At 42.8% G+C, this 57,671-nt stretch carries 61 protein-coding genes and 1 riboswitch (2 of these 62 only partly in view); of the genes, 50 read left to right on the top strand and 11 right to left on the bottom strand.

The genetic code is table 11. The annotated features are described in order from the left end of the window. From J0K78_RS03265 to J0K78_RS03200, 14 genes are all read left to right on the top strand, one after another. Positions 1-1,022, top strand: partial view of a UvrD-helicase domain-containing protein gene (locus tag J0K78_RS03265; RefSeq protein WP_206945363.1) — the 3' portion only. 1,237 nt of this gene lie to the left of the window's left edge; only the last 1,022 of its 2,259 coding nucleotides appear in the window; the start codon falls outside the window, past its left edge; its stop codon occupies positions 1,020-1,022. Between the two features lie 353 nt (positions 1,023-1,375). Next, on the top strand, positions 1,376-1,705 hold the full coding sequence (locus tag J0K78_RS03260; protein ID WP_206945362.1) for a pyrophosphohydrolase domain-containing protein: 330 nt from the start codon (positions 1,376-1,378) through the stop codon (positions 1,703-1,705). Next, positions 1,695-2,675 (top strand): HNH endonuclease domain-containing protein, encoded by a 981-nt coding sequence (locus J0K78_RS03255; protein ID WP_206945361.1) that lies wholly within the window; start codon positions 1,695-1,697, stop codon positions 2,673-2,675. The genes J0K78_RS03260 and J0K78_RS03255 overlap by 11 nt, the downstream gene beginning before the upstream one ends. Positions 2,676-3,004: 329 nt before the next feature. Beyond that, positions 3,005-3,580, top strand: coding sequence for a hypothetical protein (locus tag J0K78_RS03250; RefSeq protein WP_206945360.1), 576 nt, complete (start codon positions 3,005-3,007; stop codon positions 3,578-3,580). A 616-nt stretch (positions 3,581-4,196) separates the two neighbouring features. Further along, the gene (locus tag J0K78_RS03245) at positions 4,197-4,517 is read left to right on the top strand and encodes a hypothetical protein (RefSeq protein WP_206945359.1); all 321 of its coding nucleotides are present in this window, start codon (positions 4,197-4,199) and stop codon (positions 4,515-4,517) included. 474 nt (positions 4,518-4,991) lie between these two features. After that, positions 4,992-5,264: a hypothetical protein gene (locus tag J0K78_RS03240; protein WP_206945358.1), complete on the top strand. Its 273-nt coding sequence runs from the start codon at positions 4,992-4,994 to the stop codon at positions 5,262-5,264. A 137-nt stretch (positions 5,265-5,401) separates the two neighbouring features. Beyond that, positions 5,402-6,736: a D-serine ammonia-lyase gene (locus tag J0K78_RS03235; protein ID WP_206945357.1), complete on the top strand. Its 1,335-nt coding sequence runs from the start codon at positions 5,402-5,404 to the stop codon at positions 6,734-6,736. Positions 6,737-6,948: 212 nt separating this feature from the next. Further along, positions 6,949-8,016, top strand: a complete 1,068-nt coding sequence (locus J0K78_RS03230; protein ID WP_206945356.1) for a PQQ-dependent sugar dehydrogenase — start codon at positions 6,949-6,951, stop codon at positions 8,014-8,016. A 189-nt stretch (positions 8,017-8,205) separates the two neighbouring features. Then, positions 8,206-8,314, top strand: a riboswitch (TPP riboswitch). A gap of 156 nt (positions 8,315-8,470) precedes the next feature. Then, positions 8,471-9,169 (top strand): thiaminase II, encoded by a 699-nt coding sequence (gene tenA, locus J0K78_RS03225; RefSeq protein ID WP_206945355.1) that lies wholly within the window; start codon positions 8,471-8,473, stop codon positions 9,167-9,169. 3 nt (positions 9,170-9,172) lie between these two features. Further along, positions 9,173-9,787, top strand: coding sequence for a thiamine phosphate synthase (locus J0K78_RS03220; RefSeq protein WP_370550960.1), 615 nt, complete (start codon positions 9,173-9,175; stop codon positions 9,785-9,787). Further along, a complete protein-coding gene (gene thiO / locus J0K78_RS03215; protein WP_206945354.1) occupies positions 9,784-10,911 on the top strand; it encodes a glycine oxidase ThiO in 1,128 nt (375 codons plus the stop codon). Before J0K78_RS03220 ends, thiO begins: the two co-directional genes overlap by 4 nt. Beyond that, on the top strand, positions 10,908-11,111 hold the full coding sequence (gene thiS, locus J0K78_RS03210; RefSeq protein WP_206945353.1) for a sulfur carrier protein ThiS: 204 nt from the start codon (positions 10,908-10,910) through the stop codon (positions 11,109-11,111). Before thiO ends, thiS begins: the two co-directional genes overlap by 4 nt. A gap of 2 nt (positions 11,112-11,113) precedes the next feature. Beyond that, positions 11,114-11,881 carry a thiazole synthase gene (locus J0K78_RS03205; protein ID WP_206945352.1) on the top strand — a complete coding sequence of 256 codons (768 nt, stop codon included), beginning with the start codon at positions 11,114-11,116 and terminating at the stop codon, positions 11,879-11,881. Further along, on the top strand, positions 11,878-12,897 hold the full coding sequence (locus tag J0K78_RS03200) for a thiazole biosynthesis adenylyltransferase ThiF (RefSeq protein ID WP_206945351.1): 1,020 nt from the start codon (positions 11,878-11,880) through the stop codon (positions 12,895-12,897). Before J0K78_RS03205 ends, J0K78_RS03200 begins: the two co-directional genes overlap by 4 nt. A 384-nt stretch (positions 12,898-13,281) precedes the next feature. Here the strand turns inward: J0K78_RS03200 and J0K78_RS03195 are convergent, their stop codons facing one another. From J0K78_RS03195 to J0K78_RS03185, 3 genes are all read right to left on the bottom strand, one after another. Beyond that, positions 13,282-13,401 (bottom strand): Spo0E family sporulation regulatory protein-aspartic acid phosphatase, encoded by a 120-nt coding sequence (locus tag J0K78_RS03195; protein WP_370551073.1) that lies wholly within the window; start codon positions 13,399-13,401, stop codon positions 13,282-13,284. A 235-nt stretch (positions 13,402-13,636) separates the two neighbouring features. After that, positions 13,637-14,005 carry a response regulator gene (locus J0K78_RS03190; RefSeq protein WP_206945349.1) on the bottom strand — a complete coding sequence of 123 codons (369 nt, stop codon included), beginning with the start codon at positions 14,003-14,005 and terminating at the stop codon, positions 13,637-13,639. 288 nt (positions 14,006-14,293) lie between these two features. Next, entirely contained in the window at positions 14,294-14,641 is a 348-nt protein-coding gene (locus tag J0K78_RS03185; RefSeq protein ID WP_206945348.1) for a response regulator, read from the bottom strand. Between the two features lie 588 nt (positions 14,642-15,229). Here J0K78_RS03185 and J0K78_RS03180 point away from each other — a divergent pair. The 18 genes from J0K78_RS03180 (at position 15,230) to J0K78_RS03095 (ending at position 34,211) form a co-directional block, all read left to right on the top strand. Next, positions 15,230-15,781: a hypothetical protein gene (locus tag J0K78_RS03180; RefSeq protein ID WP_206945347.1), complete on the top strand. Its 552-nt coding sequence runs from the start codon at positions 15,230-15,232 to the stop codon at positions 15,779-15,781. Positions 15,782-15,850: 69 nt separating this feature from the next. Next, positions 15,851-16,912: a hypothetical protein gene (locus tag J0K78_RS03175; protein ID WP_206945346.1), complete on the top strand. Its 1,062-nt coding sequence runs from the start codon at positions 15,851-15,853 to the stop codon at positions 16,910-16,912. A gap of 2 nt (positions 16,913-16,914) precedes the next feature. Beyond that, the gene (locus tag J0K78_RS03170) at positions 16,915-17,421 is read left to right on the top strand and encodes a hypothetical protein (RefSeq protein WP_206945345.1); all 507 of its coding nucleotides are present in this window, start codon (positions 16,915-16,917) and stop codon (positions 17,419-17,421) included. 328 nt (positions 17,422-17,749) lie between these two features. Further along, entirely contained in the window at positions 17,750-18,730 is a 981-nt protein-coding gene (locus tag J0K78_RS20140; RefSeq protein WP_370550955.1) for an Ltp family lipoprotein, read from the top strand. Positions 18,731-19,195: 465 nt separating this feature from the next. After that, positions 19,196-20,200 carry an ester cyclase gene (locus J0K78_RS03160; protein WP_206945344.1) on the top strand — a complete coding sequence of 335 codons (1,005 nt, stop codon included), beginning with the start codon at positions 19,196-19,198 and terminating at the stop codon, positions 20,198-20,200. 43 nt (positions 20,201-20,243) lie between these two features. Continuing rightward, a complete protein-coding gene (locus J0K78_RS03155) occupies positions 20,244-21,833 on the top strand; it encodes a sodium:solute symporter family transporter (RefSeq protein WP_206945343.1) in 1,590 nt (529 codons plus the stop codon). Between the two features lie 67 nt (positions 21,834-21,900). Beyond that, positions 21,901-22,920 (top strand): LacI family DNA-binding transcriptional regulator, encoded by a 1,020-nt coding sequence (locus J0K78_RS03150; RefSeq protein ID WP_206945342.1) that lies wholly within the window; start codon positions 21,901-21,903, stop codon positions 22,918-22,920. 23 nt (positions 22,921-22,943) lie between these two features. After that, a complete protein-coding gene (locus J0K78_RS03145; RefSeq protein ID WP_206945341.1) occupies positions 22,944-23,708 on the top strand; it encodes an SDR family NAD(P)-dependent oxidoreductase in 765 nt (254 codons plus the stop codon). A gap of 50 nt (positions 23,709-23,758) precedes the next feature. Beyond that, entirely contained in the window at positions 23,759-24,919 is a 1,161-nt protein-coding gene (locus tag J0K78_RS03140) for an ester cyclase (RefSeq protein WP_206945340.1), read from the top strand. Between the two features lie 49 nt (positions 24,920-24,968). Further along, the gene (locus tag J0K78_RS03135) at positions 24,969-26,168 is read left to right on the top strand and encodes an iron-containing alcohol dehydrogenase (RefSeq protein WP_206945339.1); all 1,200 of its coding nucleotides are present in this window, start codon (positions 24,969-24,971) and stop codon (positions 26,166-26,168) included. Positions 26,169-26,181: 13 nt separating this feature from the next. Continuing rightward, positions 26,182-27,615, top strand: a complete 1,434-nt coding sequence (locus tag J0K78_RS03130) for an aldehyde dehydrogenase family protein (protein ID WP_305037798.1) — start codon at positions 26,182-26,184, stop codon at positions 27,613-27,615. 88 nt (positions 27,616-27,703) lie between these two features. Continuing rightward, positions 27,704-28,327 (top strand): cupin domain-containing protein, encoded by a 624-nt coding sequence (locus J0K78_RS03125; RefSeq protein ID WP_160914673.1) that lies wholly within the window; start codon positions 27,704-27,706, stop codon positions 28,325-28,327. Next, a complete protein-coding gene (locus tag J0K78_RS03120) occupies positions 28,327-29,055 on the top strand; it encodes an alpha/beta fold hydrolase (RefSeq protein WP_206945338.1) in 729 nt (242 codons plus the stop codon). Before J0K78_RS03125 ends, J0K78_RS03120 begins: the two co-directional genes overlap by 1 nt. After that, positions 29,052-29,810 (top strand): HpcH/HpaI aldolase family protein, encoded by a 759-nt coding sequence (locus J0K78_RS03115; protein WP_206945337.1) that lies wholly within the window; start codon positions 29,052-29,054, stop codon positions 29,808-29,810. Before J0K78_RS03120 ends, J0K78_RS03115 begins: the two co-directional genes overlap by 4 nt. 477 nt (positions 29,811-30,287) lie before the next feature. Continuing rightward, positions 30,288-30,566, top strand: coding sequence for a hypothetical protein (locus J0K78_RS03110; protein ID WP_146818023.1), 279 nt, complete (start codon positions 30,288-30,290; stop codon positions 30,564-30,566). Positions 30,567-30,740: 174 nt separating this feature from the next. Continuing rightward, complete coding sequence (locus J0K78_RS03105; RefSeq protein WP_206945336.1) at positions 30,741-31,967, top strand: DUF819 family protein; 1,227 nt, start codon at positions 30,741-30,743, stop codon at positions 31,965-31,967. Between the two features lie 797 nt (positions 31,968-32,764). Continuing rightward, positions 32,765-33,463 (top strand): hypothetical protein, encoded by a 699-nt coding sequence (locus J0K78_RS03100; RefSeq protein ID WP_206945335.1) that lies wholly within the window; start codon positions 32,765-32,767, stop codon positions 33,461-33,463. 289 nt (positions 33,464-33,752) lie between these two features. Next, positions 33,753-34,211 carry a hemerythrin domain-containing protein gene (locus J0K78_RS03095; RefSeq protein ID WP_206945334.1) on the top strand — a complete coding sequence of 153 codons (459 nt, stop codon included), beginning with the start codon at positions 33,753-33,755 and terminating at the stop codon, positions 34,209-34,211. 501 nt (positions 34,212-34,712) lie between these two features. Here the strand turns inward: J0K78_RS03095 and J0K78_RS03090 are convergent. Continuing rightward, positions 34,713-35,189: a DinB family protein gene (locus J0K78_RS03090; protein ID WP_206945333.1), complete on the bottom strand. Its 477-nt coding sequence runs from the start codon at positions 35,187-35,189 to the stop codon at positions 34,713-34,715. Between the two features lie 683 nt (positions 35,190-35,872). Here J0K78_RS03090 and J0K78_RS03085 point away from each other — a divergent pair. After that, the gene (locus J0K78_RS03085) at positions 35,873-36,634 is read left to right on the top strand and encodes a hypothetical protein (RefSeq protein ID WP_206945332.1); all 762 of its coding nucleotides are present in this window, start codon (positions 35,873-35,875) and stop codon (positions 36,632-36,634) included. Between the two features lie 431 nt (positions 36,635-37,065). Here J0K78_RS03085 and J0K78_RS03080 read toward each other — a convergent pair whose 3' ends face one another. Together J0K78_RS03080 and J0K78_RS03075 are read right to left on the bottom strand one after the other, a co-directional pair. Beyond that, positions 37,066-38,193 (bottom strand): toxic anion resistance protein, encoded by a 1,128-nt coding sequence (locus J0K78_RS03080; protein WP_242517680.1) that lies wholly within the window; start codon positions 38,191-38,193, stop codon positions 37,066-37,068. 52 nt (positions 38,194-38,245) lie between these two features. Continuing rightward, entirely contained in the window at positions 38,246-39,100 is an 855-nt protein-coding gene (locus J0K78_RS03075; protein WP_206945331.1) for a DUF445 domain-containing protein, read from the bottom strand. Positions 39,101-39,434: 334 nt separating this feature from the next. Between J0K78_RS03075 and J0K78_RS03070 the strand changes: the two genes are divergently transcribed. The 4 genes from J0K78_RS03070 to J0K78_RS03055 all read left to right on the top strand — a co-directional run bounded on the left by J0K78_RS03070 (position 39,435) and on the right by J0K78_RS03055 (position 41,837). Further along, on the top strand, positions 39,435-39,980 hold the full coding sequence (locus tag J0K78_RS03070; protein WP_206945330.1) for a hypothetical protein: 546 nt from the start codon (positions 39,435-39,437) through the stop codon (positions 39,978-39,980). A 203-nt stretch (positions 39,981-40,183) separates the two neighbouring features. Continuing rightward, the gene (locus J0K78_RS03065) at positions 40,184-40,531 is read left to right on the top strand and encodes a DUF4260 domain-containing protein (RefSeq protein WP_160914687.1); all 348 of its coding nucleotides are present in this window, start codon (positions 40,184-40,186) and stop codon (positions 40,529-40,531) included. A 12-nt stretch (positions 40,532-40,543) separates the two neighbouring features. Beyond that, entirely contained in the window at positions 40,544-41,320 is a 777-nt protein-coding gene (locus J0K78_RS03060) for an aminoglycoside adenylyltransferase domain-containing protein (RefSeq protein WP_206945329.1), read from the top strand. A 250-nt stretch (positions 41,321-41,570) separates the two neighbouring features. Then, positions 41,571-41,837 (top strand): hypothetical protein, encoded by a 267-nt coding sequence (locus J0K78_RS03055; protein WP_160914691.1) that lies wholly within the window; start codon positions 41,571-41,573, stop codon positions 41,835-41,837. Between the two features lie 114 nt (positions 41,838-41,951). Here J0K78_RS03055 and J0K78_RS03050 read toward each other — a convergent pair whose 3' ends face one another. After that, entirely contained in the window at positions 41,952-42,950 is a 999-nt protein-coding gene (locus tag J0K78_RS03050; protein WP_206945328.1) for a tRNA dihydrouridine synthase, read from the bottom strand. 269 nt (positions 42,951-43,219) lie between these two features. Here J0K78_RS03050 and J0K78_RS03045 point away from each other — a divergent pair, with 269 nt between their 5' ends. Continuing rightward, positions 43,220-43,393 (top strand): hypothetical protein, encoded by a 174-nt coding sequence (locus J0K78_RS03045; protein WP_206945327.1) that lies wholly within the window; start codon positions 43,220-43,222, stop codon positions 43,391-43,393. Between the two features lie 45 nt (positions 43,394-43,438). On the opposite strand, the gene J0K78_RS03040 is transcribed toward J0K78_RS03045, so the two are convergent. After that, a complete protein-coding gene (locus tag J0K78_RS03040) occupies positions 43,439-45,373 on the bottom strand; it encodes an SPOR domain-containing protein (RefSeq protein ID WP_206945326.1) in 1,935 nt (644 codons plus the stop codon). 216 nt (positions 45,374-45,589) lie between these two features. On the opposite strand from J0K78_RS03040, the gene J0K78_RS03035 reads away from it, so the two are divergent. The 4 genes from J0K78_RS03035 (at position 45,590) to J0K78_RS03020 (ending at position 49,317) form a co-directional block, all read left to right on the top strand. Further along, positions 45,590-46,804 carry an EAL domain-containing protein gene (locus J0K78_RS03035; protein ID WP_206945325.1) on the top strand — a complete coding sequence of 405 codons (1,215 nt, stop codon included), beginning with the start codon at positions 45,590-45,592 and terminating at the stop codon, positions 46,802-46,804. Positions 46,805-46,845: 41 nt separating this feature from the next. Further along, the gene (locus tag J0K78_RS03030; protein ID WP_305037797.1) at positions 46,846-47,316 is read left to right on the top strand and encodes a GNAT family N-acetyltransferase; all 471 of its coding nucleotides are present in this window, start codon (positions 46,846-46,848) and stop codon (positions 47,314-47,316) included. A 154-nt stretch (positions 47,317-47,470) separates the two neighbouring features. Next, positions 47,471-48,382, top strand: coding sequence for a methyl-accepting chemotaxis protein (locus tag J0K78_RS03025; RefSeq protein ID WP_206945324.1), 912 nt, complete (start codon positions 47,471-47,473; stop codon positions 48,380-48,382). A gap of 119 nt (positions 48,383-48,501) precedes the next feature. After that, positions 48,502-49,317: a GGDEF domain-containing protein gene (locus J0K78_RS03020; protein ID WP_206945323.1), complete on the top strand. Its 816-nt coding sequence runs from the start codon at positions 48,502-48,504 to the stop codon at positions 49,315-49,317. 67 nt (positions 49,318-49,384) lie between these two features. On the opposite strand, the gene J0K78_RS03015 is transcribed toward J0K78_RS03020, so the two are convergent. Then, positions 49,385-50,080 (bottom strand): toast rack family protein, encoded by a 696-nt coding sequence (locus tag J0K78_RS03015; RefSeq protein WP_206945322.1) that lies wholly within the window; start codon positions 50,078-50,080, stop codon positions 49,385-49,387. 170 nt (positions 50,081-50,250) lie between these two features. On the opposite strand from J0K78_RS03015, the gene J0K78_RS03010 reads away from it, so the two are divergent. The 5 genes from J0K78_RS03010 to J0K78_RS02990 all read left to right on the top strand — a co-directional run bounded on the left by J0K78_RS03010 (position 50,251) and on the right by J0K78_RS02990 (position 52,005). Further along, positions 50,251-50,637: an ectoine synthase gene (locus tag J0K78_RS03010; protein ID WP_206945321.1), complete on the top strand. Its 387-nt coding sequence runs from the start codon at positions 50,251-50,253 to the stop codon at positions 50,635-50,637. 90 nt (positions 50,638-50,727) lie between these two features. Then, positions 50,728-50,976 carry a hypothetical protein gene (locus tag J0K78_RS03005; protein WP_206945320.1) on the top strand — a complete coding sequence of 83 codons (249 nt, stop codon included), beginning with the start codon at positions 50,728-50,730 and terminating at the stop codon, positions 50,974-50,976. A 73-nt stretch (positions 50,977-51,049) separates the two neighbouring features. Continuing rightward, entirely contained in the window at positions 51,050-51,211 is a 162-nt protein-coding gene (locus J0K78_RS03000) for a hypothetical protein (RefSeq protein WP_206945319.1), read from the top strand. Positions 51,212-51,322: 111 nt separating this feature from the next. Further along, complete coding sequence (locus J0K78_RS02995) at positions 51,323-51,781, top strand: hypothetical protein (RefSeq protein WP_206945318.1); 459 nt, start codon at positions 51,323-51,325, stop codon at positions 51,779-51,781. Further along, positions 51,778-52,005, top strand: a complete 228-nt coding sequence (locus J0K78_RS02990; RefSeq protein WP_206945317.1) for a hypothetical protein — start codon at positions 51,778-51,780, stop codon at positions 52,003-52,005. The genes J0K78_RS02995 and J0K78_RS02990 overlap by 4 nt, the downstream gene beginning before the upstream one ends. A gap of 20 nt (positions 52,006-52,025) precedes the next feature. Here the strand turns inward: J0K78_RS02990 and J0K78_RS02985 are convergent, their stop codons facing one another. After that, a complete protein-coding gene (locus tag J0K78_RS02985) occupies positions 52,026-52,598 on the bottom strand; it encodes an LURP-one-related/scramblase family protein (protein WP_206945316.1) in 573 nt (190 codons plus the stop codon). Between the two features lie 334 nt (positions 52,599-52,932). Here J0K78_RS02985 and J0K78_RS02980 point away from each other — a divergent pair, with 334 nt between their 5' ends. Further along, complete coding sequence (locus tag J0K78_RS02980; RefSeq protein ID WP_206945315.1) at positions 52,933-53,832, top strand: hypothetical protein; 900 nt, start codon at positions 52,933-52,935, stop codon at positions 53,830-53,832. Beyond that, the gene (locus tag J0K78_RS02975) at positions 53,829-54,395 is read left to right on the top strand and encodes a hypothetical protein (protein WP_206945314.1); all 567 of its coding nucleotides are present in this window, start codon (positions 53,829-53,831) and stop codon (positions 54,393-54,395) included. Before J0K78_RS02980 ends, J0K78_RS02975 begins: the two co-directional genes overlap by 4 nt. A gap of 30 nt (positions 54,396-54,425) precedes the next feature. On the opposite strand, the gene J0K78_RS02970 is transcribed toward J0K78_RS02975, so the two are convergent. Further along, the gene (locus J0K78_RS02970) at positions 54,426-54,737 is read right to left on the bottom strand and encodes a hypothetical protein (protein WP_206945313.1); all 312 of its coding nucleotides are present in this window, start codon (positions 54,735-54,737) and stop codon (positions 54,426-54,428) included. Between the two features lie 214 nt (positions 54,738-54,951). Between J0K78_RS02970 and J0K78_RS02965 the strand changes: the two genes are divergently transcribed. After that, on the top strand, positions 54,952-57,671 hold the 5' portion of the coding sequence (locus J0K78_RS02965; protein WP_206945892.1) for a pullulanase. The gene runs 4 nt beyond the window's last position; 2,720 of the gene's 2,724 nt are visible here — the first part of the coding sequence; the start codon lies at positions 54,952-54,954; its stop codon lies beyond the right edge, outside the window.

Raw genomic sequence — 57,671 nt, 5'->3', positions numbered from 1 at the left:
AACCAAATGAATCAGTAAGGCCAGTTCAGTATTCAGACATTTGTATTCTGTTTAGAACTAATCGTCAAATGGAAGATTATAAGGTCTTTTTTCAACGAGCAGGGTTACCTGTAAAAATTGATACTGGTGGAAATTTTTTTCAAAAATCCGAAATCATACATTGTTATTATATGCTAAACGCTATCCTGAATTATCCAAATGATACTACTTTAGATTTAGTTATGGGTACACCTTTTTTCCCTGTGAGACCTCCAGTAACTGTTCACCAGACAGTAGAGGCAAGTAATCAATTATCCACTTGGCTAAAGAATACATCTAGTGTAGAGAGATGGTATAACGGAATGATGGAAATACGTGAGAGTATTAAGTCCGATCTTGTGCCACAGTTACTAACTAGGTTGTACGAATTCACAGGAGTAAGAGAATACTATGCAAAAAAAGAAAATTATCAAGCTATAGCAAATTTAGAAAAATTGGTGTCATGGTCACGAGATATGTTTGAAAATGCTGAAGCCCTAACTATGCAAAGTTTCTTTGAAAGATTGCAAATGGCTATACTTACAGAAGAAAAAATGGATGAAGCCGATGTTGGGGCAGAAGAACCAAATGAAATTGTTTTTTCTACCGTTCATTCAAGTAAAGGCTTGGAGTACCCAATTATCATTATGTCTCACTTACAGCGACCATTAAAAGATGATTTTAAAGTTCCTAAATTCTTTGACATATTTGACCCTCAAGAAGAGAAAAGTGACTGGGGAATTGATCTAGATATTGAAGGGTTTGGACAATCTGACCGTTTTAATGAATGGATGGAAGAGTTTGAAGGAGAATTCTATGCTGAGGAGGCTAGAGTATTCTATGTTGCAGTTACTCGTGCTCAGCATGCCATGTGTTTTGTAACTCGTGGAAAAAAACAACCATCCCAGTTACATTCTAAATTCTGGTCTTGGAAAGATGAAATATTAACTGAAATAGATTCATTAAGCCAATTAGGAGATTCTTATGTAAAGGTCCAGATGTAAGCATAACTTTATAGATTATTGAGAAAGAAAATAAAGAATTTACTATTCTTATTTCGTCTTACATCCTCAGTTTTGGTCTTGATGCCTCGATTGTTCTCTATCCAAGACTCTTTACTGGCGTTTGTGAGGACGCCTAGTGTGGCTTCAGGGATTTTGTGGAATTTTTACCCATTTACGTTTCTTCTCCCATCCCTTTAAGGGGGGCAGGCACTGAAATATGATACCTACGAGGTGAGGAGATTTCCGCTTGAGCCCGGGTATGGGAAGGGAAATTTAAAGGAAATCCTGATCCGTACACTGAACGAGAGATCACTTGCCATAATTGGTAGACCATACATAAAGGAGGGGTAACGGTGCCCATTTACAACAAGCTCGTCCGGGACAAAATTCCGGACATCATCGCAAAATCAGGCAAGGCTTATGAAGTCCAGCCTCTCTCTAATGAAGCCTATGCCAAAGAACTAGAGAAGAAGTTGGTCGAAGAAACAGAAGAATATTTGGAAGCAGAAAATAACGGTGAGTCGGTTGAAGAACTGGCTGATATCCTCGAGCTGGTAAGAGCTCTAGCTGTACGACACGGTTCCTCGTTTGATGAGGTCGAAGAGGTAAGAAGACGTAAAGCGGAAGAACGGGGCGCCTTCGAGGAGAGAATCTATCTGGTCAAGGTCGAAGATGAGTCATAAGTTGAGGGTAGGAGAGTTGCAAGCTTTCTACTTGACCGAAGATGAAGTGTGGCGAATCTTCACGATAGTATTGACAACCAAATCGAAGAAGTCGGCGACATATAAGTACGGACTGTTGAAAGCGATGATTGAGAACCTGTACCAGGTCGACTCCCAAAGCGAAGTGACGTACGACCAGCTCGCTTATTCGTTCGCCAAAATCTATTGGAACCTCGTCATCCACCACGACTTGGAGCAGGGGACGAGAGGCTCCGCTGTCGTTAAGAGATTGTTAGAAATCAGTGAGGAGCACCGGATTCCGAAAGAGATCACCTTCGACAGGCTGGATACCTCCATCCAGATCAAGGCAGCGAAACGAATAAAATCCGTCATGAAGACAAACGTATTTGGTGCGCTTTACGGAGATACGCGAGGGTCTTTTTATGCGTTTGATCATAAGAAGGAGCGATTCCGCTTCAATCCGTATGTTCTTACGTTCATGAGAAAATATCAGCGCCTGCTGGTAGATCTCGTCAACTACCATATGGCGAAAATGATTGAGCAGCTAAACGAAGTGCCGCATATCAACTATCTTTTGGATAAAGTCGAAAGCATCGCTCAACGCTCCACCTTAAAACCGTTTGAGCGGGTGCTGATGCAGTATTTTGAGAGGAAATGTTTCTATTGCAAAAAGTCTCTGGATAAGGAGAACGTGCAGACCCATGTCGACCACTTCATCCCTTGGTCATTCGTACAGTCCGATCACCTGTGGAACCTCGTATTATCCTGTAGCACATGCAATACGTCTAAGAACGACAAGCTGCCGGTTCGGGAATTTCTGGGTGAGGTGGTTGATAGAAACGAAAAGCTGCTCAATTACGAGGAGCTCGTTATACGAGACCAGGACCTCTCGAATTATGAGGAGAAGAAAATGGTCCATCTCTACGAATATTCGATTCAGAACGGATATGAAGACCTCTGGCTACCGTGACGCATGGAGAACGAGAAGTATGTTTGAAGAGGTGTTCTTACAAACTATATGCCCGGTTTTGTTTGGTGCTGTTCTTTTATTAACTTAAAATGAATCTGTTGCTTTAACTAAATGAGACCATCCTCCGCACGCTAAAGCGTGTGGAGAAGAAGCTTGTGAATTAATACGTCTTGGCCTCTTATTACGAAACAAAGGAAGGCCTATACGGCAGTCGCCTACATTCTTAAAAGTAGTACGAGGAAGGAAAATTAATAATTTTAATTATTAAGAGAGTAATACTCCCATGGTCTTGTATATTAATATTTTTAAAGGAAAAGGAAGTTGCTTATATGTCGAGAGAGACAATTATGCTTATTGGTATAGGTATATCTGTACTTTTGGGAGGACTTAATTACTTTTCTACCAAAAAAGGAGTTTATATAAATACTGTAAGTGCAGAGAGAATAAAATGGATTAATAAACTAAGAGAGCATTTTAGTGATTACTCTAACATGGTTTATATTTATGCTAACGCTGTAGAAGACTATAATAATAAAGAGATTGCTCCTGAAGAATTTAATGAAAAAAACCTTAATGATGATATAGTTTATAAAACAACAATGATTGAATTATATCTGAATCCAACTGAGAAAATGAATTTAGTTTTAATGGATTTACATACTATAATGTTACAAACACTAAGGGAAGAGTTCTGTGAGTTAAGCTATGAATTTTATTATGATCTTCATGAAGACCTTGAGTACTTGCAACAGGTAATTCTTAAATCAGAGTGGAAGCGATTAAAACTAGAAAGTAAAAAAGGAAAAGAAATACCTAATAAGAAAATGAAGAAAATATTTAAAGAGGTAGGAGAGGAGATTAACAAAAATAAATATATTGAATTAATGGAAGATACAAAATACTAATAACCCTATAGAGTATAAGTAACCTCTTTAAAGTGGCAATAATTATTACAGTGTACTTGTACAGTATTCACTATTGGAAGTACCTGACCCTCACTGCGCTAGAGTGTTAACGTGTTAGGGATTTGATACCTTCACTAAAAAGTAAGGGGAGATTCCCCTTGCTTAACAAAATTTCAAAATCGGCAGCTTATGTAAGGAATTAATTCCTGCGGCCTTTCATATATATGGTAGTTTGATAGATCGTTTATTTCCTTTTTTAAATTTTGTGATGGAACACGCTGGCACGCTTAGTGGTCCTGATTGGGAAGAAGCTTACATATATTATTAAGAAGCGGTTCAACGTATTTTCGCCATGGATCAAAGTATTCCGAAACAAGATATTAGTGAAGAGTGATTAAATAAAGGAAGCGATAATATGGACGAATTGAACGGAATTAGGATTTGACGAGGCGTTGAAAATCGCGGAGGTCAGGTACTAACAGTAGATGATGTCCTTCTTGCTCACATAGATAAAAATAAATAATAGTATGTGAACCCTCTTTGTCATGTTAGGATAAGTACCAAATTATAAAAATGTTTATAAATGTAGAAGTGAAAAATAAGGGAGAATAGTCTGATGGAATACATTCGTAGTATTTTTACTAAAAACAATTTCAATCTTACAAAGAAAACAAGTAAAGCAGATGAATTTGAAAATAAAGACACGAGTGAAGTGATCTACCTGGTACCGAATAAACAAATCAACATTATTTTAAATCCAAACATCGTGGAAAAAAAAGCGATCTTGAGAAGTGATGGAAAACTTCATAGCACAGCTTTGACATCATTTCCTAAAGAACAAAATAAAGGGGCTACTCCCATTCAGTACGGTTATTCATTTAAGTTTAAGACGGAGTATGAGTTGGATTCCTTTTTGGATAGTTTTAATAGGATATAAACCCTTAGTTTCGTAGGATGGGAAGGCTATATTTTTCGAACTCCATAAATAATATACAAAGAGAGTGTCTCGTTTGAGGCGCTTCTTTTTTATAGATCCATGGTCTCTAATAGAAGATTTCGATTGGAGCTTTTTCGTCATTGGAAATGTCGGTTAATTAAAGGTAGTATCTTGTAAATAAAAAATATGGTTCATCTTGGACTAAAAAGGCGCCTGCCCCCCCTTTCCCTAACGTAGTAACTTGGTGGGGGCAGGCACTTTTTTAGAACTCTTGTAATGTTATGTGAAAGAGGAGAAGGGTTGGGGTTGCCTGAGAACTTCTAAGGAAGCTCCCACAGTTCCATCATATGGCTGTCCTAAACTTTCGCTTCAACTTTTTACCTCACTAATGAGAAAAGTCTTGAATAGGAATACCTTCAAATGCAAATGGCCTGTGACATATACATTGTAAATTAAGGATTTGAGGTGAGACAAATGTTTCCGAATGATGGAGGTCCTTTCTTGTTTCTCGGTTTATCTATTGCTTGTGCGCTTATCATAGCTATGATACCTACAACACTACCCGAGGAAGAAGATGGAGAAGGAGAAAGGGAAGATACACAATTACTAAAGAAAACGATGCACCACGCTAAAAGTTTCGTACTAGCTATATATTTGCTGGCCATATTAGTTTGCTTGCTGGAAATTACAGGATTTTTGCAATACATATTCGGCGGAGAAGTCAGAAAATTGTTGGGGTTCTTATAATATTAAGAATGGGGCAGATGTAGCAGCACTCTTTTGACCCACGTTATAATTTAATTGCATGAATGTCTTTAATAATTAACCATGTTAAACATTCTCCAAATTTTGTTACATTAATTAATGAACTAAAGGAGGATTTTATGAGTTCTGAAAGTAATTATAGTAGCGAGGAAGAATTGATTGAGCAGTTAAAAAGCAAGGAAGAAACGTTTTGGTCTAATGAATCTCTTAAACCTTATTACACGCTTCAAAAAAATCTGCCCATCCCAACCGAAGACCTTCATGAAGCAGAAATGCTTCTCCGAAGGTTTGCTCCATATTTAGCTGAAGTATTTCCAGAAACCAAGAAAATGAACGGAATCATTGAATCTCCCATCCATGGCATACCTTCTATGCAGCAGCAATTGGAAAAGCTATACCAGCAATCCATCCCTGGCCATTTGTATGTAAAGTGTGATCATGATCTTCCGATAGCTGGGTCCATAAAAGCGCGAGGAGGCATTTATGAAGTATTAAAATACGCGGAAGAGCTGGCAATAAAGCATGGAAAGCTTACAAAAGATGACGACTATTCAAAATTAGCCAATCCCGAATTCAAGAAGTTCTTTTCCAACTTTTCTATCGCTGTAGGATCCACAGGCAATCTGGCTCTAAGTATAGGTATCATGTGTGCTGTTTTAGGTTTTCAGGTAACGGTTCATATGTCCGTGGACGCGAAAGAATGGAAGAAAGAGTTACTCAGGGATAAAGGTGTAGTAGTGGTGGAGCATGATAAGGATTTTTCATTTGCCGTAAACGAAGGACGAAGACAATGTCAGGAGCAAAAGAACTGTTACTTCGTTGATGATGAAAATTCCAAGGATTTATTTTTAGGCTATGCCGTGGCTGCTTTGCGCCTTCAAGAGCAATTAAAACAAGAGAATATCACGGTTGATGCGGACAACCCCCTGGTGGTTTATTTACCTTGCGGTGTAGGAGGAGGTCCTGCGGGGATCACTTATGGACTGAAGTATGTTTTCGGGGATCATGTGCACTGTTATTTTGCAGAGCCGACCAGCTCTCCGTGCATGATGCTTGGACTTGCCACAGGAAAACATGAGGACATTTCTGTTCAGGATATCGGGCTTGATAATAAGACGGAAGCTGATGGATTAGCTGTTGGACGACCATCAGCTCTGGCTGGCAGGCTGGTAGAAAATATGGTGAACGGCATTTATACGATCAACGACGAAAACTTGTACAAGCTTTTAGCCCTTTTGAATGAATCAGAAGGTATTTCCCTCGAACCATCGGCACTTGCAGGCATGTACGGCCCTGCTTCCATCGACATTCAACAACAGTTAGACGGCATGTATGGCTCCCGGTTAAATCATGCTACTCATTTAGTCTGGGCAACAGGTGGAAGTTTGGTGCCAAAAGATATTATGGAAGGCTTTGTTTCTAAAGGCACATCATTTCTTCGTCATGAGGAATAGAAGAAATTAACCTGGTGAAGGGCTCCTCGTAACCTCAGTAATGAAGCCAGGGGGTTCTTCCGCTTCTACTCTTCCTTCATGATACACAGAAAAATAGCATATTTTCCAAATAGAACACTTCTATTCATTTAGAAATACGTGAGTGAGATGAGGGAGCACTAGAACTGCCCCCACTTCAGATAAAAGTCGAAGAGGGAGAGGAATGCTTTAAATTGAAAAAAATCATAGCGCTATTAATTACTACCTTCTTTTTTATAGCAGGCTGTTCTGATAACCCGGATGATAATAAACAGGGAGAATCGCCACTACCTGCTGAAGGTTTAGAAGTGATAGCAGATAATTTGGAAGTTCCATGGTCCATCGAAAAAATGGAAGATACCTTTTATTTAACAGAAAGATCAGGGAACATTGTCAAAATTGAAGATGGTGAAGTAGAAAGGCAAAGCGTAGAGCTTGAAGAAGAGGTTTCCACAGCTTCAGAGGCAGGATTGCTTGGGTTTGTTCTTGCCCCTGACTTTTCCGAATCGAACCTTGCCTATGCCTATTACACGTATGAAGATGGGGAAGAACAATTTAATCGGATCGTAATGCTTCGGTTGGAAGATCGTGTATGGAGAGAAGAGGATCTGCTTCTTAACCAAATCCCCAGCGGTACTTACCATCATGGAGGAAGACTTAAAATAGGTCCTGATGAAAAACTCTACGCTACAGCTGGGGATGCATCTGATCCTGAAATAGCCCAAGACCTGGATTCATTAGGTGGAAAAATTTTAAGAATGAACGTAGATGGATCGATCCCGGATGATAATCCATTTGAGGATTCCTATGTATATAGCTTTGGACATCGCAACCCTCAAGGGATGACTTGGTTGTCAGATGGTACGATGTATGCAAGTGAACATGGGGATAATGCAAACGATGAAATTAATTTGATTGAAGCTGGTCAAAATTACGGATGGCCGGTTATAGAAGGCTCTGAAGAACAAGAAGGAATGGTTTCGCCTCTATTCACTTCTGGAGATAGCTCCACCTGGGCACCATCTGGAATGGACAATTTTGAAGGAAAACTTTATGTTGCAGCATTAAGGGGTTCTGCCGTTTTAGAATTCGACCTTGAAACAGGTGAATACCGTGAAGTGATCGCTGGTGTTGGCCGGGTTCGGGATGTACAAATAAAAGATAACAATCTTTATTTCATTAGTAATAATACAGATGGTCGTGGAAATCCACAGGACAATGATGACAAGCTATATAAAATTTCTCTCTCAGAACTGGATTAACTACTGAAGAGTAACCGGTCAAAATCGGTCCATGCGATAGAGCGCTTCCGTCACGAAGCGCTCTTTGTTATCCATCTCTTCTGTGAAATGTTAGATGCTTCTAAAAGTTACCATTCATGATAGTTTTGGAGGAATGTTTTGACAATTATTTAGAACATGTTACGATATCATTGAAATCAAAAATCATAGACGATCCACTAGGGGTGCCTTCTCATAAGGCTGAGATTAAAGTGTAGCTTTAAGACTCTTAGAACCTGATCTGGTTGATACCAGCGTAGGGAAGTGGCGGTTACGTGTATCTTAAGCTACATATAGATGTTTACACATGAAACCACTTTCTTCACGCATATGAAGAAAGTGGTTTTTTTTGTGTCTGGAAATAGATGCATAGATTGCTTGCGTCTTATTTCTTTTTTCCTTGACCGTGGATCGTCGGGAAAAGGAGAGAGTGACAATGAAATTTTCACAACAGATTCGCGAAGCGGTGGATCCTATTTGGGAGGCAAGTTTCAACCATCCGTTTGTAAAAGGGATTGGAGAAGGGACGTTATCGCTCGACCAGTTTCGCTACTACGTCCTTCAGGATTCTTATTATTTATCCCACTTTTCCAGAGTGCAGGCGATGGGAGCCGCGAAGTCAGAGGACATGAAAACAATGGCCAGTATGGCTTCTCATGCTCAAGGGACGTATGAAGCAGAGATGGAGCTTCATGAGAACTTTTCAAAAAGGCTAGGGATTACAAAGGAGGAGCGCAACCAGTTCACTCCTTCTCCGACGGCTTATGCGTACGCATCCCATATGTACCGAGGAGCCTACCACGGGGACTTGGGGGAGATCATCGCTACGATTCTTCCGTGCTATTGGCTTTATTATGAAGTCGGGGAGCACTTGAAAGATCATCAGCCGGAAGAACCGATTTATCAGGAATGGATTGGCACCTATGGCGGGGATTGGTTCCGAACGCTCGTAGAGGAGCAGATTCAACGTCTTGATGATCTGGCGGAATTGAAATCGGAAGCTGGCCGTGAGCGGATGAAAGAGTTGTTTGTGATCAGCAGTCAGTATGAGTACCAGTTTTGGGAAATGGCATATGTCATGGAAGAATGGCCATTTGATATGAGAACTTCTCTCTTGGCAGGAAAAGGAGAATGAATCGTGAGTCCTTCCATTCACTTGATCTCGACAGGAAAGCAGACGATTTCTGAACTAACCGAGACAGTGAGCGCGGTCCAACAGCAAGTTGATTTTCTCCACATTCGGGAAAAACATCGGTCCGCTGCTGAAATTTTTGATGGGATTCAACAGGTGACGGAGACCGGTTTTCCAATGGATCGTATTATCATCAACGACAGGGCAGATGTAGCTTCTGTTGCAGGATGTTTCGGGGTGCAGTTGACTCACCATAGTCTCCCAGTCGCACAAGTGAAGCAATCCTTTCCCGGTCTGAATGTAGGAAAATCCGTTCATTCACTAAAAGAGGCCATAGGTGCGGAAGAGGAAGGAGCGGATTTTCTCCTATACGGAAATATCTATCCAACCTCCTCCAAGCCGGGAAAAGCGGGGAAAGGATTGGATTCGCTCCGTGAAATCATACGGCATGTCGGGTGTCCGGTTGTTGGCATCGGCGGGATATCTCCTGAGCGGGCAGGTGATGTCATTCGTACCGGAGCGCAGGGAATGGCAGTCATGTCTGGCATTCTACAGGCGGAGGATCCTGGGGAAGCAGCACAGGCTTACAGGAAGGAAATCGATAGAGGGAGGATGTTATGAATAAGCATTATGAAAGGATTGTTGTCGGAGCTGGTGTGATCGGCAGTTCCATCGCCTATCATTTGGCACAGCGTGGACGCTCTGTTCTTCTCCTGGAGCGGGGGACGATCGCCTGCAAAGCATCTTCAGCTGCAGCTGGCATGCTTGGAGCGCAATCGGAACTAAAAGACCGGAACGACTCATTGTATTCACTGGCTACAGCAAGTCGCGCGATGTTTCCAGCGCTGTCTGAAGAATTGAAAGCGTATAGCGGCATTGATATTGGTTTGCAGCAAAACGGCATCTATAAAATTGCTACAAATGAAGGAGAAAGGGAAGAGCTAATCGCCTATGGGGAAGTTCAAAGAAACCGCGGGGAGGAAGCGAGATGGATGGAGCCTTCTGAATTGCAAAGAGAAGAACCGGCGGTGTCCTCCCAGCTGAGCGGTGCCTTATTTCTCCCGAATGACGGGCAAGTTTCCGCTCCCGATTTGTCGAAGGCTTTTGCCATGTCAGCGGTAGAGCTTGGAGCCGAACTTTTAGAATACACCGATGTACAAGGTTTAATTAAAGAAAAGAATCAAGTCACAGGCGTGAGAACAAATCGAGGAGACGTAAGCGCCGATCATGTCGTAGTCGCTTGCGGGGCATGGAGTGAAGATCTGCTTGGAAAACAGAATTCCGGGATGGATCTGTATCCGGTAAAAGGTGAATGCTTTTCCGTGAAAACGAAGCGCAGGCTCATTCACGGGACGCTCTTTTCTAAGGGATGTTACATCGTTCCGAAGGCAGGGGGGCGTCTGGTGATCGGTGCAACAGAAAAGCCTGGTACATTTGATGAAACGGTAACCTTGGGCGGGTTATTTCCATTGATCAAAGAGGCGACTCAGTTGGTGCCTGAACTTGTTTTTGCGGAGTGGGAAACAGCCTGGACCGGGCTTCGTCCAAAAACGAAAGCCAGCATTCCGTATCTGGGCCCGCACCAAGAGTATGCCGGACTTTTTATCGCCACAGGACACTATCGCAATGGCATTTTATTGTCACCGATCACAGGAAAAGTAATTGCTGACTTAATTGAAGACAAGGATGTCCCTCAGGAATGGATAACTACTGGAATTTTATCACGTGGAGGAGTGAACCTATGAAACTACGAATCAATGGGGAATGGCTGACGATTCCGGAAAAGGTCAATACGATTGGTGAGCTACTGGGTCATTTTCAATTGGATCAGCGGGTGGTGATTGTTGAACAGAATGAATCCATTCTCGAGAAGGAATCACGAGCAGATCACAAGGTGCAGGATGGAGATATCATAGAGATAGTACAATTCGTAGGAGGCGGATGAAGATGTTGAAAATCGGTAACCAAGAATTCAAGTCTCGCTTATTGTTAGGCACAGGGAAGTATCCGGATTTTGACGTTCAGAAGAAGGCGGTGGAGGCTTCAGGGACCGACATCCTTACCTTTACTGTTAGGCGCATGAATATTTTCGAACCGAGCCAGCCGAATTTCCTTGAACAGCTTGATGTAGAAAAATATACGCTCCTTCCGAACACAGCGGGTGCGAAAACGGCAGAAGAAGCGGTCCGACATGCTAACCTCGCTAAAGCTTCAGGGCTTTGCGATATGATCAAGGTAGAAGTGATCGGCTGTGACAAGACGTTACTTCCGGACCCAGTAGAAACGCTCAAGGCAACAGAAGAACTGATCAAAGAAGGGTTCACGGTTCTTCCTTATACGTCCGATGATGTCGTGCTTGCCCGCCGACTTGAAGAATTGGGTGCGCATGCGGTTATGCCGGGAGCTTCCCCGATCGGTTCTGGACAAGGGATCATCAACCGTGAGAATCTTCAATTCATTATCGAACAATCAAAGGTGCCAGTCATTGTGGATGCCGGGATCGGGTCCCCGGCTGATGTAGCACAGGCGATGGAGCTTGGAGCAGACGGTGTGTTATTAAATACCGCTGTTTCAGCAGCGAGTGACCCAGTGAAGATGGCCGAAGCGATGAAACTAGCGATTGAAGCTGGGCGCCTCGGATATGAAGCGGGCAGAATTCCGAAGAAACGCTATGCCACAGCCAGCAGCCCGATGGAGGGAATGAGCCGGACATGAATGAACGCTATTCCAGGCAGACGCTTTTCTCTCCCATTGGAGAAGCCGGTCAGAAAAAAATCAGCGCCAAACATGTTTTGCTCCTTGGAGCAGGGGCGCTTGGAACAGGGAATGCAGAAGCTCTCGTCCGTGCAGGAGTCGGACGGTTAACAGTGATTGACCGCGACTATGTCGAGTGGAGCAACCTCCAAAGGCAGCAATTGTACTCAGAACGGGATGCCGAAGATCGAATCCCCAAAGCAGTGGCGGCGAAACAACGGTTGTCGGAGGTGAATAGTGACGTACAAGTCGATGCCTACGTCATGGATGCGACGCCATCCGAAATGGAACGCCTGTTAGAAGGTGTCGATCTCATGATCGATGCCACCGATAACTTTGACGCCAGGATGATGATGAACGATCTTTCTCAAAAATACCAGATTCCATGGATTTACGGCGCCTGCGTGAGCAGTTATGGCATCAGCTCTACCATTCTTCCGTGGGAGACCCCTTGTTTGAACTGCCTGCTGGATCAAGTGCCCCGTGGTGGTATGACCTGTGATACCGCCGGGATTATCAGTCCTGCTGTGCAGATGATCGTCGCTCATCAAACCGTTGAAGCTTTGAAAATACTAGTGGAAGACTGGGCAGCCGTCAGCCAGAAGCTTGTTTCCTTTGACCTGTGGCAGAATCAGCATACATCTATCAACGTATCCAAGATGAAAAAGGAAAGCTGCCCTTCTTGTGGAAACCATCCTACTTATCCATTTCTAGAATACAGCCATCAAATGAAAACAGCCGTATTATGTGGACGTGATTCGGTCCAGATCCGTCCTCCGTCTAATAGAAAATGGAGTTTAGAAGAGGTTGCCGGAACCCTTGCTAAACAGGAGGGGGAGATAGAACAAAATCCATACCTTGTTTCTTTTACTAAGGAAAACACGCGGATGGTACTATTCAAAGACGGTCGTGCTTTGATACATGGAACAAAGGATGTGAGAGAAGCAAAGACGCTTTATCATCGGTATTTTGGCTGATAGAAAATCTCTCTGATGCCTGCCTCCAATCTAGCAGAGTGAGGATAAGGAAACGAGAGAAATACGCTTTAATAGGTGGAGTTTTAATCGACAACATTTTTTTCTACCTAAAAAGAGCGCTTCAATCATGGAGCGTTCTTTCTCTATGGTGAATTGGAATTTTTCATACTACGATCCCTCTGTGATAAATGGAAAAGAATGAAAGAGTAATATATGGGAAGAATATATAAAATTACTCTTTCGGAGCTGAAAGTAGATGGTATTAACATCTTTCCTGTCCAATGATAGCTTCCTGGGTCCGATCATCCTGTTTTTTACTTTTGCTGGTTTAGCAGGTCTTTTTTACCTATCCTTCTTTAAAAACAAGTGATGTGAGTAGCACATCTAGAATAATGAGTGGAGTTGATTGAGAAGTCTATCCAACTTTTGAGATATGCTCAAAACTTCCTTATCGTCTGCTCCATTCATATAGGCGTCGTACATTTCCTGTCGAACAGATTCTATTTTTCTTCTAACCGTGAGATATCATCCATATGTAATCCTCCGCATACGCTCTTCCAATTAAAGGTTAACACATGTCTTTACAATAACCTTTCATTCTTATTGATTCTTATAGTGGCAGTTTGAAACAGGTAAAACATCCCAGGGTGTAATTCCTAATCTTAGGTTTTAGAGAAAAGTGAATTTTACATTAAAAAAAGGTCAAAGAATATATCTCTGACCAGTAGGGTGAAATGGGTTACTCTATAATCTCTGGTTTCAGCCTGGCGATGACGGTTGGTAAACGTCCAAAATAAGGTTTTTGTATGAAGTCATAGGCTCCATGCTTAGCAAATCTCTCAATAGTGAATTTATCGCCTAAAGAGGAACAGACAATGACTCTCACGTTAGGGTTAATCCTCTTTAACTGGATAAGGGTTTGCAGTCCATTTACCTTAGGCAAGACAAAGTCTAGTATGACTAGATCGGGGCTATGGGTCTTATATTCAATAATCCCTTCAATTCCGTTCGCAGCTTCAGCGATCACTGAAATGGATTCCATTTCTAATACCTTTTTCAACCATGATCTCATAAATGAAGAATCATCAATAATTAGTGCGTTAATCATACAATCGTCCTTACGTCTTTTCTCTTTATTCCCCTTTATTGTTCACCCACACGTAACCTTAACAGATAAAATTATCTTAGTATAGTGAATTTGACTCGGATGCACTTGTTTTTAAACAAAGAAAATAGCCAGAGCAAAACTCTGGCGTAACTAAGCGAGGGACTCATCACATGAGTTAGATATAAGGGATGTGTATGTGAGAGTCACCTTCACCATTATGGGCAGTGAACGAACATTTATACATAAAAAAAGCCAGAGTATGAAAACACGCTGGCAAGTAGGGGTGATTTATCTATGATTTAATTTTTCTATAGCTGGAGACAATCTGTGGAGAAGTGGCTTTTGAATGAAGTCAATCACTCCTATAGAAGCACACTGGTCAAGTATATGGATATCACTGTGTTCCGAGCATACAATCACCTGTGCTTTTGGGTACTTACTGCGAAGTGCTTTTAGATCTTGCATATCAGAGGTTTGGACATCCATAAGCACTAAATCTGGTTGATAGCGATCATACAGTGAGATTACTTCCGTGCCATTTTCAGTTTCCGCCAAAACTGTATAGGAGTGTCTTTCTAATATACTTTTCAATCTTAGTTTATCTCGAGTATTATCTACCAATATTGCAGTAGGCATATAATCTTCCTTACGTCAATTGGTCTCCCTAACCCTATCTTTATACCTGTGTATATAGTCACCCCAGACCTATCATACCAGAGTAGGTTAGTGGAGAGTAGAAAAAAGCCCCGAACAATTCTCCAACCTATTCGACTGGAGTGAATACTTGCATAAGGATTAGTAATAGCAACAGAGGAAGGAAGAGTCCAAGACAAGTGAAAGCTTACAGTGAGCTCACTGGGGAAAATAGTGAGACTAGTGATTAGTGTAGAGAAAGGCTAGTTTCCCTTTCTTGAGAGTACCAGCATAAAAAGTTAATACATTTGAGGTCTTTCCCCATTTAATCCATGCCTCTCTTGGAATGAAATGATGAAAGGGTGGATGTGAATAAATGGTGGAGTGAAGAACATCAGATTATCGTACATATAAACTCTTTGTTTTGTAAATGGGATTCTATTATTTTTAAGCTTGGGAAAGTAGTGAGAATTTTGGGTGGAGAAGCAGAAAAATATGGAGGTTATTTCCCAATCTGTAATCTATTGTAAAAGGAGTTGTGTGTGATAATCTATTCCCTGTAAGAAAAAAAGGGAAAGGTGGAATTTTATTATGAAAAGAAAATTGATTTCTGCTATGGGTGTAACATTACTAGCTTCTGCAGCTATTTCAACGGGAGTTGGGGCAGCTGAATCTACGGGCAAAGATTTGTCTGAAGATAACCAAAAGACTCAACAGTACACGATCAACTGGGAAAGTGAATGGGAAAAAGCAGAAGACCTCAACGAGTCAGTAGAGTTTGGGAATGCCGGCGCAACTTCAGGTGGCCAGTTTCAAGCGGCAGCATCCTCTTGGGGATCATTAGCAACCGGAAGTACAAATGTTGCATCCGACTATCTTTCAGATGCGGTTAGTAGCACGGGTACTTCAAAAGGTAAGGTTTACACGACAGTTACATCCGCAACTACGAGCCTTAAAAATACAAGTTCTGGATATACTGTAAATGGCGATAAGTCTACGGCAGTTGCTAAGTTTACTGCTGAATCAACAGCAGAAATGATCGGATCATTCAACACTGTATATTCCGGCCTGACCATCCATACAGCTACAGATTCCGGAGTGCTGTATGAAGCGAGAACTTTTGATAGTGTGCTAAACTATTAAGTAAAATACATAAAATTGCACTAAGCTACTTTTTAGCTTAGTGCAATTTTCATTCGAAAGGATATACATATGAAACAAACCTTCATTCTTATTAGTCTCATAATCATTGCTCTAAGTGGTTGCTCGGGAGAAAAGTTAAACAATGAATTTAGTGGGGAAGATGTCGCCATGATATCCAGTGGGGATCCAGCTTTAGAAGAATCTAAGAATCTTGAACTGCTTCGTAAATCTGATCAAGTTGCAGAATCATCTGTCCCTTTTACTTTGGTGAAAGCTTTCGTTCCTGATGATGATTTCAAAAATAAAACCTCCGTAAAAGGTGAGGAATTTACCTTTCTTACGTTACCTAAAGACAAAGATTACTTAACAGGTAACATTATTGTAGAGAATAACAAGGAAGAAAATGTAGAGATGCAAGCAATATTCATGCAGGGGGATCATACGGCAAAAGTTAGACCAGAAGAAGACGAAAAGTGGTCAAGGTCGATAAAATATGAGGTTCCCCCTAAAACTTCCATAACCCTTCCTGTGGAAATTTCTATTGAGCAAGAGGGGCAGGAAGAATTATCATTCATACCTCTAGCAGATCTTTCCGACAAGGAGAAAATAGGGAATGAAAATGTAAGCAACTATCGCTTTTTTTTACAATTGGGCGATGTTACCATTGATAATGGAAAATTAGGAGATCATTCCTTCACATTAAGTGAAGAGCAGATGAGTACATTAAAAGATCCTTATCCTTCTCCATCGTGGAGTACGGATGGTGGTAAGCCTGTGAAGTTTTATGAAAACAACGATAGGCTTACTACTGAAAATAGCATCGAAGGGATTACGTTAAATCCCGTCCCTTATTCAACGAGTGTTGATGTTGTCCATTTTGATGAACATGGAAATTCGACTGTACTGAAAAAAGATGTAGTCCTAAATGAAAATGAAAGCAAGTTTATTCCCTTTGACCAAGCGACCATAGAAAGTCTATATGAAAAGGATCGTCGACAATTCATCAAAGTGACTAATAATAGGGGAAAAGATATTTTGGCAGATTTGAAAGCCCTGGATCATGGTTCTAAACCTTTTCCAACATCCTATCAAGGCATAATTGAATTACATCCAAAGAAAAAAGGGGATTGAAGATGGTGAATGACATTAATAAGTGGAGCTTCTTTCAGTTGTTGAACTTAGCAGCGTTAATAACCCTTATTATACTGTTCGAAAAAATTGGGTACATACTATTTGATGCGTTTTTATCAAACGGCTCTTCTATAATGATGCAAATCTATTTTGCTGTAGCCATCTTGTTAACGGTCAGCTTCAACTACTTTTGGATTTATTGCCAGGTAAAGAAAAGCAGCGGGAATATTTTTCACAATAAATTTTGGAGAAACGGAATAAAAGTATTTGGACTCTCCCTTATGATTCTTATATTGACTATTTTAGTATCTGGATTTACTGGGGACATTTTTATCATCGTTGAGCAAAATCGTTGGGTCATGTATTTGATGGCTGTGCTCTTCATTTCTATAACCTATTTTATGATGGTATCCATCGTTTCTAAATTTGAAAACTCTCCCTTTTCCATAATTAAAATGAGTTTTTATGCGACTTCTATCATGCTTGTCATCTCCATTTTTATGATGTGACTTAACCCCACAAGAAAATGATTCAATGTGTCAGCGAAAAGTAAGCCGTATGAAAGTGCCTGACCCCCACTGCGTTAAAGTGTTAACGTGGTGGGGGTCAGGCATTTTCTTTAACAAATAGGGGATTACAGGATAATCTTATTAATTCATGAGTATAAAAGAGCGCTTCAGTTACGAAGCGCTCTTTTTTATGCTACATCATTTAAAGGGGATGCGATAACACGTTGCAAATTTTAGAACGTTTACATAACCCGAATGAAAAAGGAAAGTATCGCTTTTTGCTTAATATACTGGAAGGAGATGTGATAAAAATCAGAGGAGGTTTATTGTGGACGCATTCTTACTGATTTTAATGTCGTTGGCGCTAGCAGGAACGATCGTCTTTTTTGTTTTTGCATTTGTAAAAGGAAAGAATCACAGGCGTAGGAACTTTCTAAAATCAGGTGGGTGTCTGTACGCCTCTTTCGTCCTGGCTATGTTTTTAGGATCGGAGGAAGGTGCTTTTCTAACTTTCTTAGTGATTTTAATGATAACAGCTTTAGCAGGGATGGTCGTTTTTTTCATATTAGCTCTTGTGAAAGGAAAGGGGAACAGACTGCGAAACTTCCTGATATCAGGGGGCTGCTTTCTCGCATTGCTTGTCTTTGCCCTAATTACGGGAGCGATGAGCGAGGATGTAACGGTTAAGGAAGACGCTAAAGCAAATGCTTCTGTAGAAGAACAAGAAGCTGAAGCAAAGGCGAAACAGGAAGAGGAAGATAAAGAGCGCGAGGCTAGAGAACAAGCAGAAAAAGAGCAGGAAGCTAAGGAACAAGCGCAGAAAGAAAAGGAAGAACGAGAAGCAAGAGAACAAGCCCAGAAAGAGCAGGAAGAACGGGAAGCTAAAGAAAAAGCGCAAAAAGAACAGGAAGCCAAAGAGGCTGAAGAACAGAAGAAGAAAGAAGAAGAACGTAAGGCTAAAGAGGAAGAAGAAAGGAAAGCAAAAGAAGAAGCAGAGCGTAAAGCTAAAGAAGACAGCGTAACCGTTTCTCAAAAACAGGCGGTTGCTATGGCTGAGCATTACATTAATTTCATGGCATTCTCGAAATCGGGGTTGATCGATCAATTGGAGTTTGAGGGATTTAGCACAGAAGATGCTACTTATGGTGTGGAGAATATTTCGGTGGATTGGCAGGAACAGGCGGTGATTAAGGCTGAGGAGTATCTTGATTTTATGGCGTTCTCAAGACAGGGTTTAATCGAGCAATTGGTTTTTGAAGGCTTCAGCCAAGAACATGCAGCTTACGCGGCTAGTCAAGTGGGTTTGTAATCCCGAGGTGGAAGCGGAACAGGTGAAAAGACAAATTTACAGGTGCTAAAAGGTTGGACTTACTTAACAGGTCGAATATGATCCTACACATCACATACAAAAGAGCGCTTCGTGACTGAAGCGCTCTTTGCCTATTACTACCGGTCTGCGTTTCTTCAGTACATTCTCCTTCAAAAGGTGGCCAGGGTGATGTTAATTGGATTCTAAAGTAAAACCAAACTCAATAGTGGCTAAATATTTAGAAAATTAAAAAATATCCTTTACTATTGTATTTTTTTTCTTTATAATTCTCAGTAACTCATAAAGGAAGGGGGAACTTCCTGAATCGTTCAAAAATCTTTTTTTATGTATTTTTGAATGCGGATTCAATCATTCATATTGTATAAGACTTACTTTAAGGATTAATTTTTTGTGTGTTTTGAATGCGGATTCAAGATTTAAAAATTTAGATAAGGTAGTGGTTAAATGGAATCTGTACATTTGAAAAATAAGAAAATGATTCACGAACTTTCATCAAAGTTGTACAACTCAAATAAGGATAGTATCGCTGAGGACATTAAGGATTATTATCATGAGGATGCAGTCCTTTATGGTTTTCATCCTATTAACAAAGTAGAGGGTATTGAGCAGATTATAAACACTTTCTACAGACCATTAGTTAGTTCTTTTCCAGATTTGAAAAAAGACTCCTATATTCTCATGGCAGGAGAGTACCAAGAGAATCAATGGGTCACTGCCACCGGAAACTTTGTCGGTACATTTGAAAATGATTGGCTGGAGATTCCTGCTAGTCAACATGCGACGTGGATAAGGTTTGGTGAGTTCCATAAGATCAAGGATGGAAAAATTATTGAAACAAGATTATTAATCGATATGCTTGACGTTATGAGACAAGCGGGGTTCAAGTTCATTCCAACATTAGCTCCTGAAATTAACGTACCCGGCCCTTCTACATATGATGGACTTTTATTGAAAGAAGATGATTCTCACGAGAGAGCGAAGTCTCTCCAACTGGTAGAGGATATGATCTTTAAAGGACTCAGGAAAGCAACATCCGGCTTAGAAAAGCAGGGATTGGAAGCATTTTGGAAAGAGGACTTTATGTGGTATGGACCTGGAGGAATAGGGTCGACTAAGGGAATAAAAGGATTCAAAGATTACCATCAAGGACCTTTCGTCAAAGCGCTGCCGGACCGTGTGGGTGGGCACAATCATGCGTCAAGGTTTGCTGATGACACTTATATCGCTTCAACGGGATGGCCTAGTGTAGAAGCGACACACACAGGCGCGGGATGGTTGGGAATACCAGCCCCAAATAAAAAAGTGACGATGAGAGTTATGGATTGGTGGAGGAGAGAAGATGGTTTACTAGCAGAAAACTGGGTCTTGATAGACATTGTAGAATACTTGCTACAGTTAGATATTGATATTTTCGATAGGCTTAGAAAAAGACAATACCTTATCAGGTGAAGGTAATAGATCTTGAATAATACAGGAGAGTGATGGTGATCACATGCATCCAATTGATATAACGATTATTGTAGCTTATATGGCAGGATTAATAGTTATGGGCTACATGCTAGGGAAGGGAAATAAATCACAGAAAGATTATTTCATTGGTGGCAGATCCGTAGCAACTCTACCGATCGCTTTATCGATTGCTGCTACCACGATGAGTGCTAATGGGTTTATTGGAGGCCCAGGGTGGGCGTATACATCAGGTATGATTGCGTTTATGTTGAATTACAGTATCCCTATTGTCATGATCATTACGTTGTCCGTATTTCTGCCATTCTTCTACAACTTGGATGTTACGTCTATCTATGAATATATTGAAATGAGGCTTGGCGGGATCAGCCGCATGCTGGCAGTTTTTGGGTTTGTTGTATCGAATATCATTCAGGTCGGATCATTTCTTTTTATCCCTTCCTTAATCATTCAGCAATTTACGGGGTGGTCCTTGTCTGTGGTGGTTCCTATCGTCGTCGTCGTATCGATCATATATACGCTTCTTGGCGGGATAAAAGCAGTCATTTGGACCGATGCGATACAAATGATTGTCCTATGGGGAGGACTCATTGTGACCATGGGGATTATCATCGCTAACCTGGAGGTGGGTTTCTTTGAAGCCCTTGGTGAAGCTAAGGAAGATGGAAAGCTTGCAGCGCTTGATTTCTCTTTGGATGTCCAACTCGAAAACGGGTTTTGGGTGGCGCTTATTGGTGGTACATTCTTGTGGTTGAAATATTATGCTACAGACCAAACCCAAACGCAGCGCATGTTTGCTGCCAAATCCGTCACTGAAGTGAAGAAGTCCATTTGTATCAGTGGTTTTGTTATGAACATTATGTATTTTGTGTTTATGTTAATTGGTGTGTTGTTGTATATCACGATGGATGGCCGTTCATTCGAGAATTCCAACAATGTTATGATCACCTTCATAGCTTCCAATATTCCTGTTGGTGTTCTTGGACTCATGATAGCTGGGGTTTTTGCAGCAGCCATGTCTAGTATTGACTCTGTCCTAAACTCTGTCACCACGGTGTTCATAAAAGATGTGTATGAAAAATTCATTACAAAAGGCGAAGAGGCTTCGCTTAAAGTTTCTATGATTTTCACATTGGTTTTTGGATTATTGTTGATTGTTTTTACATTATTGGCTTTCGGAGACACCACAGCTTCGATTCTCCAAGTAGTCGGAAGTTATCTTTCCTACTTCTCTGGTTCAATTCTTGCTATGTTCCTGCTTGGAATGTTGACGAAGAAAGCAAATGATAAAGGGGTAGCTATCGGTTTTGTAGTGGGGATCATTCTAACAGCCTATATAGGCAAGATGGGAATTGTGAACTGGTTATGGAATTACCCAATTGGCTGTGCTTTTACACTAATCATTGGTTACACAGCAAGTTTTCTTTTCAAAACAAAAAAAGTGGGCTCCGAAGAATTCACAATCCTTGGTCAAAGAGCAAAGCTCAAGGCAGAGGGTCGAATCGAAGATCAGGAAGGAACGTCTATTTTACCTGGTGCCATCGACAAGTACACTTACATTTTATTAGGATTCTTTATCGCTCAAACGGTCTTTCTACTCCTAATTCAGTTATAATGAAAGAAGACTGAATGTTCTAATATTAAAAAAGATGAAATGTATATAATAGAAGGGATTTTAAAACATGAAAGATCGTATTAGTGCTTATGATGTTGCTGAAAAAGCCGGAGTATCACAATCGACGGTTTCAAGAGTATTGAACAACTATCCTTTTATGAAAGAAACAACAAGGCAAAAGGTCCTGACCGCCATTGAGGAATTAGGATTCACTAGAGATGAAATTGCCAGAAGTTTGGCAAGCAAGAAAACGAGAACCATTGGTTTGATTCTTGGAGATATTACGAACCCATTTTTTTCAGAGTCGGCAAAAGTGATTACAAGGAAAGCGCAGGAAATGGATTATAACGTTATCCTTTGTAATACCAATCATAGTGAGGAAAACTTGAATAAGTACATTCAGACACTGATGGGGAAACGTGTAGACGGCATCATTATTGCCTCAGCAGATAAGGATAATCAAAAAATCAAAGAACTTTACGATAAAGGGTTTCCTATCATTCTTTACAACAGCATTATGGAGCATGATCATGCCAACTACATTGCTGTCAATAACTATAAAGGGGCTCAGCTTGCTGTTGAACACCTCTACCATTTTAACCACCGGGAAATCAGTTACATTGCAGGTCCTTCTAAATATGTAACGACACATCTGCGTAATTTAGGATTTAAAGATGCCCTTGATAAATTTGGTTTGAAAATGAATGAGAAGTTCATATATGATCGTGAATTTTCTTATGATGAAGTTTATCTGTTTGCGAAGAATCTATTAAATCAACAGAGTAGGCCTACTAGTTTTTTTGCATCTTCTGACCAAATGGCGCTGGCCGTCTTAGATGCTGCTGCCAGTGAAGGTATTTCAGTACCTGATCAACTTTCCGTTATCGGATTCGATGATATAGATCTTGCCAAGAACCAATTCATAGGACTGACAACCATCACTCAACCTAAAGAGAAGATGGCGATGTTAACTCTAGAAAAACTGGTGTCTTTAATTGAAGAGAAAGAACACGTGGATGCTCCAATACAGATTGTGTTAGAACCTGAGCTTATTTCTAGAAAAACGACAGGCGTACACAAACCATAAATAAAGAGGAAAGGAGTGAAATGATGACTGACCATTTCTCTGATATAAAAGGAAAGCAAGTCATTGTCACCGGTGGAAGTAAAGGAATTGGAAGAGATATAGCTATCGAGTTCGCTAAACTCGGTGCTTCTGTTGTCATTACAGGAAGGGATGAGAATGCCTTACTAGAGACTAAGAATGAACTGATGAAGTTTAGCTCACCGCATTATTATATCAAGTCTGATATGAGAGAAGTCACAGATGTTATTCAGATGGTAGATGAAGCTGCTGGGCTCATGGGAGGTATTGATATCCTCGTAAATAATGCAGGTGTGAACTTGCCAAAGTCAGCTTTTGAAGTGACAGAAGAAGACTGGGATTCCATGATTGACACGAATTTGAAAGGCAGTTTTTTCTGTTCTCAGCAGGCAGGGCGGTACATGCTTAAGCAGAAGAGAGGGAAGATCATCAACATTGTTTCACAGATGGCTTTTGTCGGTTATTTCAAACGAGCACCATATTGTGCAAGTAAAGGCGGTGCTGTACAACTAACAAAATCTTTGGCTGTCGAATGGGCCTCTCAAAATATTAATGTGAATGCAGTGGCTCCTACATTTATTGAAACAGAATTGACCAAACAGATGTTGGAGGAGCCTTCGTTCCGAGAAGATGTCATCAACAGGATTCCTTTAGGAAAACTTGCTCGACCTCAGGACGTGACGGGAGCTGTGATCTACTTGGCATCGAATATGGCCGATTTTATTACAGGGGAAACGATAAAAGTAGATGGAGGCTGGACAGCAATCTAAATGTGTATCCAATTTTGAATGCGGATTCAAAAATCGGAAGGAGCGTCTTTATGGAAAGCACAGAAAGTGAGTTGAATCATGAAACAAACTTAAGTCATGACCGCGTTTATTATGGCGACACAAGTGAAGTGAATTCGGTCGGGTACGCGGATTATAATGAGTATTCTCAGAATAAAGAGAAAAAGCAGAGCATGAAAGGGTTCGATGAGAAATATTCGGATTTTGTAGATTATATCTTGAAAATCACTCATAACATCTGGGAGGAAAAAGGCATTGGCGTGATTTATGACACGTATCACAATAATGTCGTTATGCATACAGGTACCATTAATATCCATGGAATCAATGAAGTCGTATCCGGAACTTTACAAACCTTGCACGCTTTCCCTGACAGAAGATTGCTGGGAGAAAACGTTGTTTGGTCGGGGAATGACCAAGAAGGTTTTTACTCTTCCCATCGTATTGCATCAAAAGCTACGAATCTTGGAGATTCATCCTTTGGGCCTTCGACAGGGAAAAAAGCATTCTTCCGGACGATCGTGGATTGCTTCGTACATTCCAACCGCATCATTGAAGAATGGTTGATCAGGGATAACCTCTATATTGTTCAGCAGCTAGATCTTGATCCTGTTGAAGTCGCAAAGCAATTGGCGAAAAAAACGAAGAACAAAAAGGTTTCATTACAAACAAGGTTTGGGGCAAATGAAACAATGGAAGGCCAGTACATGCCGACCGCCTATATACCTAAACATGATGAATTTGAAATCGGAGATTTTATTCTAGAACTCTATAACCACATATGGGAGCGGAGGCTGTTCAACAAGGTCAAAGATTTTTATATGGATCATTCGACCGTCCACTATATTTGTGACAAGGACTTGATTGGTACCCAACAAATACAAGGGATGCTTGTGAGTTTATTTGCATCATTTCCAAATGCCAAGTTCATCGTGGAAAGAGTGACTTGTAACGAACTCTCTGATGAAAAATGGGATGTGGCGGTCAGATGGAGGTTGATGGGACTTCATGAGGGGATTGGATATTTTGGAGAGCCTAGTGGAAACCATGTGGAAATCCCAGGCATTAGTCATCTGAAAGTATATAACCAGAAGGTGGTGGAAGAATGGATTACCTTTGACGGCTTAGATGTACTGCGGCAGGTGCACATGGATTCAGAGGATGATCATTTCCATTCAGAAGAAAGTGAGTAAACATGTATTGTTTTTTTGAATGCGGATTCAAATACTAGGAGGGGATGAAATGTCAATGCAAACAACCCAGCCACAAGTGAAAACGAAAGACTTTCAGGATTTTTTCATGCCGGGGTATGTACGGTTCGGAGTGAATGCCAACCTCACTCTTGCAGAAGAAGTGACGAAACTAGATGCCCGTAAAATCACCCTTATCAGCGATAAAGGGTTGGAAAAAGTAGGAGTTGTACAAAAAGTTTTGGATCTACTCGCACCTCTAGACAAAGATATCACTACATTCACTGATATATCAGGGGAGCCAAGTTTTGATCTGCTTGCTCATTCGATTGATCGGGTGAGAAGGCATGAGAGCGACATGATTATCGGTATCGGAGGGGGAAGTGCTCTGGACGTAGCTAAAGCGACGGCAGCACTGGCGCATGAGGAGGAACTGTCCTTGTGCTTCAGCGGGCAAAAACCCATAGAGACACGAAACGTTAAATGCATTCTGTTACCGACGACTTCTGGCACAGGTTCAGAGGTCACGATGAACGCTATCTTCGGTGATGAAGAACAGGAAGTTAAACGAGGGTTAGTGAGTCAAAGTTTGTTGCCTGACGTAGCCATTGTGGATCCTGTCCTCACTTTATCTTGCCCTCCAAAAGTGACAGCCGCTTCAGGTGTGGATGCTTTCACGCATGCTCTAGAATCGTATGTCGCTGAGCGGGCGACTCCAATGACGAAAATGTATGCAGAAAAAGCGATGAAATTATTCGCTGCCAATATTCCGAAAGCCGTCCATAACGGAAAAGATTTAGAAGCGCGAAAAGAGATGAGCTGGGTTAGTCTACTTGCTGGTGTTTCCTTAGCTAATGCAGGAGTCGGTGCGGTCCATGCTCTCGCCTACCCATTAGGTGGGAAGTACCATGTAGAACACGGGGTGGCGAATGCGCTACTCATGCCGTTTGTATTCGATGTGATCGGGAAGTCCTGTATGGAAGAAATGGTGGAAGTGTCTTCATTTTTGCATCTGGGTGATTTCACAAACCATCCCCATCAAGCAAAAGGTGCGGTTGTCCATTACCTTTATGAGTTGTTAGAAACATTAAACCTCCCTACCTCCTTATCAGAGCTTGGGATTCAAGAAGAAGATCTTCCGTTACTTGCAAAGCAAGCATCAAAAGTAGATCGCCTTCTTTCAAACACGCCTTATGAACTATCAGAAAATCAAATATTAAAAATCTATGAAAATGCCTATCGTGGCCAATAAAGGAGTAGATGATTTGCAGAATACTACCATAAAAAAGTCATTGTTTCTCAATGGCAGTTGGCAGGAAGCAAATGAATATTATGAATTGACATCTCCATACAGTGAAGAATTGCTAGGATATATCCCATTGGCCTCTGAAAACGAGGTGAAACAAGCGATTATGGCAGCAGATGATGCTGCGAGTCAAATCAAGAAGTTGACCGCGTTAGAAAGGGCGAACATTCTCGAGAAAGTGTCTTCTCTTTTTGAAAAGCATGCAGAGGAAGCCGCTTTTATACTGGCTAAGGAATGTGCCAAGCCGTTGAAAGCTGCAAGGGGCGAAGTGGGCCGAACCATTGAAACTTACAAATTTGCTGCAGAAGAAGCCAAGCGTATTCATGGGGAAACCATTCCTATGGATGCAGCCAAAAGTGGACGTGGACGGTTTGGTTATACCGTTCGTGAACCTGTGGGTGTGGTTGCAGCCATCACACCTTTCAATTTTCCTTTCAACCTTGTTGCTCATAAACTTGGACCAGCTATTGCCGCGGGCAATCCCGTAGTTTTGAAACCAGCAAAACAAACCCCTCTAAGTGCTTTGTTCACAGCGGACCTTTTTCAACAAGCTGGTTTGCCGGATGGTGCATTGAATGTTGTTACTGGAAAAGGCAGTGAGATTGGGGATTTGCTAGTGAAGCATGACAAAGTGAAATACATTACTTTCACTGGCAGTTATGAAGTAGGTCTTAGTATTAGAGAGAAAGCAAAGCTGAAAAAAGTGACGTTGGAGCTCGGGTCCAATTCAGCTGTAATCATTGATAGTACAGAAAATCTTGTGGCAGCTGCTAAGCGTTGTGTAGAAGGTGCTTTTGCCTATTCTGGTCAAGTATGTATTTCTGTTCAACGTATTTACGTACAAGAAGCGCTTTATGAAGATTTCATCGAAAGTTTTGTTAACGAAACAAAACAACTGGTATTGGGCGATCCCCTTTCAGAGGAAACCGACCTTTCTTCTCTTATACATCCAAATGAAACGGTACGGATAGAAGAATGGCTGGAAGAAGCTGTTCAATCGGGAGCTTCCATTGTTGAAGGGGGGAAACGATCGGGGAATATGTTCATGCCGACCGTCTTTACAGAGACGGATCAGAATTCCCTAGTCAATTGTAAAGAAGCTTTTGCTCCTATTGTAACGATTACAAAATATAAAGAGTTGGATGAAGCGATATCTCTAGTGAACGATTCAGAATATGGTCTTCAAGCGGGCATCTACACAGAATCTGTTAATAAAGCGTTTGAGGTAGCTGAAAAGTTTGAGGTTGGTGGCGTAATGGTCAATGATGTTCCGACATTCAGGGTAGACCAAATGCCGTATGGAGGAGTGAAAAACAGCGGAACAGGACGTGAAGGGATCAAGTATTCTATCGAAGAGATGACAGAAATGAAACTCATCACATTTAAATTATAAAAAAGTAGTTCCTCTCTGCAGTTAGGGAGGGGAGTAGTCTCAGTAAAAATAAAAACAATGAATCATAGAATTGGAAAGGAAGGATTGTATGGAAAATCAACAGCCGAAAGTAAAAAAATCCGTAACTAATGAGGAAATGGAGAAAAACTGGATTGTTCGCTTTGATGAGTTAAAATCAAAATCAATTCCTTTAATGTTTATAGACAGCATTATCCCCGGACACCAACGATTGAATTATGCCTTGATCGGTGATACAGCCAGTGAAAACGACAAATATTCTCCGGAAATTACAGAACCCCATGGTTTTCAAATTGGAATGGTGAAGGCGCCGCCTGGAAATGGCCCAGCCTTCCATAGCCACGATTATATTGAGGCCTTTGTTCCATTGACTGGAAAGTGGCGTTTTTATTGGGGGGATGGTCCAGAAGAAATAGAAGGGGAAACGATTATTGATGAATGGGATATGATTTCTTTACCTCCAGGGTTATGGAGAGGATTTGAAAATATCAGCGAGGAAGATGCTTGGTGCTTTGCTGTCTTAGAACAACACAAAGTGTATGACGGGAAAGATCCATACTGGGCGCCCGAAATCATTAAGCAAGCCTCGGAATATGGATTCCATGCCGATGAAAAAGGAAAAATGATTAAACCTGATAATTTTGAAGAATTAGAGAAACAAATAGCTGAAAAACTTCGGTCTGGAGAAAGGTAATGGTTCATAAAACCCCATTACTCCTTCTTCCAGGCACCTTATGTGATGAACGTTTATGGAAGCATCAACTAGCAAGCCTTGACGACATTGCAGATATGACTGTCATTGACCTTACGGGAGCTACGTCTATAAAGGAGCTGGCTCACTCTGTACTGGAAGGAGCTCCAGATACTTTTGCGCTTGCTGGATTATCATTAGGGGGCATCGTAGCGATGGAAGTCGTCCGTCAAGCACCAGAGCGCGTCAGCAAAGTTGCTCTTCTCAATTCGAATCCCTATGCTCCCCGACCTGAGCAATTGGAAACATGGGATCACCTCGAGCACTTGGTGGAACAAGGAAGGTTTATGGAAGTCTTGAAAGAGAAATTATTGCCTAATTTGATTCATCCCAATCGACAACAGGATGAGAGGTTAGTCTCCACCATAGTAAGCATGGCAGAAAAGATTGGGCCTGAGGCCTATATCCGCCAGCTTAAAGCCGTTGCTACAAGGTCAGATGCGAGACAGAACTTGGAGCAGTTACAGTGCGACACTCTTTTATTGACAGGGAGGCAAGATAACGTGTGCCCCACGGCTTTTCATGAAGAAATGGAAGAATTAATACCAAACTCTACCTTGAAAGTCATTGATCAATGCGGCCATTTGAGCAGTTTAGAGCGGCCGGAGGCAGTTAGCGAAAATCTACGTGCCTGGTTATTAGAAACACCCGAAGGGAGGAGTGACTTTTGAAGAATCCGCTGAAAGAAAAATTGGAGAATGGTAAAAGTGTATTGGGTAGCTTTTTAGGGATCTATTCTCCCCCTCTAGTAGAGATGATCGGGTATGCAGGCTATGATTTTGTTGTTATTGATGATGAACACGGTGCCTTTAGCACAACTGAGTTAGAAGATATGATTCGTACCGCTGATTCCGTTGACCTTGTGCCAATTGTTCGTGTTTCCTATGATCAATCGAGTATACAGAAGGCATTAGACCGCGGTGCATTAGGTATTCAAGTTCCGATGATCAATACGAAAGAAGAGGCAGAAGAAGCAGTACAAAAAGCAAAATACCCTCCTAGAGGCCGGAGGGGAGCAGCATATTCACATCGCGCCGCTCACTATGGAAAAGAAAAAGGAAAAAAGTTTTTAGATGAATCCAATGAAGAAATTTTAGTCATTCCTCACATCGAAACTTTAGAAGCGGCAGAAAATTTTCACGAAATTATCAATGTCGAAGGGATCGATTTCCCTTTTATTGGAACCACAGATTTATCAGTGAATATGGGTTATAAAGAGGAAGGACCAAATCACCCGGAAGTTAGGAAAGTTGTAGACAGGATTTACATGGAATCCAAAGAGCGAAATATAAAGATAGGGACGGTTGCTAATGATGCGATTGGGGCTAACAAAGCCTATGATAAAGGGGCTTCTTATGTAGGGATTGTCGCCATAAATGTAATTACAAATGCTTTAGGAGATGTTTTGCAATCAACTAACAAATAGATACATTTTCACTGTAAACATTGGAATTAAATTCCCTATTATCAGCGGATTTTGGCTGGCTCTATGCCAGCCTTTTTCTTTTCCCTCAGAAGTTAAAAGTCTCCTTATTAAAAGTCGTGGAACGATGGATTAGAAAATCCAGTGTGGCCGTTTGCTAAACATCATCCCCAAGGATCTTACTCCATTCTGAATGGGACCGCCCCCTTGCGTTGGTATTATCCTTCAGCACATGTAATACGTCGAAGATCCTCAAGCTGGCAGTTCGGGAATGCCTAGTTGATGTGGTTACGGGGAACGAAAAGGTGATCAATTACGAGGAGCTCTTCTTACGTTACCAAGACCTCTCGAATTATGAAGAGAATAAAATGGTCCATCTCTACGAATATTCAATTTAGAACGGATTGCGACTCATTATTTGCAGGTAATTCCTTCCTTTTGTCGAAATGGTTCATATCCATAAAAAAGAGGAGAGAAGGAATGAGAACTAAAAAAGAAAAAATGACTAGTAAGGAGCCAGAGCACGAGACAGACTATTGTACCATTTGGAAACGTGCCAGTGTAAAAATTGAAGAGGACAGGTTTGCAGCTATCGAATTAATTACTGTAAAGGAGTTGAATCGTGAAGAGATCAGATTCGCTTATTATAAGTTAGACAAGAATGGGAATTTACGTTTAATTCCCAGACCCCTTGATGTAACTTACTCGGAATTTAATAAGCTTATTAAAGAAGCAAAAGAGAAAAAGATAATAGATTAGCAGTTACAGGTCACTGTTGGGGGCCTATTTTATATTTTAATTAAATAGCTATAAGTTAGCTTGAAAGTGCCTGCCCCCAAGCCATTAACACTTTAGTGAAGTGTAGTGGGGGCAGGCACTTTCTTTGGGGCTATGACAACGCCAGACCTAAAAATTAACAAAGAGGTGAACAAATTGGATAACACTTTAATATCGTCAGACAATACGTGGGCGCTCTGGTCTTTTCTGACAGGGTGGGCTGCTATCAGTATTTATTTTGAGCAAAAGTACAAGTGGGCATCGAAAATTTCCGGAGCAATCATTGCTTTAATCGGTTCCATGGTATTAGCCAATTTAAATGTAATCCCGCTTGAGTCAAGTGTGTATGATGCTGTATGGAATTATGTCGTACCGTTGGCGATTCCGTTACTGCTGTTTCAGGCGAATATAAAGAAGATTTGGCAGGAAAGCGGACGTATGTTGACTATTTTCTTATTAAGCTCCATAGGTACGGTCGCCGGTACCATTATCTCATTTCTGCTCTTAAAAGATATTATTCCCCATCTGGATAAAATAGGAGCCATGATGGCAGGATCCTATACGGGGGGCGGGGTAAACTTTGCAGCCATGTCCGCAAAATTCCAGACGCCAAGTGAACTCGTTTCGGCTACCGTGGTTGCAGACAATATGATGATGGCCACCTTCTTCTTTGTTTTGATGGCCATCCCCACATTTTCATTTTTTCGTGATCGATTCAAAACCCCTCATATTGATGAGGTAGAAGCGGGCGTTGCTGGAGATGAGAATGAAACGCAGGCCGCTTCTTTCTGGAAAGGAAAAGAAATATCACTTAAAGATATTGCGATCAGTGTGGCAAGTGCATTCGCGCTTGTGACAGTATCTTTTAATCTAGCAGACTTTTTTGCCGGAGTCCTACCTGGTGGCGAGGATGTAAACATCATTTATCAGGTGTTAGGCGGTATCATCGGTGATCGTTATCTGATGCTTACGACACTTACAGTGCTGGTCGTTTCATTGTTACCCAAACAATTCGAAAGCATCAAAGGAACGCAGGAACTTGGAACGTTCTTGATTTATTTATTCTTTGTAGTGATCGGGGTACCAGCTTCCATCGCAATCGTAGTCACAACATCACCTTTATTATTGGTATTTGTTTTAATCATTGTTCTGATGAACGTGCTAGTCTCTCTGGTATTGGGTAAACTGTTTAAATTTAGTTTAGAAGAGACCCTTCTTGCGAGTAACGCAAATATGGGAGGTCCAACTACAGCAGCAGCCATGGCGATTGCGAAAGGCTGGCATAAACTGATCGTTCCTATTCTGCTTGTTGGTACGCTAGGTTATATCATTGGAAACTATATTGGTACGGGACTTGGGTTTTGGCTTCAAAGTTTAATGTAATTAGGTGAAGTCAGGAAATTTTAAGGTGTTCTAAGTTAGCTCATATCTCAGAGGGTGGAGATATGGGCTTTTGTTTTTGAAGCAGCGCGGTATCGTTTAACAGTTTAAAAAATGTAGGGTAGCTTACAAGAGGAGTCGTGTTCTATGGACGTGTATTAAATCTTTGAAGAAGGTCCTAAACCTCATTTCGTTGAGATTGTAACGTGTTGGGTTCAGGCAATTTTTATTCAGGACAGAAGATGCAACTTAAGTGGGGATTATAATCGCAAGGCGGAAGCAGGGTTAGATAAAAAAATTATAGGTAAGGAATATGCTTTATTTAATAAAAGTGCCTAATCTCTACTACGCTAAGTTGTTTACGAGGCGGTGGGGGAGGCACTTTTTCTGTTTCCATTTATATCCTTTTTTAGTAAACTTGTAATAGGGAAGGAGGTATTGGTTTGAAAAGGATTTACGCATTTCTTCTTGGTGTATGGGCGGACCTTACAGTTGATGCATATTGTAAAGTTGGCCCATATATGACCTCTCCTTTTATTAGGTAAAAGGAGGGTGTCCAGGTATGGAGTCCATATAATTAAGAAGCACAAACCATGTATCAGAAAGACTTCGTGTATCACTACAAGAATGTAAATTACCGTCTTCATCGAATGTTCACTCCAATTACAAGGTCGTAAACTCATACTTGTTTCTGTTATATTGGATCAATTTGAAGAAGGAAGATGTGGATATTATCAAACAGGATAATCATTAATTTTGTTCTAGTTAAGTTGTATTATGAATAATTAGGGGGAAGTTTCATGAAAGAATTACTAAAAGCTTCAGCAATCGGTTTACTTATTGTAGCTCTAGCAGCTTGTGGTGGAGAAGATAATACAGAAACTAGTGGATCTGTAGGGGAAGAACAGAAAGCAGAAGAAACGACAACTGATGAAACGGAAACTACCGATGTGTCATCTAGCGATAATGAAGATAGTGATGAAGGGGAAACGATGACAGCAGAAGAAAACGAGAACAAAGAAGCAGAAGTTGGTGATACAGTTACATCAGAAGCAGGAGAACAGACTTTGGTCAGTCGGACAGATGATATAGGGGAATTTGAGAGCGGTCCTATTACGCTAACAATCGAAAAAGTCAATGGAGTCTCTGGTACCCTTAAAGGTGAAGTTGCCGAGTACATGGATATGGAAGAAATTGAGTATATCCAAGTAGACATGAAAGTAAGTAACTCTTCGGAAGAAGATGTGAACTTCTATGCTTCCCAGGCAACGATGACAACAAATACTGGGGAACAGTTAGAACCTGATATGATGATGAGCGATCATATTGATGGCGAATATTTAGGGCAAGTTAATAAAGAAGGCTCATCTTTTTATATTCTCGAGAATTCTAAAGCTGAAGATGTTACCTCTGTAACACTTCATTATGACGCAGCACATGACATGGATTTTGAAGATCTTGGAGAGAAAATTAAAATCGAAGTGGAATTAGAGAAATAATGAAATCTATATCCATTACTCTAATTGTTTTAGGAATCGTTGGGTTGTTACTGAGCTTGATGATGTATGGTGATATTGCTATTGCTGGACTCATTGCGTCTCTCACAGCAATATTGTCAGGAGTAGGATTTTTTATAACAAATAAAAAGTTAAGTTAGACACTTAAATAAAAACACTTGAAGCGGGCACGGTTCGGGGACTTTCTATAAAACCTCCCAGCGCTTTAACACTTTAGCAAAGTGGGGGTCAGGAACCATCACTGAGGCTGCTTATCGAATGGAGGATGGACATGAAAAGACACGAAGCTTTAATCCCTCTTTCCCATCACCACCATCACGCATTAGTAATGGCCCGTGAAATGAAAAAAGCAGGGACAGAAAAAAGCGAAAAGAACTATAAGCAACTCATAAGGGACATGATTGTGTTTTGGAAAGAAGATGGCCAGGCCCACTTTAGAGATGAGGAAGAAATTCTACTGCCGGTTTATCTCGAATATGCCGAACAACCTAATGAAGGTTTGGTCAAACAGATACTCTATCAACATGCGCAGATCAGAAGTCTGATTCGTCATCTGCGAGAAAACCCAAATACATCCTATGATAAAGTTAATGAATTAGGCAAATTACTGGATGAGCATGTACGACTGGAAGAAAGAGAATTGTTCCCATTGATCGAAGAAGCAGTACCTGATAAATATCTTTATGTAGCAAAAGGTGGTTTTCATAGAGATTCGTTTAGTGGGAATTAAGACGTATTTGCAAGGGAAGGACCTGCTCCGCTGCCAGCAGAATTCAATACGAAACAAATAATCTTAAAATTTTAGACTTGTCATGTTTATATAAAAATTACTAAAATGTATCGATTCCATCTTCGGAGTAAGTAAAATATTGCTTTGCTTCGTATTTGCTTCATATTAACTTACTCTATTTAGTAGAGGCTACAAAAAAGGTGCCTGAACCTCACTGCGCTAAAGTGTTAACGTGGTGGGGATCAGGAACCGTTATTAAGAGGGAGATTTATAACAAGACGCGTCCTGTCTAAAGTGGGGTGCATGATTAATTCTAGTTTCTAGGCAGGTCTGACTGCTGAGCAGAGTAAAGTATATTCCATTATTTAAAAGGCGAGAAAACATGGGGACGTATCACTGTATGCTCAAATAACTTGCCAATTGTGAAGTGTATGATTATAAGCAAACAGAGAATGCGTCCCCCCTTTTTCTCACTCAGGATTCAGGTAAGTGAAGAATGATTTACTTAATAGCCTCCATAATTTCTTCAATCTGCTGAATGTGGCGTCGTTCATGCTCGGCTATGAGAGTGAAAATGCTGTTGGCAGGAATATCTCCAAATCGCGGATGGGACACGACATATCGTTCGATGCATTTGTTCTCATTTAAAAAAGCTTCGGTTGCGTTTCTTGAGTTTTGCAGCATTTGGATGCAGTCTTCTGCATTTCTGTGGACGGTGGAGGGCTCCTGTTGTGCCTTCATTTTCACGGAACGATCCCGCAAGATGGAGAAATCTTTTTCCTCAGCATGACCTATGTGTTTTTGCTTCATGGCGTTCTCCACCAGTCCGAGAAAATTCATCTCAGCCACTGCCAGATGCTCGACCACCTGTGCAACCGTCCAACCTCCAAGTTCCGTAGCAGTATTTAACTCGTAATCATTTAAATGTCTTAGCAAACTGATCAATTTTTCTCTCGTTTGAATGAATGACTGATCCATGATTGCTCCTCCCTTAGGTGCGTATGAAATCACGATTTCTATTCCGATTTTATCACATGAGATGGACGCGAATGTAAAAGAAGCCCGGAACGGAGTCCAAGCTTTTGGAGCTGATCATTTTAGATCTATAAAGAACATGGTGAAGGGGAAAATCTGTCGGTGCCTGACCCACAACCTTTTATAGTGGTAAAGCGGTGGGGTCAGGCACTATCATAACAAAATAAAATCACTATTTTCTACTGATAAACAAAACACCAAATGGATATTGAAATTCAAAAAGTAATAGTAGAAAATGATAGGGAAAAAGCTGAAGAATTGAGATATTATGGGTATCGGAAATATTACGAATCACTTATTTATCAATCATCAAAGCTACACGAAATTTGCGGGGACATAGTTGAAATACAGTCTGAAATTTTTAATTTTGTTTGGGTTCTTAGGCAATAAACTAGATGATAACAACACAATTACTAAGCAAAACGAAGAATTAACAAAATTAAGGTTAAGACTACACGAACAAATAAAACTCGAATTGAGAGTTCTGGTTACTATGCAGAAAACAATAAACGTAGGCAAGTGGTTTAATAATAAAGGAGAGGATATAAATTTATTTATTAACAAAAGTAACTCATGAACCAAATAGTGAAGGTAAGAGAACCCACACTTATGAAGTTAAAAGAGAAATGCACCAGAAAGAATTTGATGATTTATTTTCAAGTAAAAAAGTAATTGGATTCCATCAAGCAAATAAAAAAATGAGAGAAATGGTTATTGATAATGGTAATGAACTATATTCCTACTTGCGAAGATTACAAGACAATGACGAAGTTTTTAATGATATGGATGAACTTGAAATTATTTTTGAAGGGAATCGTTTATTGTTGAATTTCCTTAATAGCTTCAGAGCCTTTTTAGATCACAGTTCACAGGGTTATTTAACTAAGAACCACAAAAAGGATTATGAAGATCTAATTAGCAGATTTTACGATTCGAATTTTTCCTACCGTTTTTTCTATAAACTAAGAAACTTCATTACTCACTATTCATTTCCTTTCACAACCGTAGAGCAAAGTTATGAAAGGACATTTTTGAAGGTAAGGAAAGAGGATTTATTGGAATTTGAAAAGTGGGGAGCCATAAAAAATGAAGTAGAAGAATTAGAGGAAGAAATTGATTTGGTACCATATATAAAAGAATTTATCCCCATAATCAATGCGCTAAGTATTCAGAAGATGTATTATTACAAAGAACAGATAAAGGAAGCGCACAAAATGGCTGTAAAGTACGTTCAAGAATGTGAGGGAACATTTGGTTTTATTCACACACCTTCCCGATCAGAATTTAGGAATAAAAATTTCAATATAATCCCATTTACTTTAAGTGATATTCATGAAGCAGCAAAAGACTTAAACGCACATCCTCATATTAATGTGAATTTCCACTAATGTTTAACCTAAGTTAGTATTTGAATGTAAAGTGTTGAACAAGAATTGACCACCTCCATTGTTCAAAAAGTTAGACAAGTAATTCCAAATGAATTAAAGAAATGAAGGACTCCAGATTTGGAGTCTTTTTTTTTTCTTCACTAAGATTTGATCCTATATATTGTACTTGTGAAAATCAACTAAAAAAATACAAGCTTTTTCTTACCATGACCTGCTCAAAGCTTCCTAATTGTTCGTTGACAACGTTCATTTCTTCAAAGTATGATTACAATATTAATCAATCGTATGAGTTGGTTCTACATGAGGGAGCCAAACCCTTGATTACATAAACCTTTCAACAATATTAGTTTTCAAGCACGACTCAAATCGTGTGTCACAAGTAGGCAAACAAATACAAGTGTTAACCAATATGCCACGTGAAAAAGAGCGCTTCAGTCACGAAGCGCTCTTTCTCTATGGCTACTAGTCTGGGACAACTTCTTCCGCACATTCTCATTCAAAGCATCCATCTCCTCAATAAACTGCTCACTCGAAGCAATAATACGCTCCGATGACTGCTCCGTCGTTTTCAATGCGTCAAAAACATTATCAAAAGACTCCTGAAGAGCTTCCATACTAATCGCCGGATTCTCCATCATCTCTGTCGTCTCTTGCGCATTCTCCTTCAAATTCCTGGAGTTGGAAAGCAGCATCTCCTCAGTCGCTTTATTGACGCCGTTCACCGTATCGATCACTTTCCGCTGATTGTTCAAAGCGAGCTGGATAGAAGCGGAAACGGTAATGATATTTTTCGTCAGTGTCACCGCATTACGAATTGATTCCTTCAGCTTTTCATTGTTTTTCTTGATGATATCGACAGAAGAAATACTCTGATGCAAGACACTCTTCATCTGCGTCATGTTTCTCGTACGCGTAATGATTTTCTCTTTTCCTTCGGTAATTAGCGCCAGGTCGTATTCGCCTGTCGATTCTTTTTCTTTCAGTAGTTCAAACAGCTTCTTCCCGAGATAGATCTGCTTGTCCAGATCATAAATACGCTTCTGGGCATTTTCTTTGATCAGTTGCAATTCAACACTGTCTTCTTCCAGGCGGTCTTTCCCGGCTAGGAGACTGCGGACCACCATATCAATCTTCGAGTCGACCGTTTCATATTTCTTCATGTAGCGGTCGATGGGCTGCTTTTTGCTTAGTTTGTAGAAGAACTTCTGTACGCCGTTGCCTTCGGTGCGCTTTGGATCAAGGTCCGATACGATCGTTTCGAGTTCTCTCAGCGAATCGGGGATGTCGTTGTTGCCTTTGGTCATGAGGTCGTTGACCGGGCGCTTCAATGTTTCCATTGTCTCGCCGGCGACGCGCTGTTCTTTTTCTCCGAGGTCTCCGAGCTCTCTCATCACATCAGATAGGGAATCGTCCCTGGATGAGTCGAACCTTCCGGCGTAGGCTTCGGCTTCTTCGTTCAGACGGTCGATATCTTCCTTTTCAATAAGCGTCATCGCTTCTCTCAGGTCCTGTTGGTTCATTTCTGCTTCTTTATCTTTATAGGGAGAATGTTTACTCATGTCCATACCTCCTGTATGTCATTCGTTGGTTTTAAGAAAACAAAACGGCCGATTACTTTCGTGAAAGGAAGTTTTCGTCTTCCTTATTATATTTGGAAGCAATGATTCCTTTGCTTCTGGCAAAGTTCTGCGTATGGCTTTCTTCTTCTTTTCGCTCCAGTGTTTCAATGAACTTCTGCAAATCATACATCGTCTCTATCAGTTCATGTTTCCGGTTTTCCTTATTCTCATCGGATAATCGCTGAAACGATGCGATGAAGTCGGGGACGTCTTTGTCCATCATCGTCTCAAGGGCGTATTGTTCTTCGATGTCGAGTTCTTCCATCCGTCGGAACTGTTTCTCTGTCCGTTCCTTCAAAGTCGTCCATTCCTGTTGAAGGTCAGGATGGTTCTCAAGAAACGGGAAGTCCCAATCTTCGAAAATCGGTTCCTCAGGATGTTCGAACGTTGTACTCTCTCCGGATACTTCCATGTGCTCGACATAAGTATTCACGTGTTTGAACAGGACCTCTGAAAAATCCCTCAGCGTGCCTCCGAGTCCTTTTTTTCTCGTGAATTCTTCTTTCAGAAAAGTAGGGAGGAAGGCTTTTTCTTCTTCGATCCATTCAAAGCGGCCCAGCAGCATTTTCGGCGGTTTGCCGTAAAACTCAAGGGTTCCCCTGAATGTATTAGACTTCGGTATCACGGCAGAGAATAAGACACCGTTCCAAAATCCATCCATAATATATCTTTTCTTCATCTCTACCAGTTCTTCTATATCCAGATCGAAATAAACAGGGCGTTTCCCTTTGATCACCTGCTTCATATCTCTCATCGTTTGAAAATCGATGTAGCGCTGATATTCGGAGGTATGTGGCATGAATGTTCTTTCCAAATTCTCAAGCATAAAAGAGTTGAGGTTTTCCATGCTTCGTCAGCCCCTTTTCCGTCTTTCCTTTTTCCACGACTAAATGAATCTATGATACTTCAAGAATACCACAAAATGGGGGTTGAGACTAAGATATGCCTACGTCATCTGCCATTAAAAAGGAGGGAGAGGTGACATCATCTCTGGGAAATCTACCTTCCATTCACTATGAATATACGTACTTACGAGCTAGAATGTTTCACAATTTTACATATTACTCTTTGAAGTTCGACTGGGAGTATTTATGCATATTTTTTCCTTTGTAGGGAATTAGTTCCAAAAGAGAAGGACACTTGCTGTTGAAGCAAGAAGGAATATAAGGAGGAATTTCAAGGTGAAAAGGATTTTAATCGTCATAGCAACGATCCTATCCGTTTTATTCGTTACCAGCGCCTGCACAAATTCGGATCAAAGCTCAGGTGAACAAGAGGGAGATTCAAGTGAGGGAAACGAAGCCACAACCTCTACAGATGAGAATCGTGAGCGAGTACGGGAGTTTCTCGAACACGAATTTAACGGCCCGAGTGAAAAAACGGAAGAAATCTATAGGGAGGGGACGACGGAAGAGCTCCGGAATTATATAGAGGAGACGTACAAACCTTACTTTAATGAAAAAGGATACGAAGACGTAACACAATTACAAAAAGCTTCGATGTATATCAGGGAAGCAAGTAGGAGCGGTTATGAATTGAACGCAACAGACATTAATATTGATAAAGATGAAGAAATCAGTGCTTACGCTTTTGAAGTTGATGTGGAATACAGCAAAGATGGCGAAACAAATGATACAACCGTAAAAGGGAGAATCAATTTGGATGAGGATGGAAAGTTCAGCTTCCTCCGATATTCCGATCGAGGCGGATTGCTTGAGAGTATGTGAGTTTCTTTAAGCATCATGTTTGGATTCCTCTTAAAAGCAGGACCGCGATACTTACCAAAGCTGGACACCTAAACATTTGGTTAAGTTTATTAAAATTTGAACTTTTGTCCAATGAATTATGATAGGTTGGTCATACAAGGATTCCTATTAAAATGGAAGCAGATAGAGTTTGGTATCACAAGTGGTGAACAGGAGGGGTTGAAGTGACGAGGGTTTTGCTTCATATGGAAGGAGCATTCGTATTCCTGGCAAGTCTATATTTCTACCAGCAGAATGATTTCAGCTGGCTCGCATTTGTGTTCCTTTTATTGATCTTCGACATTTCCATGCTCGGATACCTCGTCAATGAGAGAGTCGGGGCGGTTGTCTATAACCTTTCCCATAGTTATGTTCTACCGTTATTGCTTATCGTAGCTGCTATCGCTGCCTCCCTGGATGCCCTCTTGATGATCAGCTTGATCTGGATGGCGCATAACGGGATGGACAGGATGTTCGGGTATGGGTTGAAATATCCGACCGGTTTCAAGGACACGCATCTTCAAAGAATCTAGGAGGGTAAATCAATGGTCGATGCTTTTCTCGTAGGATGTACGGAGAAGTTCTATGAAATTTTCGGTGAGAATATAACAGGTGTGTATCTACATGGTTCGCTTGTCTTAGGTGGATTTGTGCCTGCGAAAAGTGATGTCGATTTGATTGTCGTGACGGAAAAACCGATGTCTCGTATGGATGCCGTTCAGCTGACAGATTTTCTTCTAGAACAGTCGGGCTCTCCTTATCCGATCGAAATCTCTGTATTGAACCGCCGTCAGCTTGACGAATGGCAGCACCCGTGTCCGTTTGATTACCACTACAGCGAGGCCTGGAGGAATCGTTTTCTCACAGGCGGATCAACCTATGGCGAAGAAAGGGAAGATCCAGACTTGGCTGCTCATCTGACCATCATCCATCATAGCGGGTGTGTGTTGTTCGGAAAGCCGGTCGATGAAGTATTCCCTCCTGTTCCGAAGCAGGACTATTTGGATTCGATCTTAAGCGACTATGAGGATTGTCTGGAAAATGTCGAGGTGGAACCGGTTTATAGTGTGTTGAACATCCTCCGGGTCTATTATTATTTGGAGGACGAACGCATCTACTCGAAGGATGAGGCCGGCCAGTGGGCCTTGAGTTCTCCTTTTTCAAAAACCGTGGTGAAAGTATTGAAGCGGAGGCGTGGGGATGATGTTTCGATCTCAGAAGAAGAACTTTCATCTTTCAAAAGATATTATCAAGAGAAAATAGAGGCCTCCCTTCAAGAGAAGACTGTGAGGGTGAGAGGCTCTGTCAACGTTGGTGATTGATCGTTGCATGAGGGGGATCAACGATGAGCAGGGGGAGGACTGGGAGCGCAAACGCTATCCTTAAAATCAATAGCTAACCGGAAAATCACCGCATACGTAAGCTTACGTGAATACTTCCCTACACAGGAAAGGTATCTTCCTGTCATCGATCAAAAACGGACTATCATCCTCCCTCTAATTCATGTATAGTAGGTAAGGCATATCTTAGGCTTATTAAGCAGAAGATCAATTATTATTAGAGGTGAAACAGATGGACTACAATCAAATTACACAGAAAATTGAAGATATTGGCGGAAACTATATCACCATATCTTACTTGCAGGCGACCGAGGAAGATGACTCGCTATATGACGTTTTCGTTAATGTATGGCCCAATAAAAGTATGAAGAGAAACTTTGAAACGATCGTCGTTAAAACGGATATTCCAATGGAAAAGGCTGAAAACATTTCTAAACGCCTGCACACATCATTGGGACGTGTATATGGAGATGTGCATTACACAGGACTTGAAGCTTAATATCTTAGGAAAAAGCATGGATGCGATCCATGCTTTTATTTTTTACTTCAGGCCATCTACCGGCGCCAAATAAAAAAAGAGAGAAAAGCGTCGATGGCTTTTCTCTCTCTAAAATTAAGAAATGGAGAAACTTTTTTCTTCCTGTACGCCGGCGTTTTCCGTGAATTCATCAAGCAGAGCGCGCACTTCATCGGTCGATTCCGTGTTCATCAGCTGGTTCCTGAGCTCACCAGCTCCACGGAAACCGCGCACGTAAATCTTGAAGAAGCGGCGGAGCGGTTTGAAGAGCCGCGGCTCAAGTTCTGCGGAATACTTATCATGCAGGTCGAGCTGCAGACGCAGAAGGTCGAGCAGTTCTTCACTACTATGCTCTTTCTTCTCTGTTTCAAAGCAGAACGGGTTGTGGAAGACCCCACGTCCGATCATGACGCCGTCTACGCCGTACTTCTCCACGAGTTCGAGTCCTTTTTGGCGGTCAGGAATGTCTCCATTGATCGTCAGAAGTGTGTCTGGAGCTATTTCGTCACGCATTTTCCTGATTTCCGGAATCAACTCCCAGTGCGCGTCGACATTACTCATTTCCTTCTTCGTACGAAGGTGGATGGAAAGGTTGACGATATCCTGTTCCAACAGGTGCTTGAGCCATGTGCGCCATTCGTCCACTTCGGTATAACCGAGACGGGTTTTCACACTGACGGGAAGTCCGCCGGCTTTCGATGCCTGGATGATTTCTGCGGCGACATCAGGACGGCGGATCAGTCCGCAGCCTTTCCCTTTCGTCGCGACGTTCGGAGCCGGACAGCCCATGTTGATATCGATTCCTTTGTAGCCCATTTCGGCCATCCCGATACTCATCTGACGGAAGTATTCGGGTTTATCTCCCCAAATGTGGGCGACGATCGGCTGTTCATCTTCAGTGAACGTCAGACGTCCGCGTACGCTGTCTTTTCCTTTTGGATGGCAGTAGCTTTCCGTATTCGTGAACTCTGTGAAAAACACGTCAGGTCTCGCCGCTTCACTCACGACATGACGGAACACGACATCCGTCACGGCTTCCATCGGTGCCAGGACAAAAAACGGTTTCGGCAACTCATGCCAGAAATTCTCTTTCATATATATCTGAACCCTTTCTTTATTAAAAATAATCGTAGTATTTTTTGTGAATGTCTTGTTTCTATTATATCCATTACCATTTAGGCAGGATTTGAACCATTATATACTTTAATGGTATCGCGTGAAAAGTGCAAGGGGAAGAGTTGGATTGTATCTTTACAGGTGTTTATTGAAGCCTATCATCTATTTCTCCTTTAACCGGTAGAAAGGGTTTGTCAGTGGTTTCTCCAGGTAATAGAGTCCTAAAGAGTAGTAAATGGAGGGCTGTTATGAATGATACGCTGATGTCAGTCATCATTATTCTATTGGTTTCAGCGGGTTGGGGAGCCATTATCCTTAGAGACTTTGATATCGCAAAAGGGATAACGAAGGGAAACGGAATTCACCTCGTGGCTGCGGCAGGATTCGCTTTTTTACTTATTTGGATAGCGACAAGCTTATAATCATAGAAAAAGCCAGTACTCCTATAGTAGGAGACTGGCTCTTTTTTATATTTCATCAAGCACATCGTTCAACTGCACACGCTGCTCATCCATCTCTTGTAGTACAAAATTGATATTCCGCTCATGAAGCTGCAAAATCAACTGCCCGTACGTGTCACCAGGAACAGCCCATCGGCCGTTCAGGCGGGTCCACGTCGGGGCGATGCCACGGGTGACGAGGTCGAAGCGCGGATCGATTTTTTCCAAACCGGCTGGGATCGGATCTTTGGATGCATAGGCATAAAGGTGCTGGATGTGGGCGTGGACGCCTTCTTCTGGTGTTTCGAAAGAGGCTCCTTCTACGTCACCACCGGTCGCTCCGATGCCGGCGAAGTTGTTCTGTTCCGGCTTCACATCTCCTGTGAAGCGGAAGTAGTTTGTTTCATTAAGCGCCTGGGCGTAAGCGACGTCGCCACGGATGCCGTAGATTTCTCCGTATTGCAAATAGTAGCGGCCGAGGTCCGGAGCGGTTGGGTTGACGGTCTTCGCGTAATCATCGAGCTGGCAGGCGGTCAAATACATGTCGCCGAAGATCTTGTAACCGCCATCGTCCACGGGAGGTTCCGGTTCCGTTGGCGGGGTCGATCCGTCCGTGACAATGAAGGCATCCGTGATGCCAATCGATTGGAGACGTGCGACCTGCGCTTCGGCATTTTCCCTCATAGAATAGGCCCCGGCCTGGACCCGGTAATAGGTGACACCGTTGATTTCCACTTGGACAATTAGGCTTTCAATGCCATTTTGGGCGAGAAACGCGACTCGTTCTTCCGCATTTTCACGGTTGCGGAAAGAACCTGCGATGACGCGGAACAATCCATCGCCTGGCTCAGGTTGTGGCGGAACAGGGGTGTCTCCATCGCGCACGATGAAAGCTTCTGTAATGCCGATGGCTTTAAGACGTGCGACCTGTGCTTCGGCGTTTTCCCTTTCAGCATATGCCCCGGTCTGAACTCGGAAATAGGTCACCCCGTTGATTTCGGTCGGCACGATGAAGCTGTCGATGCCATTTTGAGCGAGGAAGGCGACGCGTTGATCGGCATTCACTCGATTTTGAAACGACCCGGCGATGACACGGAACAAGCCGTCTTCAGGCTCACCAGGTTCCGGTGGTGGAGGTGGGGCAGGGGCATCTTCTCCGCGGATGATGAAGGCATCCGTAATTCCGATGCGCTTGAGACGCTCCACCTGTTCTTTCGCATTTTCTTCATTAGAAAAAGCGCCTGTTTGCACCCGGTAATACGTCGTTCCTGAAATCGTCGTCGGTACGACAAAGCCAGGGAACCCTTCGGCGGCAAGTGCTTCGACCCGTTGTTCAGCATTCTCACGGTTTCGGAACGATCCGGCGATGACCCGATACAAGGTGCCATCCCCCGGTGGTGAAGGTGGTGACGGGGTTCTTGGCAGATCGAGTGCATCGGCAACCCCTTCAGCGATCCCACGGCTGACATCATTGATGAAGGTGGAATTCCTCAAAAGGGCAAGGTCTGCGGGGTTGTCGACGAACAGGACTTCGATGAGCAGGGAGCTCATGTTCGTTTCCCTCGTCACGAATAAATTAGCCCGTTTTTTCCCACGGTCGCGTACATTGTACTTTTGGATCGCGCGGTAGGTGGTGTCATGGATGATATTTTGATAGGTTCGTGTATTCGGAGCCAAAGGACCGTTGTAGATATAGCTTTCAAAGCCGCTTCCTCCTGCCGCATTGTTGTGGATCGATAAGAAGAAGTCAGCGTTCACACGATTGGCGAGGTTTGTGCGGTCCCTGAGGGATACGTTAACATCTGTCGTTCGGGTCATTAGAACCCTTACTTCATAATTCAATGAAAGGATACGTTGGACATTCATGGCAATAGACAAATTGAAGGTCTTCTCCTGGAATCCTTGAAAAACGGCACCAGGATCCGACCCTCCGTGACCAGCATCGATAACGATGGTTTTCATACTAGTCAATCTCCTTTCTGACTTCCTCCTATTATATGAAAATATCGGACAAAGAGTATAGTCTCATATAATGTAAACATCACAATTCTGTTAATCTTGATAAAAAAATTACACCCGCTCTTACTTTTCCTCCCCTTTCCTTATACCTATCATTTATAATTCCAAGAAAAAATCATGTATAATGGAGGCAGATAAAGAAAAGCAGGAGGGGGACACATGGATCCACTCGATATCTTAGGCAATTTACATAAAATCAGACCAGTCTTCCAGCCGATCGTCAGTGCCATCAACCAGGGCGTCATCGGCCACGAAGTCCTGGCACGCTATGAAGAAGATGGGAAATGGCATAGTTTAGGTCCGTTTTTCCTGGACCCCGACGTCCCGGAAGAATTCAAGGTTGAAGTCGATCAGCATGTACTGAAGCTTGCGGTCGACCAGTTTTTAGAAAAAGGGACTGATGGGATGTTGTTCATCAACCGCAATGCGAAGCAGTTGATGATCAATGATGGGGACGACCTCATACAGTCACTGCTTGAATATGAACAAAAGGGGTTGCAGTTGAACCGGATCGTCATTGAAGTCACCGAGCATGATTTCGATGAAGAGTTCGAGACGTTGAACCATCTGCTTCTCTATTACAAAACGTACGGCATCCAGATTGCGGTCGACCATGTCGGAGCGAAGAGCTCGAACATCGACCGGATCCGGCAGCTGGAGCCGCATATCCTGAAAATAGATTCGAGGATCATCCGCCAGCAGAACGGAGATACGTTCCATGACATCATGTTCTCGTTGTCGATGCTCGCACACAGGATCGGAGCAGCACTCCTTTTTGAAAACATAGAAGATGACTACCAGCTCTATTTCGCATGGAAACATGGCAGCCGTTATTACCAAGGGTTCTATCTCGGGTACCCTGCCTTCCAACCGGTCACCCGGGAATCGCTCGCTTTGAATATCGGGGAGAAGATGGCCGGCTACGTCCAGCGTGAAAAAAGTCTGCTGCAGCAGCGCCATGATTTCATCAAAGCGTGGGAGAAGAAAGTGAAGAATCTTCTGCCGAGATGGGAAGGACCGAAGAAAGCGGACACCTTCATAGATGCGGTCACACAGCAGTTCGATGAAGAGAGCTTCCGGATGTTCGTCTGCCACATGGATGGCCAGCAGGTGTCCTCGAACTTCAGGAAAAAGACTGATGTATGGGAACTCGAACCCCACAAGCGTGGAGCGAACTGGGCGTTCCGTCCGTATTTCCTCGAAAACGTCATGCAGATGAAAGCCCTCAATACCGGGCTGCTTTCCGGTCTTTATTCCGATATCGAAACGAAGGAAATGGTCCGGACGTTCAGCTTTCCGCTGACGGATCAGCATTTCCTTTTCATTGATTTGAGGTATGCGTATCTCTATGAACACGAATGTCTGCTTGCGTAGAGAGAAATGTCACACGTGATGCTGAGAGAGGGGGGAACAAGTTGAACCTTACGATACATGAAATGACGGAAGACTTCGCGTCCGAATCTCTTAGGTGGAGGTATGAACCGCCTTACGATTTTTACAACGTAGAACTGTCCGAAGAAGCGCTTGCCGAGCGGCTGGACGGAACTTACCGTTCGGTTTTGGATGACATGGGAACGCTTATCGGCTTCTTCTGTACGGGAGAGAGTGCGAAAGTCCCGGCCGGGGAAAAGGACGGCGTCTATGAAGAACCCGCTGTCGATATGGGTCTCGGCCTGCAACCGGAACTTACAGGAAAGGGGCACGGGAAGCTTTTTGGAAAAGCAGTCCTTGCCTCTATACAGCAGGATCACGAAGGGATGCCCGTCCGTCTGTCAGTGGCGACCTTCAACGAGCGAGCCATCCGTCTTTATGAAAACATGGGCTTTGTCGAACAGGCTTCATTCCAGACAGATGCGTGTCCATTCATTACGATGATCAAAAAATAAGCGGAAGTCCGGGACGGTGGTTCCGGACTTTTTTTATCCTGTTGCACGCTAATTGTCTAAAACATTAAAATTGCCAGACATCTTTCCAGTGGGTATAATAATGAATATACAGGGATAGGTATTATGGATTATTACAGGGGAGAGGGTTGTTACAATGGTAGATAGTTTAGAGAAAAAGAATGTGAAGAAAGATCTAATGTTTGAAGCGGCAGAAAAGAATCTGGCCATCATCCAATTCGGGACCGACCGGAGAGTTTCCTACGTGAATGAAATCTTTTCATCGACGATGCAGTTCCGCTCAACCGAAGACATGATGGGCTTGCATCATAAGAACTTTTGTTTTGATGACTTTGCTAAGAGTAGAGAATACGATACGTTCTGGAACGATCTGCTGAGCGGGCGCAGTTTTCAGGATAAAATTGAACGTAAAGATGCGAAAGGCCGTCGTGTCTGGTTGGAAGCGACTTACATGCCTGTGTACGATGACGCAGAAATCGTCGGTGTCATGAAGATTGCGACAGATATTACGAAACGCCAAAGTGAAATCACCGAAGTGGTGGAAAGTTTGAAAGAGATGTCTGTCACCTTGAATACAAGGGCCGAAGAAGGGGTTCGCCAACACGAAGAACTGAACGATAAAATCAATGAAATCGCGGTGAAATCGAAAGGGAATACGGATATCCTTATAGACCTGCGCGCCCAGGCGGAAGACATCCAGGGCGTCGTGAAGACGATCAGGGACATCGCCGCCCAGACGAACCTGTTGTCCTTGAATGCAGCGATTGAAGCGGCTCGTGCCGGGGAGCATGGACGCGGATTTGATGTCGTCGCGAAAGAAGTGCGGAAACTTTCGACGAAAGTGGAAGAGTCGATCGGAGAGGTGCGCGAAAATATCGATAACATAACGAAAGAGATTTCTAATATCACATCAGGCACCGAGCAGATCAGAAAAGATGTGGAAGGCAGCCAGACACAGATCAACGGAGCCTCTGCAGGATATAAGGAAATCGTAGGGGCTGCCGAAGCACTGAAGAAAGAAGCAGAAGCCTTATCCGGAATCATTTGAACATTGAAACGTTTCAGATGTAGGAGGAGGGGTATCTTCATCTTAGAGTAAATAGACCTAGGTCTAAATGACTTCAAAGACGCTGTTTATTCGAACCCCTTTGGAAAGGTCGTCTTCGTATGAAAATGAATTATTTGAGATGGATGCTCATCATCTATATCGTGCTCGGGACTTTCATGGGCATCAGTTTTTCACTGGTCCTCAATCAGTTCATCCCGATCCCGGATCAGCTGTTCCTGTTCTTCATGATCGCTTCGGTCTTTGCTGGGGCACTGTTAGGGGCGGTCAACTATTTGATCTATTATTACTTTACAAAAAAATTCATCCGTCATGTGAATCTGGTCCTGAATGCGGTCCGAAACGGGGATTTGTCTGCAAGGACGGAGTTTCGGTCCGGAGGCATCATCGGAGAATTGAATAAAAACATCAATAAAACGCTGGTCAACCTGGAGCTTTCTCAAAAGAACATCCTCCAAGATGACCTGACAGGGATTCCGAACAGACAGGCGTTGCAGCAGCGTTTCCTCGAAGGGGAGGAGAGCGGAGTACATGTTCTCTTGTTTATTGACGTGAATGAATTCAAAAGGATTAATGATACATACGGCCACGTGATGGGAGATGAGATGCTCCAATCCATCGCTGCCCTCCTTCATGAAGCCGTGAAAGGGAGCGGCCACGTGTACAGGCTGAGTGGCGATGAATTCGTCATCCTTCAAAAAATACAGGACGGCGAAAGTGCGGATGAACTATGTGCCCGCATCCATCATGCTTTTCTTGAACCGTTCCATCAAGGGGGACACCGGATTCCTGTCAGCATCAGCATCGGCGTTTGTGAATTTGTGTTCGGACAAAAAGATTTCGTCAGCATTTTAGATGAGGCGGATCAGGAGATGTATCAAGCGAAAAATAGCCGGAAGGTCCGGCTGCAATCGTAAGCAGATAAAGGAAAGGCGCTTGGATCTAATCCAAGCGCCTTTCCAGGTTGATGCACGTAAAACATTCTTATTTCACGATGAACGTCAAATCTCCGACTCCCATTTCAGCGTTGATGTGGATGCGTTTACCACCAGGATCATACGCTTGGTTCACCCATGCATCTCCTGATTGCTTGAGACCATCCGTCTTGATCTCGCCAATCCCTTTTTCAGCTGTAATTTTGACCCCTGTGTCTTTCGGCAGATAAACGGTGCTTTCCCCAACGCCTGTTTCGATTGTTGCATCAAAGCTTTCCTCATAATCGCCGGAAAGGTCGACGGTCAATTCCCCTACACCTGCCTCAATGGATAGGTTCTGCAACCGGGCTTCTTTTAGATCCAGTTTCGATTCGGCAGCCCCCGTCAGGATGGCTAGATCGACGGGAATCTGATTGGTCAACAGAACGTCCCACTCACTCTTTTGATTGTTGAGGAATTTCTTTTTACCTTTCGTTTGGGAGAGTGTGATCGTGCCATCCTGATAGGAAAGTTCAGGAGTCAGAAAGTTTTCAGGGTAAAGGAACGACCCTTCCAGCCAGTCTTCCGATCCTGTTGCTAAGGTAAGCTCTCCGACCCCCATCTCGATCTCTATCTTCAGTTGATCGGCATCATCACGTTCAATCCGTTGAGTCTCCTCCACCTGTTCACCCGCATGAACGAATGAACACCCGGCTAGTGTCATCAAGCTACTTGCACCTAACAGAGTTTTGACTAATTTCTTCATCATCATCGCTCCTTTTTTACATCTGAAAATAGTATAGCGTGCTTCCACCAAATGACTCACTGGCTGCGGGTGTATCTTTTGTAGGTCTCGAGATGTATTTTCTTTCCATGGAAAAGGGGCGTTCTACTCGATGGAATAGGGAATAGATTGGAAAAGAAGGAGGAGATGTCATGAAAGTGGTTGCCTTGAAAGATGTGATTGGGACAAGTCAGGATGTCGATGGAGGGACGTGGAACAGCCGGCGTCTCATCGTCAAGAAAGACGGGATGGGCTATTCCGTCCATGACACGATCATCCGCGCAGGTACGGAAACACACATATGGTACAAGCACCACCTGGAATCGGTCTATTGCATCGAAGGAGAGGGTGAAGTCGTCACGCTGAAAGATCAAAAGACCTGGCCGATCGAGCAGGGGGTCCTCTATGCCCTCGATGAACATGATGAGCACGTGTTACGGGCAAAAACGGATATGAGAATGATCTGCGTCTTCAACCCACCCATCAGCGGAGATGAAGTCCATGATGAAGAAGGTGTGTATCCGGTCGATGAATCTTAACCTTTCCTAGGTCGGGAAGGGTTATTTTTTTCCATAAAAACGGAAATTTTTGTTACAATAAGACCCGTGGCATGTGGAAGGAGGATAATTGTGTTAAAAGTATGGGACGGGATTGGAGGTATTTTCCTGATCGCTGGACTCTTCGCTCTCATCCTCCCGCTGTTTACAGATTTCCCTTTCCGATGGGAGTTGTTATGGATTTGCTCTGTGCCATCCACAGTAGTTATGCGGGTGAAAGACATTCAGGATGGGAAGAGAGTGGAACCGATCCTTGTCATTACTTTTTGTGTACTTATTTTTGGGTTTGCGCTGTACAGTTTGTTCTACAGTCCTTTATAAAAAAATGATAGAACTCTTTGACCGCATACATATTTTTATAGGACCGTAGTCGTTTGGAGAGGGGGGGATGATGTTGAAGAAGACTTGGAGATGGATCGGACATATTCTCTTCGGGGCTGCCGTTCTCATATTTCTATGGATGCTGCTCACCGACCAACCAACCATTCCGAACAGAATGGGGGTGGATTTTCCTGGCGCCATCAGTTGTCATTACAAGGGTGACGGACATGCGTGAAACAGGAAAGACAATAGAGTCGCTCATCACCATCGGCCTTTGTGTTCTCATTTTTAGTCTTTCTTTATACGGTTTATTATTTTTCTGATTACATATCGCGAGGGATTTTATATGGAAGAAGCTTTAAAACAAGAAAGTGTCGACCAGAAAAAGGTTAGAAACAAAGCCCGGAGCTCAATGTGGTACCTTTTCTTATTGATGGTTTTGTGTATTGGCTTCGGGCAGATTTTTTTCAATATGATTCAGGGTCTCTTTTATTTGGGGGCTGTCATCTTTTATGGATCTTTCCTTTACGAAACGTACATGAGCAGGAAAACGAACGAAGAGTTGTGGCAGATCTGGGATGAACGGTGGAGGGACCGGCGGTTTCTTTTCCAATTCCGTTCTTCCCTGTCCAAAAGTATAGAAGTGCTGTTCCCTGCCATTCTCGGAGCAAACGCGTCGTGGATGATGTTTGGCCTCTTCCTGGTTATCGGGCTCGCGACCGGCTTTAGACAAGGCATACAGAAATGGAAAGCCAAAGAGCATTACTACCAGGAATACTTGGAAGATAGGGGCATGGCCGCATGAAAGCATTCAGGATATTTATCGCCATCTGTGGAGTCTTGACCATCATCTTGGTTACGGTCAGTTTTTTTCATGAACGTATCAATCTTTCACCACTAATTAATGCTCTAATCATCGGGGTGCTCTTTATATTTCTTGGTGTAGAAAATTGGATCGATGATCAAAAGAAATACGCCGCTTTTTACATACTCCTGGCCTTCATTCCAATCCTATCACTTCTAATATAAAAAATAGCCAGGGGCTGGCTCTATTTGTGGTGGTAAGTTAGATCGATCATTAAAGTCGTACATAATAACAGAATCGCTTGTTCCTCCGTCCACTCGCTGCCTCTCACATGGTAGATGTCGCCCGAGAGCCAGGCTTCTTTTGTGGTCGGGGCCGGGATGGAGCGTTTTTGAATGGTAGCGATTTGCGTATCTCCTGATTTCACTTCAAAATCAGATGCCATATTCTTTCCATTCACTTCAAAAAGCGTTTCCCCGGCAGATTCAGCGATGATTTTCTGCGAAATGCTTCCTTTGAAACGGAGGTCGAACGTAGCATCGGCTGTTTGGATAGAGACATCGCTCGTGAGCCCTTTTTTACGGTGGATATGAGCGATGACCTCCTGTTTCGCTGATAAAAGTTTGATATGTAAGCTGGTCATTTGTTTTAGATTGAACAATTGCAGAGCATGGTTCAGCCAGTTTCCGGAGCTTGAAGAGTCCTCTTCAAACGTGGCCGCTCTCTGATTCTCGTTATCTGATATGCTGTATTGTTTGCTTTGATGAGTCATGATAGTTTCGGTCTGTAGTGTGTAGTAGGTAGAAGGATGTAACATAATCATCTCGCTTTCTATAATAGGTATTACTAAACAGTACGGATAAGTGAGTGTAGTGGTTTCATCCATTTAAAAAAAGTGAGTCGCGCGTGAAGGGGCCTGAGTCGCGCGCAGGGAGCCTGAGTCGCGCCAAAGGGATCCCGAGTCGCGCCAAAGGGGGCACGCGTCGCGCCAAAGGGAGCCGAGTCGCGCCAAAGGGAGCCGAATCGCGCCAAAGGAGGCCCAAATCGACCCAAAGGGAGTCTGATTCGCGCCAAAGGTGCCCCAATCGCGCCAAAGAGGCGCGGAAAAAATTACGAACCGCACGAAAAGAATTAAAGTTAGGAAGATACATATGAAAGGAAAAACATTGATCATCTCTCTGCTGATCATCGCCATCAGTTGGGGAGGCAACTTATGGTTCTACCACTCCAAGCAGTTGGAGGAACCGATATTTCTAGAACATTTTTATGATGGAGCAGGTATGTTCGAGCTTTATTACTTAACGAATCGAGATGACCCGTCACATATCGTCCGTGTAGAGTTTAGTGACGGAACGGCGGTACATGCGGAAGCGGATCAGTATGCCTTTCCAAATGAAAACCCTGCCTATGGGCCGGATGTCCGCGGCAAATCCACGCATTATCTGCTGAAAGCGACTAGGTTTGATGAGCAGAGAATGAGAGAATTGGGAGTCGATCATGAGGGGAAAGCTACGATTCATTTTAATGGTGGCGATACAATTGTAGCGGATATTGGCAAGGTGACATCCAGTGAAATACAGGATAGAAATAGCATCTTCCGTTCTCAAGGACGCTCAAGCAGCAGTAACGGACGCTCTTTTCAATCCTATACAGTGATGGAAGATTTGAAAATAGAATCGATATCGTTCCCTTTCCCTGAAGTGGCTGAAGATGTAAGGATGAAATTGTACGCGCCATCGATTGATTCTACCGGTACACCTGACGGGGGAGGGCCTCGCACGTACTCAGAAGAACTGGATCAGGATTGGAGCGAAGTGGCAGGAGCTCTTTTGGAGAACATTGATTTTCCTATAGAGATGAAGCGCGGAGATAGCATCAGGCTGACGATGCAAGAAGAGCCGGACACGATTCGCTCTTATTCCTATGAGATGACATTAAAGGTAACGTTAGAAAACGGCAAGTCGTTCACGCAGCCTTTTCTCGTCTCCAATGATCCGCAGTTTACATCAGAACAGATGGAACTCCTGATCGAAAGGAGGGGAAGTCAGTGAATCCTTTTTATCGGATCTTCGGAGGTTTATTACTTGTTTTAATCGACATCCATCTCGGCCAAATTGAAATCTTGGCTGACTTTATCGGTTATCTCATGGTATTAAGTGCCTTGAATGGAATGGATGGTAACTTAAAAGGAATGAAAGGTGCGAGAACCACAGCCCTGATCATCAGCATGCTTGCCATCCCGCTTGCTTTCATTGGTCAGCCTCCAGGGACAACGATGGGTGTCAGCATCAGTACCGATCTTGTTACGATTTACCATCAGTTCACGACTATCGTTCATCTGATCCTGGCCTACTTCCTTTTTTATGTTTTCATGGATTGGTCGAGAAAAGAAGGCAAGGAAGAGCTGAGAAAGAGAACCCACAAACTATTCCGGTTTTATCTAGGGGCTCATATCCTCTATTTTGCACTTATTCCATTTTCGATCAATATTCCTGAGAACGTGACGATACCTTTATTTATTATAGGTTTAGGTGCGTTGCTCATCATGGAGATGGCTTTTCTGGTTTTGATAAGAACGTACCATAAAGAACATCAGAATATCATCCCTATGTAAAAAAAGGCGCCTCGTCATGAGGCGCCTTTTTTAGGCGGGCTGTTTTTCCAATTCCGGATCGGCTTCAGCTGCATCAATGAACAAAAAGATCGCTGTCAAAATGTGCATGACCATGCCGACGAAAGGGACCCAGCCGACGCACGAGGTGACGATTCCGAGGATGCTTCCTCTCGTTTCCCGACCTTTTTGCTGGGAAAGCACAAGGGTGATGATATGAAGAATGAGCATGACGGCCAGGGGAGTCCACAATAATGTGATGACAAAAGATCCTCCGATCAAAGGTATACCTAAGAATGCTTCTAAAGAGGCGGTGACCCACATGAAAACACGTGCTGCTGACATACAAACACCTCCCGTTTATCCTTTTCAATGTATTCAAAGAACCAAGGATTAGAACTCGGGACTATAGAAACAGGACAAACGTTCCCTTTTGAATCATTTTCTGAATATTTATTCACATACAGGAAATCTATGGTATATTGTTTGTGAAAGCGTTTGCACTAAACGTCATGCATCGCTCTCGGAAACTCATTAAAGGAGGATGAATGATTTGAGGATGAAAAGACAATGGTGGAAAGTTGTCATCAGTGTTGTGCTCGTATTTTTGCTTGCGGTTCCGACTTCTTTTTCTTCGGACACTACAACAAAAGCTTTTGCGGAAACTGATGAAACCGTTACCATTCATTACAAACGATTAGATGGAAATTATGAAGGGTGGGGGCTGCACCTATGGAATCAGGACGATTCCAATCCTGCGATTGAACAAGGGACGGATTGGTCGGACCCTGTGGAGTTTACGAATGAAACCGACTATGGTGTATCCGTGGAGATTCCGGTTATTGATATCACGAACGGCTTGAACTTCATCGTACATAAGGGGGACATGAAAGATACTCCGAACGACAGAAGTTTTCCAACGAGCGGTGAAACGGAGTTCTGGCTGGTCCAAGGCAAGGAGGACGTTTATTTGGAAGAACCTGTGCTGACCACTTACGTCGAGTCTGCGAAAATCAAGGACGATACGCTCATTTCAGCAAAAATGAGTCAGGTGATCGAAAGTGCAGATCGTTCTGACTTTGTTCTGAAAGGCGCGGATGGAGAAGAGGTCATGATTGAGTCTGCAGAGGCAGATGGACAAGATGTACAGCTGCAAACAGCAGAAGCCCTTGATCTCACTCAAACGTACACCATCCAGTATGGAGAAGAAGTAACGAATGTGATTGTCGACTGGAAGCTGATGGACGAAAAATTTGCGTATGACGGGGACGACCTCGGTGCGACGTTACACGACGACGGTACTGCTGAGCTGAAGCTTTGGTCGCCGATCGCGACGAATGTCTCTGTCGTTCTTTATGATAAGGACGATCAGTATGAAGTCGTGAACGAGGACATCCCGATGGAAAAAGGGGACGATGGCGTCTGGTCTGTGACGTTGGATGAAGAGAATACGGGAATCAAAGACCTCAATAGCTACTATTATCAATACAAGATCGAAGCTTATGGCGAAGAGAAGCTTGCTCTCGACCCATATGCGAAATCGATGGCGGCTTCGAACAATGAGGATAGTGATGATGTAGGAAAAGCGGCGATCGTCGATCCTTCTGACATCGGTCCGAAACTTGATTTTGCCAAAATCAAAGGCTATGAAAAACGTGAAGATGCGATTATCTGGGAAGCACACGTCCGTGACTTCACATCTGACCCGAGCATCGAAGGGGAACTCGATTCCCAGTTCGGCACGTTCAATGCTTTTGTTGAGAAACTGGATTACGTGAAAGAACTTGGCGTGACTCACATTCAACTGCTTCCTGTCATGAAGTATTATTTCGGTGATGAGTTCGACAGCAGCACGCGTGAACGGGAGTATTCCGCTTCAGGGAACAATTACAACTGGGGCTATGATCCTCACAGCTACTTCGCTCTTTCCGGCATGTATTCGGAGCGTCCGGAGGATCCGGAAGAAAGAATCGAAGAGTTCAAGAATCTGATTGATGAAATCCACAAACGCAAGATGGGCGTCATTTTGGATGTCGTATACAACCACACCGCAAAAGTAAGTATCCTGGAAGACCTTGTCCCGAACTACTATCATTTCATGGATGAGGAAGGGAATGCCAAAGTCGGTTACGGCGGAGGAAAAGTGGGAACGACGCACGAAATGTCCCGCAAGCTTATGGTCGATTCGATCAAATACTGGGTCGATGAATTCAAAGTGGATGGATTCCGCTTCGACTTGATGGGTGACTTGGATGCCGAAAGTGTCCAGGCGGCCTACGAGGCAGCGGAAGCATTGAATCCGAACATCCTGATGCTTGGAGAAGGCTGGAGAACGTATGCTGGAGATAACGATGGCGAAGGTGTTCAACCGGCCGACCAGGATTGGATGGATGAAACAGATGGAGTCGCTGTGTTCTCTGATGAAATCAGGAACGAACTGAAGTCCGGTTACGGCAGTGAAGGCGAACCGCGCTTCATCACAGATGGCGCTCGTGACATCGATACCATTTTCAACAACATCAAAGGTCAGCCTGGAAATGTGACGGAAGATGATCCAGGCGATATCGTGCAGTACATCGCAGCCCACGACAATCTGACGCTTCATGATGTCATTGCACAGTCAATCAAAAAGGACCCAGCGGAGCATGAAGAAGAAATCCAGAAACGGATCCGTCTTGGTAATTCTATGATTCTGACAAGTCAGGGAATCTCTTTCCTTCATGCCGGTCAGGAATATGGCCGCACGAAGCAGTGGAAAGCCGATGGTGTTCCTGAAGACAAGTGGACCTACATGGAAGATGAAAACGGGAATCCATTCGAGGATCCTTACTTCATCCATGATTCCTATGATTCTACGGATGTGATCAACCAGTTCGATTGGCAGGCTGTGTCCCAGCCAAGCATCCAGCAGGAAACGATGGAATATACGAAAGGTCTGATCGAACTGAGACGCTGGACAGATGCTTTCCGCCTCGGTTCTGAGGAAGCCGTTGAAGAAAACGTAACCCTTTTGGATGCACCTGAAATCCAGGAGACGGATTTGATGCTCGCCTTTAAAGCTGTCGATCCTGGCAAGAAAGCAAAAGGAAGCTATTACGTGTTCATCAACGCTGATGACGAAGAGCGTACGTTGACGCTTGGTGAGAACTTGAAGAAAGGAAAAGTACTCGTCGACAATGACGAAGCTGGACGTAAAAAAGTGAAAGATCCGTCCGGTTTCGAGCTCAGCAAAGATGGAATTACCATCGATCCATTGACGACGGTTGTGATTCATACGAA

The sequence above is a fragment of the Halobacillus sp. GSS1 genome, assembly GCF_017307035.1.
In the GTDB taxonomy this organism is placed as follows: domain Bacteria; phylum Bacillota; class Bacilli; order Bacillales; family Halobacillaceae; genus Halobacillus; species Halobacillus litoralis.
This window is presented reverse-complemented; position numbering and strand designations above follow the sequence as displayed.

Excerpts from the sequence above, each read along its gene's own strand:
- J0K78_RS02970 (WP_206945313.1), bottom strand. The coding sequence starts at position 54,737 with ATGTCAGCAGCACGTGTTTTCATGTGGGTCACCGCCTCTTTAGAAGCA.
- J0K78_RS03045 (WP_206945327.1), top strand. The coding sequence starts at position 43,220 with ATGAATGATACGCTGATGTCAGTCATCATTATTCTATTGGTTTCAGCG.
- J0K78_RS03060 (WP_206945329.1), top strand. The coding sequence starts at position 40,544 with ATGGTCGATGCTTTTCTCGTAGGATGTACGGAGAAGTTCTATGAAATT.
- J0K78_RS03180 (WP_206945347.1), top strand. The coding sequence starts at position 15,230 with ATGAAAAGAAAATTGATTTCTGCTATGGGTGTAACATTACTAGCTTCT.
- J0K78_RS03205 (WP_206945352.1), top strand. The coding sequence starts at position 11,114 with ATGTTGAAAATCGGTAACCAAGAATTCAAGTCTCGCTTATTGTTAGGC.
- J0K78_RS03095 (WP_206945334.1), top strand. The coding sequence starts at position 33,753 with ATGAAAAGACACGAAGCTTTAATCCCTCTTTCCCATCACCACCATCAC.
- J0K78_RS03150 (WP_206945342.1), top strand. The coding sequence starts at position 21,901 with ATGAAAGATCGTATTAGTGCTTATGATGTTGCTGAAAAAGCCGGAGTA.
- J0K78_RS03040 (WP_206945326.1), bottom strand. The coding sequence starts at position 45,373 with ATGAAAACCATCGTTATCGATGCTGGTCACGGAGGGTCGGATCCTGGT.
- J0K78_RS03055 (WP_160914691.1), top strand. The coding sequence starts at position 41,571 with ATGGACTACAATCAAATTACACAGAAAATTGAAGATATTGGCGGAAAC.
- J0K78_RS03085 (WP_206945332.1), top strand. The coding sequence starts at position 35,873 with ATGCACCAGAAAGAATTTGATGATTTATTTTCAAGTAAAAAAGTAATT.
- J0K78_RS02990 (WP_206945317.1), top strand. The coding sequence starts at position 51,778 with ATGAAAGCATTCAGGATATTTATCGCCATCTGTGGAGTCTTGACCATC.
- J0K78_RS03185 (WP_206945348.1), bottom strand. The coding sequence starts at position 14,641 with ATGCCTACTGCAATATTGGTAGATAATACTCGAGATAAACTAAGATTG.
- J0K78_RS03250 (WP_206945360.1), top strand. The coding sequence starts at position 3,005 with ATGTCGAGAGAGACAATTATGCTTATTGGTATAGGTATATCTGTACTT.
- J0K78_RS03125 (WP_160914673.1), top strand. The coding sequence starts at position 27,704 with ATGGAAAATCAACAGCCGAAAGTAAAAAAATCCGTAACTAATGAGGAA.
- J0K78_RS03035 (WP_206945325.1), top strand. The coding sequence starts at position 45,590 with ATGGATCCACTCGATATCTTAGGCAATTTACATAAAATCAGACCAGTC.
- J0K78_RS03135 (WP_206945339.1), top strand. The coding sequence starts at position 24,969 with ATGTCAATGCAAACAACCCAGCCACAAGTGAAAACGAAAGACTTTCAG.
- J0K78_RS03110 (WP_146818023.1), top strand. The coding sequence starts at position 30,288 with ATGAGAACTAAAAAAGAAAAAATGACTAGTAAGGAGCCAGAGCACGAG.
- J0K78_RS03145 (WP_206945341.1), top strand. The coding sequence starts at position 22,944 with ATGACTGACCATTTCTCTGATATAAAAGGAAAGCAAGTCATTGTCACC.
- J0K78_RS03050 (WP_206945328.1), bottom strand. The coding sequence starts at position 42,950 with ATGAAAGAGAATTTCTGGCATGAGTTGCCGAAACCGTTTTTTGTCCTG.
- J0K78_RS02980 (WP_206945315.1), top strand. The coding sequence starts at position 52,933 with ATGAAAGGAAAAACATTGATCATCTCTCTGCTGATCATCGCCATCAGT.
- J0K78_RS03160 (WP_206945344.1), top strand. The coding sequence starts at position 19,196 with ATGGAATCTGTACATTTGAAAAATAAGAAAATGATTCACGAACTTTCA.
- J0K78_RS03020 (WP_206945323.1), top strand. The coding sequence starts at position 48,502 with ATGAAAATGAATTATTTGAGATGGATGCTCATCATCTATATCGTGCTC.
- J0K78_RS03075 (WP_206945331.1), bottom strand. The coding sequence starts at position 39,100 with ATGGAAAACCTCAACTCTTTTATGCTTGAGAATTTGGAAAGAACATTC.
- J0K78_RS03175 (WP_206945346.1), top strand. The coding sequence starts at position 15,851 with ATGAAACAAACCTTCATTCTTATTAGTCTCATAATCATTGCTCTAAGT.
- thiO (WP_206945354.1), top strand. The coding sequence starts at position 9,784 with ATGAATAAGCATTATGAAAGGATTGTTGTCGGAGCTGGTGTGATCGGC.
- J0K78_RS03010 (WP_206945321.1), top strand. The coding sequence starts at position 50,251 with ATGAAAGTGGTTGCCTTGAAAGATGTGATTGGGACAAGTCAGGATGTC.
- J0K78_RS03155 (WP_206945343.1), top strand. The coding sequence starts at position 20,244 with ATGCATCCAATTGATATAACGATTATTGTAGCTTATATGGCAGGATTA.
- tenA (WP_206945355.1), top strand. The coding sequence starts at position 8,471 with ATGAAATTTTCACAACAGATTCGCGAAGCGGTGGATCCTATTTGGGAG.
- J0K78_RS03015 (WP_206945322.1), bottom strand. The coding sequence starts at position 50,080 with ATGAAGAAATTAGTCAAAACTCTGTTAGGTGCAAGTAGCTTGATGACA.
- J0K78_RS03245 (WP_206945359.1), top strand. The coding sequence starts at position 4,197 with ATGGAATACATTCGTAGTATTTTTACTAAAAACAATTTCAATCTTACA.
- J0K78_RS03025 (WP_206945324.1), top strand. The coding sequence starts at position 47,471 with ATGGTAGATAGTTTAGAGAAAAAGAATGTGAAGAAAGATCTAATGTTT.
- J0K78_RS03255 (WP_206945361.1), top strand. The coding sequence starts at position 1,695 with ATGAGTCATAAGTTGAGGGTAGGAGAGTTGCAAGCTTTCTACTTGACC.
- J0K78_RS03190 (WP_206945349.1), bottom strand. The coding sequence starts at position 14,005 with ATGATTAACGCACTAATTATTGATGATTCTTCATTTATGAGATCATGG.
- J0K78_RS03140 (WP_206945340.1), top strand. The coding sequence starts at position 23,759 with ATGGAAAGCACAGAAAGTGAGTTGAATCATGAAACAAACTTAAGTCAT.
- J0K78_RS02995 (WP_206945318.1), top strand. The coding sequence starts at position 51,323 with ATGGAAGAAGCTTTAAAACAAGAAAGTGTCGACCAGAAAAAGGTTAGA.
- J0K78_RS03090 (WP_206945333.1), bottom strand. The coding sequence starts at position 35,189 with ATGGATCAGTCATTCATTCAAACGAGAGAAAAATTGATCAGTTTGCTA.
- thiS (WP_206945353.1), top strand. The coding sequence starts at position 10,908 with ATGAAACTACGAATCAATGGGGAATGGCTGACGATTCCGGAAAAGGTC.
- J0K78_RS03080 (WP_242517680.1), bottom strand. The coding sequence starts at position 38,193 with ATGAGTAAACATTCTCCCTATAAAGATAAAGAAGCAGAAATGAACCAA.
- J0K78_RS03170 (WP_206945345.1), top strand. The coding sequence starts at position 16,915 with ATGGTGAATGACATTAATAAGTGGAGCTTCTTTCAGTTGTTGAACTTA.
- J0K78_RS03100 (WP_206945335.1), top strand. The coding sequence starts at position 32,765 with ATGAAAGAATTACTAAAAGCTTCAGCAATCGGTTTACTTATTGTAGCT.
- J0K78_RS03235 (WP_206945357.1), top strand. The coding sequence starts at position 5,402 with ATGAGTTCTGAAAGTAATTATAGTAGCGAGGAAGAATTGATTGAGCAG.
- J0K78_RS03240 (WP_206945358.1), top strand. The coding sequence starts at position 4,992 with ATGTTTCCGAATGATGGAGGTCCTTTCTTGTTTCTCGGTTTATCTATT.
- J0K78_RS02985 (WP_206945316.1), bottom strand. The coding sequence starts at position 52,598 with ATGTTACATCCTTCTACCTACTACACACTACAGACCGAAACTATCATG.
- J0K78_RS03120 (WP_206945338.1), top strand. The coding sequence starts at position 28,327 with ATGGTTCATAAAACCCCATTACTCCTTCTTCCAGGCACCTTATGTGAT.
- J0K78_RS03200 (WP_206945351.1), top strand. The coding sequence starts at position 11,878 with ATGAATGAACGCTATTCCAGGCAGACGCTTTTCTCTCCCATTGGAGAA.